Origin of the sequence: Nonomuraea sp. NPDC023979, from assembly GCF_040639085.1 — a bacterium.
Taxonomy (GTDB): Bacteria; Actinomycetota; Actinomycetes; order Streptosporangiales; family Streptosporangiaceae; genus Nonomuraea; species Nonomuraea ceibae.
The window spans coordinates 111,239-166,727 of record NZ_JBEZZG010000009.1; the positions used below are offsets into that span (position 1 = coordinate 111,239).

Sequence of the window (55,489 nt, forward strand, 5' to 3'; positions counted from 1 at the left end):
CGCGAGCAGGATGTAGAAGCCGCCGAACCCGGCGCCGGCCGCCAGCGACGTCAGCACCGCGGCGGAGGAGCCCTTCCCGCCCGCCGTCCGCTCCTGGCTGATGAGCACCACCGAGCCGAGCGCCAGCGCGATGCCCGCCAGCGCCAGGACCTCCGGGCGCTCGCCGGTCGCCAGCCCGAACGTCACGGGCAGGGCCGCCGACGTGACCGCGGTCGTGGGCGCCACCACGGACATCACGCCGGTCGCCAGCGAGCGGTAGAAGAGCACCAGGCCCGCCGCCCCCGACAGCCCCGCCGCCAGCCCCCAGGCGAGCGCGCCGCCGCTGAGCAGGCCGGGCAGCGCCGGGAGCAGCACCAGCACGAGCGCCAGGCCCGCCACCTGGGAGAGCACGACGACGGACAGCACGCGCGAGCGTCGCGTGGCCAGCCCGCCGAAGAAGTCGGCCGTGCCGTACACCACCGCGCAGGCGGTCGCCAGGATCACCGCGGTCACGTCTTGCCTCCCTGCGGAAGTTCAATGGAGTGGACGCCTAGTACAACACACAGAGTGCACCATAGTGCAAATTCTTTCCACTACACTGCACTCGTGCAGGATCCTGAGATGATCAACCAGGCGATCGCCACCAACGTGCGCGCCCAGCGCACCCATCGGGGGCTCACGCTCGACGCGCTGGCCGCCAGGTCAGGCGTCAGCCGCGGCATGCTGGTCCAGGTCGAGCAGGGCCGCACCAACCCGAGCGTGTCCACGCTGACCCGGATCGCCTCCGCGCTCGGCGTGACCGTGGCCAGGCTCGTCGAGGTGGGCGACGTGCCGATGGTGCGGATCGTCGAGCCGGCCGACGCCGTGACCTTCCACCAGGGCGACGTGCGGGCCAAGCTGCTCGTGGGCGCCGACTCGCCGATGATCCTGGAGCTGTGGGACTGGCGGCTGGCCCCCGGCGAGCACCACGACGGCGACGCGCACCCGGCGGGCACCCGCGAGATGCTGACCGTCCTGGAGGGCGAGCTGACGCTGACCGTGCACAGCCGCGACCACGTCATCGTGGCCGACGGCGCGGTGCTCTTCACCGCCGACCGCCCCCACCGCTACTCCAACCAGGGCGATCGGGAGCTCAGGTTCGTCATGGTCGTGGCCGAGCCGCGCGACGTGGGCGACCAGTGACGCCGAAACGTCGCCATCTGGGCACCGATCCGGCTGGATGTGGCATAAGGGTGGCGCGTCGCTACCAGGAACTACGGGCTGATATCCCATCCTGGTGGGACGACCTGGCTGAGGACGTGCGGGGGGATCTGGGCCGGGTGTTTTGGTAACCCTCCGTTCCGGTGGTTTCGGGGGGATATATGCGGGCTTGCGTGGTTTTGCTGGCCTTGGCGGTTCTTCCGGCAGGGGCCGGATGCGACGCCGCCCCCGCCCCCAAACCCCCCGAAGCCGTCCCCGCGCCGCAGCCGCTCGCCGTCGCCCCCGAGTCGCTCGTCAAGCGGCTGGAGGCCATGCAGCCCGCCTGGCCCAGACAGCCCGACTGCGCCCACGACAAGTGCGTCGCCCTCACGTTCGACGACGGGCCTGGCGAACACACCGGCAGGCTCCTCGACATCCTGCGGGAGAAAGGCGCCAAAGCCACGTTCTTCGTCGTCGGCCAGATGGTCGCCGCCGCACACGGGGCCGCCACCGTACGCCGGATCGTCGCCGAAGGCCACGAACTGGGCAACCACTCCTGGAGCCACCCCATGCTCACCGGCCTGTCCGGGCAGCGGCTCGCCCACGAGATCGGCCACACCGGCGACCTCGTCCGGCGCATCACCGGCATGCGCATGCGCGTCATGCGACCGCCGTACGGGGCGACCGACCGCGCCGTCGCCGAACAGACCCGCCGCCGCGGGCTCGCCCAGATCCTCTGGAACGTCGACACCTTCGACTGGCGCGACCGGGTGCCCGCCCTCGTCGCCAAACGCGGCGCCCACGTACGGCCCGGGTCCATCGTGCTCATGCACGACATCCACCCCACGACCGTCAAGGCCGTGCCCCGGCTGCTCGACACCCTCGACCACCGCGGCTACTCGTTCGTGACCGTGACCGAACTGTACGGCGACCGGCTGCGCCCCGGCCGCAGGTACGAGCAGCTACGCCGCCGCTGAAACCGTCGGTGCCGCATGGGAGGCTGGTCACATGGGTTTCACCGGCTTCCCCGACGAGGCTTTCCTCTTCTACGAGGGGCTGGAGGCGGACAATTCGAAGACCTACTTCACCCGGCACAAGACGCTCTACGAAGAGGCCGTACGAGCCCCCATGCTGGCGCTCGTGGAGGAGCTCGGGCCCGAGTTCGGCGAGGCGCACCTGTTCCGGCCCTACCGTGACGTGCGCTTCTCCAAGGACAAGACGCCCTACAAGGTCCACCAGGGCGCCTTCGTCGACCTCCTGCCCGCCATCGGCCTCTACGTCGAGATCAGCGCCGCCGGGCTGTTCGTCGCCGGCGGCCTCTACTCCCAGGCCGCCGACCAGCTCGCCCGCTACCGCGCCGCCGTCGCCGAGCCCCTGACCGGCAAGCCCCTCGACGGCATCGTCGAAACCCTGCGCGCCGGCGGCTACGAGATCGGCGGCGACCGGCTCAAGACCCGGCCGCGCGACTACCCGGCCGACCACCCCCGCATCGACCTCCTGCGCCACCGGACCCTCTACGCCGGCCGGCGCCACGGCCCGGAGCCCTGGGTGCACACGGCCGACGTCCTGGGGCACGTCCAGCGCTCCTGGCGCGCCTTCGGCCCATTGGTCGACTGGCTCTGCGCCCACGTCCACACCACCACCCTCCCCCGCCGCTGACCCCAGCCGCACGGACACCCCCGATTTGGCAGCACCCGCCAGCGGTCAGCCCCACCAAGGGCGGCCTCCCGCGCGCCTGGCCTGCGGGGCACGCGGGTCAGGGGAGGCAGCGCGCCGCACGCCGTCGGGGTCGCCAGGGCACCCTCTGGGGAAGCGCCGCCTCCCACGCGCGCCTGGCCCACGCCTCCGGGGAGGGGGCGGGTCTGGGGAGGCCCGCGCCCTGTACGCCGTCGGGGTCGTAAGGGCCCCGGCCTTCGGGAAGCCCCTGGGGGCCGCGTGCCCGGCGGGGCCCGTCGCGGCCTCCCGCGCGCCTGGCCCGCGCTTCCGTGGAAGGTCAGGGGCGTTGGGAGGTTTCCTGGTCGCCGCGGAGGATGCGGTCGACGGTCTGGCCGGCTGCCTGGGTGGCGGCCGTGGTGACGGCGGCGATGACGATGGCCAGCAGCGGCGTCGCCAGGCTGCGGAGGCTGCGGATGTTGCGGACGCGCCCCCACGGCTCCCCGGCGAGGTGCATGAGCCGCCACTCCCAGTAGAGCCCGAGCCCGATGCACACCAGCGCGACCTCGCCGACGACGATGGCCACGACCTGGAGCTTGGCGTCGGGCCCGATGTCGGGTTCGACCAGGGCCGACAGGTAGCCGGACAGTTCGGTGACGAGGGCGGCGGCCATGAGGTGGAGGGCCTTGGTCATGGGCTGGGTGCCGCGCACCCGCGAGTAGAAGTAGCCGAACACGAATCCGTAGGCGGGCAGCGCGATCAGCGACCGGGCCTCGAAGACGAAGCTGCTCAGGTCGAGCCCGGTCGGCAGCCCGTACACGAACAGGAACGGCAGGCTGAGCAGGAGGCTGACGACGAAGGCGTGGACGCCGTTGTGCCAGGGGGTGCATCCGGCGGAGGTGGCGAAGGCGGTCTCGGGGTGGCCGCCGTGGCGGTGAAGGGCGGTTTCGAGGGCGCGGCGCTGCTGGTCGAAGTCGTCCATGGACAGGTCGCCGTTGCCGAGTTTGCCGCGGCCGATGCGGTAGAGCTCCTGTTCGGCGACGAGCAGGAGGCGCCGGTGGAGCGCGGTGCGGATGAGGTGGCGGTGCGCGGCCTGGTCGGCGGGTTCGACGATGGAGGGGTGGGGCCGGTCGAGCAGCCAGAGGGCGGTCACCCAGGCGATGAGGGAGGTGATGGCGAGCATGGGCAGCGGCACGTTGATGTCGGCGATGGTGGCGCTGCCGCGGGGCGTCAGGTAGACGACCATGAGGCAGATGATGACGGTGGCCTGCGCGGTGTGGGAGGCGGCGCCCTCGACCGTGGCGCCGAGCCGTTTGAGGCGGAGCACGAGCAGCAGGAAGCCGAGCAGGAGCAGCCCCATGACGCCGCGGACGAGCGGGGTGAGCTGGAGGTCGCCGATGCTGGGGACCCGCTGTCCGGGCACGGCGCGGCTCCATGATCCGGCGTCGAGCCATTCGGTGGGCCAGCCCTGGACGAGGAGGCTGACGACGACGGCGACGACGACGGCGCCGCGGGTCCAGCGTTTGGTGGCGACGGCGACGGCGGCGACGGGGATGAGCGCCCAGCCGAAGGCGAGGACGAGCCTGACGCTGTCGGGCGGGTAGGCGCCGGTGATCATGGCCTTGACCCACAGGGCCAGTGCCAGCAGTCCGATGGCGGCGCCGGCGGCGAGCGCGGCGAGGCGGATGATGACGATGCGTACGCCGAGGTCGACGCTGAACGCCACGGCCGAGCCGGCGGCCGTGACCGCCGCGATGCCGCCGCCGGCCAGCAGGGTGTGGCCGGGGAGCTGGCCGTACAGGTAGGACCAGGAGAGCATGCCGATCGCGACGAGCACGCCGACGCCGGTGGCGCCGAGGACGTCGTGCGACGTCCAGCGGGGGCTGGTGGGCAGGATGCGGCTGGCGTGGCGGACGGCGAGCGCCGGCACGACGCCGAAGAGGATCACGTACGCGGGCACCGTCCAGCCTCCGGCGAGGACGGGCACGATCAGCAGGGGGGCGCAGAGCGCGAGCCCGGCGACGAGCTCGCGGTTGGGCGGGCGCAGCCACCAGCCGGTGCCGAGCGCCCGCAGCAGCATGCCGGCGAGCACGACGGCGGTGAGCAGGCCGAGCGCGGTCTCCCAGGAGAAGTCGTCCTCTTCGGGCACGTCGGGGAAGCCGTAGGAGTCCTGGGCGAGGGTGAGGCTGACGGGGTAGAGGCCGACGGTGAACTCCAGCCGCTTGGCCTCCTCGCGGTCGGGCCTGATCGACACGGCGCGGGCCACGGTCCAGTCGCCGGGCAGCACGGTGACCTTGCGGTAGACGATGAGCAGGGGCCGGGCGGTGGGCGCGTTGAAGTCGACCTGCACCAGTTCGCCGGGTTCGACCTGTCGGAGCAGGGTGACGGTGAAGCGGACGGTGGTGCGGCCGCCGGCGGTGGTGAGGACGGGGGCCAGGCGGCGGGCGGGCGTCAGCGTGGTGCCGCTGACCTTGATCGCGCCGAATCCGTCGTCGGTGAAGCGCTGCATGTCCTGGGGGAAGCCGTCGCCGCGGCGCAGCGTCTCGGCGAGCGTGTCGGACTCGTCCATCTGGAGCCGGTGCGTGATCGTGACCTTGAGCTGCCGGCGGCGTTCGTCGAGCCGGCCTTCGGGGACGGGGCCGAGGTCGTCGGGGCCGGCTCTGGCGAGGATCACCTCGGTGGTGGCCTGCCGGCCGCGTTCGACGGCGGGCGCGGCGGCGGACAGGTCCCACGGGTCGGCGGCCGCCGCGGAGGGCGGCGGGTCAAGCCCGGGTACGGGCCCGGCCACCACCGTGCACCAGGCAACGGCCCCGACCGAAATCGCAGCCAGCCCGAACGCGATGACCGCCCGGATCCTCTCCACAGTTTGGATGATTCACGCGGTTGGCCGGATGTTCCATCTCATACGGTAACGGTGTGATTACAGCTGCTTCGGTCTTGACAAAGGTCCGTATTTGTCCCGCCCAAATGAGAAATCTCTCTAGTCAACCGACGTGGTTAGCTAGAGAGATTTCATGGGGAAATCAATGTTTCCCCATGTCCCGGGCCGGTCAAGCCCGAAGTCAATGCGACTGTCAAGCGCGCTTGGCGCGGGCCGCGGCACGGCCACGGGTCGCGGCGTCGAGCACCACCTTGCGGATTCGGACCGCGTCAGGGGTGATTTCCACGCACTCGTCCTCGCGGATGAACTCCAGCGCCTGCTCCAGCGACAGGACGCGCGGCGGGATCACCTTCTCCGTCTCCTCGCTCGTGGAGGAGCGCATGTTGGTGAGCTTCTTCTCCTTGGTGATGTTCACGTCCATGTCGTCGGAGCGCGAGTTCTCGCCGACGATCATGCCCTCGTAGACCTCGGTGGTCGGCGACACGAACAGCGTGCCCCGCTCCTGGAGGTTGAGCATGGCGAACGCGGTGACGGGGCCGGACCGGTCGGCCACCAGCGAGCCGTTGTTGCGCGTGCGCAGCTCGCCGAACCACGGCTCGTAGGAGTCGAACACGTGGTGCACCAGGCCGGTGCCGCGCGTCTCGGTGAGGAACTCGGTGCGGAACCCGATCAGGCCGCGCGCCGGCACCACGAACTCCATCCGGATCCAGCCGGTGCCGTGGTTGGTCATGTGCTCCATGCGGCCCTTGCGGACGGCCAGGAGCTGGGTGACCGAGCCGAGGTAGTCCTCGGGGCAGTCGACGGTCAGGCGCTCGACCGGCTCGTGCACCTTGCCGTCGATGACCTTGGTGACGACCTGCGGCTTGCCGACGGTCAGCTCGTAGCCCTCGCGGCGCATCTGCTCGACCAGGATGGCCAGCGCCAGCTCGCCACGGCCCTGCACCTCCCAGGCGTCGGGCCGCTCGGTGGGCAGCACGCGCAGCGAGACGTTGCCGACGAGCTCCTTCTCCAGGCGGTCCTTGACCATGCGGGCGGTGACCTTCGAGCCCTTGACCTTGCCGACGAGCGGCGAGGTGTTGGTGCCGATGGTCATCGAGATGGCCGGCTCGTCGACGGTGATGAGCGGCAGCGGGCGCGGGTCGTCGGGGTCGGCCAGCGTCTCACCGATCATGATCTCCGGGATGCCCGCGATGGCGATGATGTCGCCGGGCCCGGCCTCCTCGGCGGGCTTGCGCTCCAGCGCCTCGGTCATCAGCAGCTCGGTGATCTTGACCTTCTGGATCGAGCCGTCGGTGCGGCACCAGGCCACCTGCTGACCCTTGCGCATCACGCCCTGGTGGATCCGGCACAGCGCGATGCGGCCCAGGTAGGAGGACGCGTCGAGGTTGGTGACGTGCGCCTGGAGCGGCGCGGCCGGGTCGTAGGTGGGGGCCGGGATCGTCGACTTGATGATGTCGAACAGCGGCTCGAGGTCGGTGGAGTCGGGCATGCCGCCGTCCTCGGGACGCGCCAGCGACGCCCGCCCCGCCTTCGCGGAGGCGTACACGATCGGGAAGTCGATCTGGTCCTCGGTCGCGTCGAGGTCCATGAAGAGCTCGTAGACCTCGTCCACGACCTCCTTGATGCGCGCGTCGGGCCGGTCGACCTTGTTGATGCACAGGATGACCGGCATCTTGGCCGACAGCGCCTTGCGCAGCACGAACCGGGTCTGCGGCAGCGGCCCCTCGGAGGCGTCGACCAGCAGCACCACGCCGTCGACCATCGACAGGCCGCGCTCGACCTCGCCGCCGAAGTCGGCGTGGCCCGGCGTGTCGATGATGTTGATGGTCATCCCGCCGTGCTGGACGGCGGTGTTCTTCGCGAGAATGGTGATGCCCTTCTCGCGTTCGAGGTCGTTGGAGTCCATGACGCGGTCATCGACATCCTGGTTCGCGCGGAATGCCCCGGACTGCCAGAGCATGGCGTCGACGAGCGTGGTCTTGCCATGGTCGACGTGCGCGATGATCGCGATGTTCCGCAGGTCGTCGCGGCTGTTCAAAGGCATGATGAGGTCTCGCTCTGTGTTCGTGGAGGCGGCCGCGCGATGTCGCGACCTTATAAGTCTAGTTGATCCCCTCGAATGGCAAGAGCAGGACCACCTGACGGGCGGGCGTACACATGGTGATGCCGCGACATACATATGGTGTTGCACATTTGTGCGCATGGCGAAGCCCGCCGGGGTCCCTACATTGACCGCATGACCTGGTCTGAACTGGTGATGGGGGCGGCGCCGAGGCGAGGTGACCGGCCGGCCGTGAGCGACGTCCGCAGCGGTGAGGTGCTGTCTTACGCGGTCTTCGCGAGCCGGGTCAAGCAGGTGGCGGCCGGTCTGCATCGCCACGGACTGCGGCGCGGCGAGCGCGTGCTGGTGCGCCTGCCCGTCGGGGCGTCGCTCCCCGTCGCCGTCCACGGCGTCGCCTGGGCGGGCGGCATCGCCTCGCTCGACGCCTCAGCCGACGCCCGCCTCATGATCGGCCAGGGTCCGGCCGGCGCCGCCGCCGCGGCGGGAGTGCAGCGGGTCTTCGCGGTGCGGGCCGAGCCAGGGGCTCCGCCGTTCGGCGAGCTGCGCGGGCACGGCGAGCTGGAGTTCGGGCCGCTGGCGGGGCCGGCGCTGGCGCTGGGCGGGCGGGTGTTCGACCACACCGAGCTGGGCCGCGACCTGCGCGTGCTGCCCGCCCGGCTGAGCGTGAGAAGCAGCGACGTGGTGCTGGCGGCGGTCAGCGACGTGTTCACCGGGCTGCGGCTGCTCGACCTGGCGCTGATGGTGGGCGCGCACGTCGTGGTCGCCCACGAGCCGACGCTGATCGGCTGCCGGGTGCTGGCCCAGGAACGCCGCGCCACGCTCGCCGTCGCCCCCCACGACCTGGCCAAGCGCCTCCTGGGTGACTCGTCGCTGCGAGTGCTGGACGAACGGGCCCTGGTCGACTCCCTCATCCCCTAGCGGACTCCCTCAGCCCCTAGAAGGCTCGGCCATCCCCTGGAAAGCTGGCTCGTCGCGTGGAAAGTGTCACACTGTGGGAGAGTGTGATCCTTCCGCGACGCAGGGTGACCACATGCGAGAAGCCCCCCGGCACAACCTCCCGGCGGAGCCCAACAGCTTCGTCGGCCGCGAGCGCGACATCGGCGAGCTGTGCCGGCTCGTCGGAGACGCCCGCCTGGTGACGCTGTGCGGCATCGGCGGCATCGGCAAGACCCGGCTGGCGCTGCGGGTGGCCGCGCAGTGCGCGCCCGCCTACCCGGAGGGCGTGTGGCTGGCCGAGCTGGCCAGGATCAGCCGGCCCGAGCTGGTCGTGCGCGAGATCGCCCGCGCGCTGGGCGTGCGGGAGGAGCGCGGCAGGCCGCTGCTGGGCACCGTCGCCGCCCGGCTGCGCGACGGGCGCTGCCTGCTCGTGCTCGACAACTGCGAGCACCTGATCGACGAGTGCGCCGAGGTGGCCGCCGCGCTGCTGGCCTCCTGGGACGAGCTGGCGATCCTGGCCACCAGCCGCGAGCCGCTGCGCATCGCGGGCGAGCTCGTCTGGCGGGTGCCGCCGCTCGACCTGCCCGAGGGCGCGGAGGCGCGGGCCGAGTCGGTGCGGCTCTTCCTGGACCGGGCCGCCGCCGCGGGCACCCGGCTGGACGACGGCAGCCTGCCCGACGTCGTACGGCTGTGCCGGGAGCTCGACGGGCTGCCGCTGGCGCTGGAGCTGGCGGCGGCCCGCACCAGCCTGCTCAGCCCCGGCCAGATCGCCGACCGCGTCCACGACCGGTTCTCGCTGCTCACGACCGGCGAGCGCACCGCCCCGGCCCGGCAGCGCACGCTGCTGGCGGCCGTCGAGTGGAGCTACGACCTGCTGTCGGATCGCGAGCAGGTGCTGCTGCGCAGGCTGTCGGTGTTCGCCGGGCCGTTCGACCTGGACCTGGCCGAACAGGTGTGCGGCGGCCCGCCGATCGCCGGGTCCGAGCTGGTCGACCTGCTGGGCGCGCTGGTGGACAAGTCGCTGGTGCTCTGCGACGAGTCCCGCAGCCACTACCGCCTGCTGGCCACCATCCGCCACTACGCGGCCGGGCTGCTGCGGGAGGCCGGCGAGCACGACGCGCTGCGCGAGCGCCACCTGGCCGTGCTGTGCGAGCTGCAGGAGCGCTACTTCGCCACCGAGCTGGTCGAGCCCGGCGTGCCGTGGCCGCGCCGGCTGGAGGCGCTGACGCGCAGCCGCGGCCTGCTCGACGACCAGCGGGCCGCGCTCGACTGGGCCGCCGAGTCCGGCGACGTCGACCGGGCGCTGCGGCTCTGCTCGACCAGCACCGGGCTGCTGCCGGTCAGCGGCAACCCGCTGGAGATCGTCGGCTGGATCGAGCGGCTGCTGGCGCTCGACCTGAGCGGCGTGACGCCCGGCCGCGTCGCCCAGGCCGACGGGTTCCTCGCCTACGGATTGGAGGCCAGGGACGAGCTGGGCCGCTCGCTGGAGTACGCGCTGCGCAGCCTGGAAGACCTGGACGAGGGCTTCCAGCGGTGCGTCATGCACAGCCTGCTCGTCATGGTGCTGCTGCGCATGGGCCGGGCGGGCGAGGCCGCTCACCACGCCGAGCTCGGCCTGGCGCTGGCCACGGCGGCCGGTGACACGTGGAACCAGGCGGCCGGGCTGGCGGGCCTGTCGGCGGTCGCGCTGGTCCGCGGCCGGTTGCGCGAGGCGCAGCGGCACGGTGACGAGGCGCTGGCCAGGGCGTGCGAGCACGGCCACCGGTGGATCATGGCCAGGGCCGCCACCCAGCTCGGCGCGGTGGCCGAGGCGCGTGGCGACCTGGCGACCGCCAAGGCCCGCTACGAGCTGGCCGTGCCCTGGCTGGACGAGCTGGGCGGCGGCGTCGACCTGGCGCGCGTGCTGGCCAGGATCGGGCGGGTGGCGGCGCTGCTGGGGGAGTTCGCGACGGCGCGCGAGCGGCTGGCGGCGAGCCTGGAGCTGAGCAGGCGCACCGGCCAGCGCCAGGGGGTGGCCCGCTGCCTGGTGGGGCTGTCGGTGCTGGCCGAGGCCGAGGGCGACCTGGAGAGCGCGGTGCCTGCCGCGGCGGCGGCCGCCGCGCTGCGCGCGTCGATCGGGCAGCGGTCGGGCACGGCCCGGATCGAGGAGCTGCTGGCCCGCGCCCGCGCCAAGCTCGGCGAGGGCCGCACGACCGCGCTGTGGGCGCGGGGCGGGCGGATGAGCCCCGACGACGCCGCGCGGCTCGTCCTGGAGGGCGCCAGGCCCCCTGAGGTGGACCCGGGCCCGCCCACCCCGCCGGGCGCCACGCCACTGGCCATCACCCCGTCGGCCGGCGACCCGCTGATCGGGGCGCTGCCGGTCGGTCACTCGCCGCTGACCGCCCGCGAGCGGGAGATCGCCGGGCTGCTCACCGGCGGCCTGTCCAACCGGGCGATCGCCGAGGAGCTGGTGATCAGCCCGGCGACGGTGGCGCGGCACATCGCCAACATCATGGAGAAACTCGGCTACACCTCCCGCGCACAGATCGCCGTTTGGGCGGCCGAGCAGCCTTCTGCATAGGGATCTGCATATTCCGCCCCATGTATCCGGGGGAGCGGCCTGCCTAACGTTGGCCCGTATGGAGCGCATCGTCATGGTCGATCCCGGCACCGGCCGGACCATCACCGAACGGCAGCTCGACGAGAGGTCGGCGGCGGCGGCCGTCGTGCTGCGGCGGCGCGGGGTGCGCGCGGGCGACACGGTCCTCGTCTGCCTGCCGGTGGGCCCTGACCTGCTGGTGGCGGCCGACGCGGTGATCGCCGCGGGCGGGATCGCCTGGCCGGTGTCGCCGGACCTGGAGCCCGGCCTGCTGCGCGACCGGATCCGGGCCAGCCGCGCCCGCGTCCTGATCACGGATCTGGTCGCGGTCAGGGAGGCGGCCGACGAGTCGCGCGTACGGGTCGTGCTGGGCGTCGCCGACCTGCGTGACGGCCCGTTCTAAGCTCGGGTGCATGCCTTTCGCGCCCCACTTCCCCGTCATGCTCAGGACCGAGGACGGCGTCCGGATCGACGCCGCGCACACGGCGCCCACCGGGGCGGCGGCCGGCCAGGAGATCGGCCAGGAGATCGGCATCGTGGTGGCCCACGGGTTCACCGGGTCGTGGCGGGAGCGTACGGCGCGCCGCATCGTGCACGTGCTGAGCGAGACCGGCGGGGTGGTGGCGTTCGACTTCCGCGGCCACGGGCGCTCCGGCGGCCGGAGCACGGTGGGGGACCTGGAGATCCTCGACGTGGACGCCGCCGTGCGGCACGCCCGGGTGATCGGCTACCGGCGGATCGCCGTGGTGGGGTTCTCCATGGGCGCGGCGGTGGCCGTGCGGCACGCGGCGCTGCGCGGCGGCGTGGACGCGGTGGTGGCGGTGAGCGGCCCGGCGCGCTGGTACTACCGGGGCACCCGGCCGATGCGGCAGGTGCACTGGGCCATCGAGCGGCCGGTGGGCCGGTGGGCGGCGCGGATGGCGAAGCGGACCAGGATCTCCAGCGGCCGGTGGGACCCGCTGCCGATGCCGCCGCACGAGGCCGCGGCGCTGATCTCGCCGGTGCCGCTGCTGGTCGTGCACGGCGACGCCGACGCGTTCTTCCCGCTGGACCACGCGCACCAGCTCCACGAGGGCGCGCGGGAGCCGAAGGAGCTCTGGATCGAGCCCGGCTTCGGCCACGCGGAGTCCGCGGCGACCCCCGAACTCATCCGTCGCATCGGAAAGTGGATCTCTTCCAACTTTTCCTGAGTAATAAGCGTCTACCTAGGGCGGAAGGTAAGAATCCGCCAGGAGAAAGTCCCTGGGGAAGGAAACCGCCGCCGGTGGTGGACTGGGACATACTTCTTGTAGTCGGTCGGTGGCCCAGCGTTGCGGGGGCTCGCTGGGCCACCACCGGCGTCGTCAGCCGAGCCGCGCGATCGTCTTGTGCTCCAGATAGCCGGCCAGCCCCTCGGGGCCGAGCTCGCGGCCGACGCCGCTCGCCTTGTAGCCGCCGAAGGGCACGTTCGGCTCGATCATGTAGCAGTTGACGCCGTACGTCCCGGTGCGGACCTGGCGGGCCACCTCCATACCGTGGTCGGCGTCGGCGGTCCAGACCGTCCCGGCCAGGCCGTAGTCGCTGTCGTTGGCGATCCTGATGGCGTCGGCCTCGTCCTCGTACGGGATCACCGCCAGGACCGGGCCGAAGATCTCCTCGCGGGCGATGCGCATGTCGTTGGAGACGCCGGCGAAGACGGTCGGCGCCACGTACCAGCCGCGGTCGTAGGGCCGGTCCAGGCCGCCGACGACGACCTTGGCGCCTTCCTCCATGCCCGCCCTGATGTAGCCCTCGACGCGCTCCTGCTGCCGCCGGGCGACCAGCGGGCCGATGCCGGTGGCCGGGTCGGCGGGGTCGCCGACGGCCTGGGAGGTGACCATGCCGGCCACCGCCTCCACGACCTCGTCGTAGCGGTTGCGCGAGGCCAGGATGCGGGTCTGCGCCACGCACGCCTGGCCGTTGTTCATCAGCGAGGCGATCGCCAGCATGCCCATCGACGAGGGCAGGTCGGCGTCGTCCAGCACGATGGCCGCCGACTTGCCGCCCAGCTCCAGGCTGACGCGCTTGAGCTGCTCGCCGCAGATCGAGGCGATGCGGCGGCCCGCCGCGGTGGACCCGGTGAACGCCACCTTGTCCACGCCCGGGTGGGACACCAGGTGCTCGCTGACCTCGCGGCCGGCGGGCACGATGTTGAGCACGCCTGCCGGGATGCCGGCCTCCTGGACCATCTCGGCCAGCAGGTAGGCGTCCAGCGGCGTCTCGGGGGCGGGCTTGAGCACGATCGCGCACCCGGCGAGCAGCGCGGGCGCGACCTTGGTCATGGTGACGAACTGCGGGACGTTCCACGGCACCACGGCCGCCACCACGCCCACCGGCTCGCGCCGCACGGTCACCGGTCCGAACAGGCCGGGCCGCTGCTCCTCCTGCTCGAACGTGCGGCCGTACTCGGCGTAGTACTGCAGCATGGCGAGCGGCTGCGGCGCCTGGGCGAGGTTGGAGAACGTGATCGGCGAGCCCATCTCCTCGGTGATGAGCGCGGCCAGCTCGCCCTGCCGGGCGGTGTAGATCTCGGCCAGCCTGCCGATCGCCTCGGCCCGTTCGGCGAAGCTCAGGCGGGGCCACGGCCCGTGGTCGAACGCCTCCCGGGCGGCGGCGACGGCCCGGTTCACGTCCTCGGCCGTGCCGTCGGGGACCTGGCCGACGACCTCCTCGGTGTGGGGGGAGATGACGTCGATCGTCCCGGTGCCCGCCGGGGCCACCCATTCGCCCCCGATGAACAGCTTGTCGTGCCGGCGCATGTCGTGTGCCTCCTGCTTGACCGGTGGTGATGCTCTCGACCGAACCATGTTCTGTCCGGGCGCGCAAGAGGGGCGCGGCACCGCGTGCCGTGCCCCTCATCACGGTCAGCGCCGGCTGCCCAGCAGGTGCTGCATCGACCGCTTCACCAGGTCGGCCCGCGCGGCCTGATCGACCACGCTCTCAGCGCCGAACCCCAGGTAGACGGTGTCCTTCGTGACGATGCCCGCGCCCTCCTCGAAGACCTGGTCGGTGCGGAACCAGTTGTTGATCGACGGCGCGCTGCCCTCCGGCGGCCCGGCCACGGTCCAGCCGCCCAGGTCCGACTCGAACGACGTCTCCTCGGCCGTCGCCCCGTCCAGCGTCACCGTGGCGTCGTCGAGGAACACGCCGGCGCCCTGGGTGCCCCAGTCGCTCACGTACGAGATCGACAGCTCGACCGTCTTGCCCGCGTACGGGGTCAGGTCGATCTTCCACTGCTGCCAGCCGCCCGAGTTGCCGGAGGCCGCGTTCCAGGAGCCGGACGTGCCGGTCGACTCGCACTGCGGACCCTGGTAGCGCAGGACGTGCGGGTGGATGTCGCTCCAGCCCGACTGGCAGCTGCTGCCGGTCGCCTGCGTGGTGTGCCCGTTGGCGTCGGGCAGCGTCGTCCAGTCGTCGCCGCCCGCCGTCCTGGCCTCCACCATGAGGTGGTCCCAGGCGGACTCGGTGTCGTAGGAGGTCCAGAACGTCAGCTCGCCGCTGCTCTTGCCGGTCAGGTCGACGGTCCTGGTCAGCCGCTTCCACGACACGTCGGCGATGCCGCTGTAGACGTCCCACGAGCCGGTGTGCGGGTCGAACGGGCCGCCGGGCCGCACCCACTTGACCGGCGCCGAGCTGGCGAACAGCGGGAACTGATCCGGCGGCAGGATCGCCGAGGTGGCCACGAACGAGTTCGTGTGCACGTCCGGCTCCAGCGTGGCGGAGAAGCCCTCGAACCGGCCGCCGGTCCCGCCCAGCGCGAACGGCTGCCCGGCCGCGTCGCTGCCCGCGTTGTCGAAGAACACGTACGCGCCCAGCCAGTACTGCTGGAAGTCGTTGAACACCGGGATGCACGGCGGGTCGCTCGGCTCGCCGCACTCCGGCCGCGCCGGCTGGTCGGGCTGGTAGTAGTAGGACCCGTTGGCGTTGGCCGCGTAGGACGGGTACTTGCCCGCGTGCAGCAGCTTGCCACCCTCGTTCAGATAGTCGCGCACGGCCAGCTCTACGTCCACGCCCGCCTTGGAGGTGGTGCCGGGAGCCTGGCCCACGCTGCGCGGGATGATGTCGTCGCCGGTCTCCCAGACGACCGCGTCGTAGTGGCTCAGCACGCCCAGCGGGTGCGGCGCCTTCCGGTCGTTCCGGTCCATGTCGTACACGTCGGAGCTGTAACCCGCCTCGTCGAGGGCCTTGGCGTACTCGTCGGCGTACTTGGCCTCGGTCACGCCCTGCGCCGGGCTGATCCCCGTCACGTCCTCGGCCGCCAGCACCAGCACCTTGCCGCCGATGTCCGCGGCCACCTCGTACGTGAACGCGTCGCTCTTCTTGCCGAACGCGCTGAACCAGACCTCCACCTTGTCGCCCGGCCGGGTGCCCGTGACCGTGCCGCGCATCCGGTGGTAGTAGCGGTCGTAGCCGTCGCCGTAGCGCTCGCCGCCGCGCCACTCACGCGTCAGGACGGTCTTCGTACGGCCCCCGTTGACCCGGTAGTTGAGGAAGACCGGGCCGAGCTTGCGCTTGGCGTTGACCTGGACGGCCTGGGTGCGGCCGTGGCTGGTGCCGAAGGCGTCCACGACGAAGTCCGGCGTCCTGTTGCCCAGGTGGGTGACCGGCTCCACCGGGTTGACGGCCGAGCGCGCCACGTCGAGCGCGAACGGCAGGTTGCGCTCGAACTCGGCCTGCACCAGCGCCTCGTCGTCGGGGAAGACGAAGCCGCAGCCGTCGCAGCCCTCGTTCAGCTCCGGGGTCCACGACAGCGTGCCGTACTGACGGTGCGCGTGGTCGTTGGTGTCGCCGTTCGTGGTGTAGAGCTCGGCGCCCAGGTCAGGGTCGAAGCCCGGCACCGCGGGCCGGTCGTCGGTGCCGGTCAGCGCCTCGTAGATCGGGTTGTCGGCCGTCTCCGTGGCGATCTGGAAGCCGCTCGGGTAGAGCAGCAGCGGCCCGAAGGAGTGGTAGTTGAGCTGCGTCTCGAACCGGACGCGCCGCATCAGCCCGTCCATGGCCCTGGTCTCCGGCTCGCTGGCCGGGCCGGCGCCCCGGTAGGTCTCGCTGCTCGGGATGGAGGAGGAGCCCTCCTCGTCGTAGTGGAAGTTCGTGGGGAAGTTGCGGTTGGGGTCCACGCCGTCGCCCAGCGTGATCTGCCCGTCCCCGTTCACGTCACGCAGGTTCTTGCGCCACAGCCGGTTGCCCTCGGTGAAGGTGAAGTCGTACCCGTCGGGGTTGGCCACCGGCACGAACCACAGCTCTGTCCTGTTCAGCAGGTCGCGCAGCTCGCCCTTGTGCGCCACCACGTGCTTGAGCAGCCGCATGTCCACCTCGGTGGCGATCCACTCGCGGGCGTGCTGGGTGGCGGAGAACAGCGAGGCGGGCTTGATCCCGTCGGGCAGCAGCCGGGCCATCGTGCTGACCTTGGCGGCGAGGATGTCCTGGCCCCGGACGGTCTTGCCGATCGACTGGAGCTTCACGACGTCCTTGTTGGCGTCGGCGATGGCCCTGAGCTGGTCGGCGATGCCGCCGGGCTCGGAGTACGACCTGAAGACGGTGTAGCCGCCGGCCGCCTGGGTCCTGGCGGCCTCCAGCTGGGTCTGACCCTGGGGGTTGCGCACCGGCTCGGGCTTGAGGCCGAGCTTCTTCAGCCCGGCCAGGTCGGCCTGGGCGGCGGTCAGTTCGACGTGCTCCCGACCGTCCTTGATCTCCTGCTGGACGACGTCGAAGCCCTGCTCCCGGAGGGTCTGGGCGGTGCCCGGCGGGCTGTCGAGCTGGTAGAGCTCGATCCTGTCGCCGGGCGGCAGCGGGTCCACGGCCGCCTGGGCTTCCAGGGCGACCATGGACGTGGCTAAGCCGATGATGACGGCTGAGACGATGGTGAGTGATCGAGACACGGGTCTGCCCCTTCGCAGAGACGAGTTCGACCGCCATCTCAATCCGGGTTCACGCTCTCGGCAAGGCCCAACTTTATATAACGCTTATATCGGACAAATGGGCACTTGGAGGGTCAATGAGGCACGAGTTCCACTGTTCAGGTGACAGGCTTGAAGATCATCTTCTATAGTCTCGACCGTCTACGAGGGGAGGTCGTGGCGTGAAGACCGGGCGCTTTGCCGTGTTCGCCGTGGTCCTTGCCGCCCTGCTCACCCCGCAGCCGGTTTCCGCCGATCCGACCCCTGCCCAGCTGCGCAAGCTGACCAAGGAAGCCGCCGCGCTCAACAACCGCTACCGCGGCTCCATCCAGAGCCTCGAAGAGATCAAGGTTCAGGCCAAGAAGGCCCTCGACACCTCCGGTCACCTGCAGAAGCGGCTCGCCGACGCCCAGGGCAAGCTCGCCGCCATCGCCCAGACGAGCTACATGCTCGGCCCCATCGACGGCACCCAGCTCTTCGCCACCCAGGTCGACCCGTACAAGACGCTCGGCCACGCCGCCAACATGAACTTCATGGCCCAGGTCCGCGCCGGCCAGGTCGCCCACGTGCAGAAGCTCATCGCCGACTCCCAGAAGGCGAAGCTGGCGGCCAACGACAAGATCAAGAAGATGCAGAAGGAGATCAAGGCCATCAAGAGCCGGCGCGCCGAGCTCGACCGCCTCCTCGCCAAGTACGGCTTCCAGCAGCCCGGCGGCGGCGAGGGCCTGACTCCCCGCATGATCGCGGTGCGCGCCGAGATCATGCAGAACTTCCCGGTGAAGAGCGTCGGCTGCCTGAGGCCCGGCGACCCGGGCGAGCACGGCAAGGGGCGGGCCTGCGACTTCATGATGTCCACCGGCGGCTCCGTGGCCAGCGGCTTCGACGCCGCGAACGGCGACGCGATCTCCAACTACCTGATCAAGAACGGTCAGCGCATGGGCGTCATGTACATCATCTGGAAGCAGCGCTATTACGACATCCGCTCAGGCGGGGGCTGGGACCCCATGTCCGACCGAGGTGGCGCGACCGCCAACCACTACGACCACGTCCACGTCTCGGTCTTCTAGAGCGTCGCCAGGCGGGCCCTGAGCCAGTGGTAGGAGGCCTTGGGGGTGCGGCGGCCGGTGGCGAAGTCGACGTGGACCAGGCCGAAGCGCTGGTGGTAGCCCTCGGCCCACTCGAAGTTGTCCAGCAGTGACCAGACGAAGTAGCCGCGCACGTCGACGCCCTCGCGCCGGGCCGCGTGGACGGCGGCGATGTGCTGGTCGAGGTAGGCGATGCGGTCCTGGTCGTCCACGGTGCCGTCGGGGCCGGGGACGTCGGGCTGGGAGCAGCCGTTCTCGGTGACGTAGACGGGCGGCAGGGCGTCGCCGTAGCGGGCGAGCAGGCCGGTGAGGAGCTCGCGCAGGCCGTCGGGGACGACCGGCCAGCCGAAGGCCGTGGTGGGGTGGCCGGTGACGCCGGCGTCGGTGAAGGGCAGGCCGGGCCCGGCGGGGGCCGCGATGCGGGTGGGGTTGTAGTAGTTGACGCCGAGCCCGTCGAGCGGCGCGGCGATCACGGCGAGGTCCCCGTCGCGGACGAAGCCGAGCTCCTTCGCCCCGTACGCGGACAGGTCGGGGTAGGCGCCCGTGAGGACGGGGTCGTTGAACAGGCGGTTGTGCAGGATGTCGTACGCCTCGGCGGCGGCCACGTCCTCGGCCGCGCCGGAGGCGGCCCACACGGGCGTGCAGTTGTTGGTGAGCAGGACCTGCCCGGCGCCCGCCGCGCGCAGCGCCGCCGTGGCCAGGCCGTGGGCGAGGAGCTGGTGGTGGGCCACGGGCAGCGCGTCGAGGAGCAGGGCCTGGCCGGGCGCGTGGAGGCCGAGGGCGTGGCCGTACGCCATGTGCACGAACGGCTCGTTGAGCGTGATCCACATCGGCACGCGGTCGGCGAGGCGGTCGGCGACGAGGGCGGCGTAGTCGGCGAAGCGGTGCGCGGTGTCGCGGTTCAGCCAGCCGCCGCGGTCCTGGGCGGCCTGCGGCAGGTCCCAGTGGAACAGCGTCGGCACCGGCGTGATCCCGGCCGCGAGCAGGGCGTCGACCAGGCGTTCGTAGAAGTCGAGACCCTTGGGGTTGGCCGGGCCGGCGCCGGAGGGCTGGACGCGCGGCCAGGCGATGGAGAACCGGTAGGCGCCGACTCCGAGCTCCGACATCAGCGCGACGTCCTCGGGCCAGCGGTGGTAGTGGTCGCAGGCCACGTCGCCGGTGTGCCCGTCGCGGGTGCGGCCGGGCTCGTGGGAGAAGGTGTCCCAGATGGACGGGCCCCGGCCGTCCTCGTCCGCCGCGCCCTCGATCTGGTACGCCGCCGTCGCCGTGCCCCACAGGAACATGCCGTGCTCCTCAAGTTTCGCGAGTCGGGCTCATGTTAACCTCTACTTGTTGGTAATGGGCCAAGATGAGGGCATGACGAGTACCTTGCGCCGCCGCCCCGCCCAGCGTCGCAGCGCGGAGCGGGTGGAGCGGATGCTCGACGAGTGTGCGCTCCTGCTCGACGAGGTCGGCTACGACGCCGTCACCACCAAGGAGGTCGCCCGCCGCGCCGAGGTGCCGATCGGCACGTTCTACCAGTTCTTCCCCGACAAGCAGGGGCTCGTGCGGGCGCTGGCCCTGCGCAACCTGGAGGCGTTCCTGGGCCGGGTGACCGAGCGGATCGCCGAGGCCGAGCTCGGCCACTGGACCGACCTGGTCGAGCTGGCCATCGACGAGTTCGTGGCGATGAAACGCACGACGCCCGGCTTCGGCGTGGTCGACTTCGGTGAGGCGCTGGCCGCGCCCGGCGGCCACGCCTCCGACGGCGCCAACCACACGCTCGACGCCGCGCTGGAGAACAACGCGATCGTCGCCGACCGCCTGCGCGCCCTCACCGTCGACCTGCTCGGCGCCCCCCGGGGGCCGGGCCTCGACCGGGCGCTGCTGGTCGCGGTCGAGGCGTGCGACGCGGTGCTCAAGCTGGCCTTCCGGGCGCACCCCGACGGCGACCCCGACCTGATCGCCGAGTGCAAGCAGCTCGTCCGACGCTACCTGGCCGACCATCTGCCGTGATCAGACGGCCTCGTCCAGGCGGCGGCGCAGCGCGTCGTCGAACTTGACGTCGGCCGCGCCGATCGCCTCCTCCAGCTGCGCCATCGTGCTCACGCCGACGATCGGCACGTGGCCGCCGGCCATCAGCCAGGCCAGCACGACCTGGTTCGGCGTCGCGCCGAGCTCGCCCGCCACCTCGCGCAGCGCGGCCAGCCGCCGCGTGGTGCCCGGGTGGTCGTAGATCTCCGGGATCGGCCGGTCCGCGCGGGTGTAGGCGCCGAACATCAGCGTGTTGTACGCCCACAGCGTCACCCCGGCCTCGCGCGCGTACTCCAGGTGCTCGTCGCCCGTCACGCGGTGACCGGTCTCGGCCGGGCGCGTGTACGGGCGCGGGCGCAGGTAGGTGTGGCGCAGTTGCAGGTGCGTGTAAGGGAGCCAGCCGTGCGCGGCCGAGACGTTCCTGGCCCGCTCCAGCCGCCAGGCCGGCAGGTTGCTCGCACCCACCTTGCCGATCTTGCCCTGCCGGTGCAGCTCGTCGAACGCGCCCAGGGTCTCCTCCAGCGGCACCGACCGGTCCTCGATGTGCGCCCAGTAGAGGTCCACGTGGTCGGTGCCGAGGCGGCGCAGGCTGCCCTCGACGCCCGCCCGCACGGCCGGCGCCGACAGGCCCTCCGCCGAGTCCAGCGTGACGTCACCGGGCACCGTCGGCCGGGCGCCGACCTTCGTGCTCAGGAACACCTGGTCGCGGTTGCCCCGGGCGGCGAGCCAGGCCCCGATGGTCTGCTCGCTCTCGTCCCCGGTGCGGCCCTCGACCCAGAACGGGTAGTTGTTGGCCGTGTCGAGCATGCTGCCGCCCGCCTCGACGAAGCGGTCCAGGATGGCGAAGGTGTCCTCACGGCTGACGCTGGTGCCGAACGGAATCGTGCCGAGTGCGATGTTCATGGACCGAACTGTGCGACCTGGAGTGGACTCCATGTCAAATGGTTGACCTGGAGCCCACTCCAGGTGCAATGCTTGGCTCCCGTGAGCGTCTACACCCCCGCCGAAGTGGTCGAGGAGACCGGTTTCTCCCTCGACACCCTGCGCTACTACGAGAAGATCGGGCTGCTCGAACCGGTCGAGCGCAACGCGGCCGGGCAGCGCAGGTTCAGCCAGGAGGACGTCGGCTGGCTCGGCACCATCCGCTGCCTGCGCGACACCGGCATGCCGATCGCCGAGATGCTGCGCTTCGCCGAGCTGGTCCGCGCCGGTGACCACACGATCGCCGACCGCATCGCGCTCCTCGAAGAGCACGATCGCCGCGTCGAGGCGCAGATCGGCAACCTGATCGAGCGCAAGCGCTACGTCAGCGACAAGATTTCCTACTACCGCAGCGTCCTCTAGCCGGGGCTTGGATCTCCGGTTGCTAAAACCGGAATCCATGACCAGGGCGAGAAGGATCAACGGCACGCTGCGCCGCGTGGCACGGATCTGCGCGGGGATGCTGTTCGCGTTGCTGGCGCACCTGACCTTCGTCCAGGCGTTCTCGTCCAGGTCGCTCAACGCCGACCCGCGCAACGAGCGGGCCCGCATCGCCCGGTTCGACGAGCCGCGCGGCGCGATCCTCAGCTTCGACGGCACCGTGGTCGCTACCAGCCGGGAGACGGACGGCGGGCCGTACCGCTATCGCCGCTTCTACCCGCACGGGGAGATGTTCGCGCCCGTGACCGGGCACCTGACGGCGGGGCCGGCGACCGGCGTCGAGCGGGCGCTGGAGGCGGCGCTGTCGGGCACCGACGCCAAGGTCAAGATGCAGTCGCTGGTCAGGATCGGCACCGAGCAGGCCGCCGACGTCCGCCTGACGATCAGCGACCGGGCCCAGTGGGCCGCCTACCAGAGCCTGCGGGCCGCCGGCACGCCCGGGGCCGCCGTCGCGATCAACCCGGCGACCGGCGCCGTCCTCGCCCTGGCCAGCTACCCGTCCTACGACCCGAACGCCTTCGCCACGTTCGACGCCGCCGCGCTGGCGCGCGTCGAGCGGCGGCTGAGCCGCGCGCCCGGCAGCCCGCTGCTGAACCGGGCGACCGCCGAGACCTACCCGGCCGGCTCGGCGTTCAAGCTCGTCACGACCGCCGCCGCGCTGGCCACCGGCGAGTACGGGCCCGCCACCGAGCTGCCCGGCCCCGCCAAGCTGCGCCTGCCCGGAACGACCCGGTACGTGCACAACGTCGACGGCAGGCCGTGCGGCCGCGACGCCCGGCCGACGCTGGCCCGCGCCTTCCAGGGCTCCTGCGACACGGCCTTCGCCGGGATCGGCCTGCAACTCGGCCAGGACACGCTGCGGGACCAGGCGGACGCGTTCGGCTTCAACGCCCCGGAGCTGACGATCCCGCTGCCCGTGACGCCCAGCTCGTTCGACGGCGCCGCGGACCGGTCCCACACCGCCCTGGCGGCCATCGGCGGGCCGGGCGGGCGCGTCACGCCGCTCATGGTCGCCATGCTGTCGGCGGCCGTGGCCAACGACGGCACGCTGATGCGCCCGTACCTGGTGGAGGAGGTGCGGCTGCGGGACGGCTCGGTCATCCGGCGGGCCGCGCCGGCGCCGTACCGCACGACGCTGGCCCCCGAGCTGGCCGGGCAGCTCACGGCCATGATGACCACGATCACCCGGCCGGGCGGGCCGGGCACGGCGGCGGCCATCCCGGGCATTTCGGTGGCGGCCAAGTCGGCGGGCCCGGGGGCTCCCGCGCTGTTCACCGCGTTCGCCCCGGCGGGGGCACCGGAGGTGGCGGTGGGGGTGGTGCTGGAACGTCCGGGTCCGGCGGCGCCCATCGCCCGCACGATCATGCAGGCGGTGCTGTCCTAGCCATTGCCGTCACCGTAAATCTGGATAAACTCCGACATTGTGCTAGTTATTGGACCAAAACCCCCATTGTGTGATCAATGACCACAGCCCGCAAGCTCCTCTTCGCCACCCTCGCCGTCATCGTGGGCACCGTCGCCGGACTGGCGGTCATCCTCGCCACCCGAGCCCCCGCGCCCGACCGCCGCCCCGCGACCGAGATCGTCGCCGCGACGACCACCACCTCCCCTGCGCCGGCCCCCACCCCCACCCCGACCCCGACGCCCACCCCCACGAAGAGCAAGCCGGTCACCCCGAAGCCGACCCCGAAGCCCACCCGCACGACCAGCAGCCCCAAGCCCAAGCCCAAGCCGACCCCCACCCGCACCCGGACCCCGGCCCGCGCCGAGCAGCGCGCCACCGTGGGCACCGGGGGCGCCGTGGGCACGGCCGCCGAGAACGGGGTGGTCAAGCTCACCAACGCCGCCCGGGCCAAGGCCGGGTGCAAGCCGCTCAAGCACGACCCCGAGCTCCGGGCGGCGGCGCTGGCCCACTCCAAGGACATGGCCGCCCGCGGCTTCTTCGACCACGAGGCCCCGGACGGCGACGGGCCCGAGGACCGCATCCGCGACGCCGGCTTCGCGCCGATCGGCTCCTGGGGCGAGAACATCGCGGCCGGTCAGCGCACGGCGGCCGAGGTCATGTCCGGGTGGATGGACAGCCCCGGCCACAAGGCCAACATCCTCACCTGCGCCTACACCCACATCGGCGTCGGCTTCGCCGGCGGACACTGGACGCAGGCGTTCGCCAGCCACTGATCACCGGTAGGCGGACGCCTGGAGGGTGTAGAGCTCGGCGTAGAGCCCGTTGAGCGCCATCAGCGTGGCGTGGTCGCCCTCCTCGGTGACGCGGCCGTGGTCGAGCACGTAGATGCGGTCGGCGTAGCGGACGCTGGCCAGGCGGTGGGTGATGAGCAGGACCGTGCGGCCGTCGGAGTGGCCCCGGATGCGCTCGAACAGGGCGTGCTCGGCGCGGGCGTCGAGGGCCGCCGTCGGCTCGTCGCAGATCAGCAGGCAGGCGTCGCGATGGAAGCCGCGTGCCACGGCGATGCGCTGCCACTGCCCGCCGGACAGCTCGTGGCCGTCCTTGAAGCGCCGGTCGAGCAGGGTGCGATAGCCGTGGGGGAGGCCGGCGACGACCTCGTCGGCCCCGGCGACCGCCGCCGCCGCGTCGAGGGCGTCCTGGCCCTTGTCGGTGCCCATCGTGATGTTGTAGCGGGCGGCGAGCGGCCAGCGGGTGTGGTCCTGGGCGATCACCGCGGTGCGCAGCCGCAGGTCCTCCGGGCTGACCGTGCGCAGGTCGACGTCGTCCCACAGCACGCTGCCGGTGTCGGGCTCGTACAGGCCGGACAGGATCTTGGCGAGGGTGGTCTTGCCGGAGCCGTTCTCGCCGACGAAGGCGATCACCTCGCCGCGCTTGACCTCGACCGACACGCCGCGCAGGGCGGGCTCGTCGGAGCCCGGGTAGGTGAACGTGACGTCGACGGCGCTGATGCGCTCGAAGCGCTCGGGGGCCGTCGTGCGGGCGGCGCCGGGCAGCCAGCGCTCGGCCGAGTCGCAGAACTCCAGGAAGTCGGTGAAGTAGAGGCCCTCCTCGTAGAGCCGGTTGGTGGCGTACATCAGGTGGGCCAGCGAGCTCTGGCCGGACCTGATGGCCAGCACGGCGGTGCCGGCGACGGCGAGGGGGATCGCGGCGATCGCGAGCAGCACGCCGAGCGCCACGTAGACGAGGGCGCTGCCGAGGCCGCCCAGCGCCTCGCCGACGAGCCTGGCGACGGTCTGCCGCCTGGCCAGGCCGAGCAGCACGTCCTGCTCGGCCTTGGCGACCGCGTCGTACATGCGCAGCAGGAAGCCGCGCATGGTGAACGAGCGGACCTCGGCGGCGGGGTCGCGGTTGGCCAGCAGCTCGGCGATGATCCACTTGCGGCGGATGGCGGGGATGAGCGAGAACATCGTCGTGTAGCGCATCCGGGCGCTGCGCACGGCGGCCCAGGCGTCGGGCAGCACGGCGAGCAGGAGCAGGGGCAGCAGCACCGGGTGGAGCACGCCGAGCACGCCCGCGACGGCGGCGATGCCGACGGCGGCCGTGACCACGTCGATGGCGGAGGTCACCACCATGTCGGCCATCTGGACGCCCCGGGTGCGGGCCCGCTGGAGCGCGTCGTGGAAGTCGGGGTCGTCGTAGGCGACGAGCTCGACGCGGCTGGTCAGGCCGTAGAGGCGCTCCTCGGTCAGCCGGGTCACCTGCGGGTCGAGGCGTGACTGCGCCCAGCCCGCGCCGGCCTGGACGGAGGTGCGCAGCGTCGCCATCGCGGCGACCAGGGCCAGGCTGGGCAGCGCGGCGATCACCCGGTCGGGGGTGGGCCCCTCGCTGAACAGCGCGTTGAGCACCCCGGTGGTGGCCAGCAGGCCGAAGGCGGTGAAGACGCCGCCGAGCAGGCTGAGCCCGACCGTGGCGACGGTGTCGCGGGGGCTGGCGCGCCAGGCCATGCTCATGGCCTGGCGGACGAGTGAGGGAAGCCGCCTCGCGATGACGAGGAACCCCACGTCGGCCATCGTGTCGTTGTGAGCGTGCCAGTCGGAGAGGGAGATCTCGCCCAGTTCGAGGGGCTCGTCGGCCATACCTGGAGTGTGCCCGCGGGCACTGACAGTTCTCGTGGTATGCGGACCTGTTATCCGTGCACTCCTTGACGCAGAAGTGGGCAAAGTGCGTTGATGGCCCTACTGACAACGTTGTCAAGTCACCAGCTCGGGGGTTTTCTCGAAGGGATGGTGTGCGATGAGACGACGGTGGACGGCGACCGTCGCGATCACTTTGGCGGGCCTGCTCGGGCTGTCGGCGTGCGGCGGTGGCGGCTCCCCGGCCGAGCCGGCCGCGAGCGGCGACGGCGGTGGCGGCAAGCAGCAGGTCGAGGTGTTCTCCTGGTGGACCGGGCCGGGTGAGGCCGACGGCCTGAAGGCGATGCGAGAGATCTTCGAACAGCAGAATCCGAACCTGACGTTCTTCGACGCCGCGGTCGCGGGCGGCTCCGGCGACAAGGCCAAGGCGCTGCTCGCCTCGAAGCTGCAGGCCGACACGCCGCCCGACACGTTCCAGGGGCACGCGGGCGCCGAGCTGCAGGGCTACATCAAGGCCGGTGACCTGGAGGAGCTCAACTTCCTCTACGACGAGCTCAAGCTCGCCGACGCCTTCCCGGCGCAGCTCGTCGAGCAGATCAGCGTGGACGGCAAGATCTACTCGGTGCCGGTGAACATCCACCGGTCCAACGTGCTGTGGTTCAACCCGTCGGTGCTGAAGGAGGCGGGCGTCGCGGGCGCGCCCAAGACGATCGAGGAGTTCGTCGCCGCCCTGGAGAAGGTCAAGGCCACGGGCAAGATCCCGCTGTCGATCGGGTCGGAGTGGACGGTCACCCACCTGCTGGAGAGCGTGCTGCTCGGCTCGCTCGGCACCGACGCCTACAACGCGCTGTTCAAGCCGGGCGCCGACTGGAACAGCCCCCAGGTGGCCAAGGCGCTGGAGAATTTCAAGACGATCATGTCGTACGCGGGCAGCCCCCAGGATGACTGGCAGCCCGCGGCCAAGCAGGTGGCCGACGGCGAGGCCGCGTTCAACATCATGGGCGACTGGGCGTACGGCTACTTCCACAACCCGCCGGACGGCGGCCTCGGCAAGAAGTCGAAGACGGACTTCGACTGGGCGCCCGCGCCCGGCACCGAGGGCACCTACCTGTGGCTGTCGGACAGCTTCACCCTGCCCAAGGGCGCCAAGAACCGTGACGGGGCCGTCGCCTGGCTCAAGGTCGCGGCCAGCAAGGAGGGCCAGGACGCCTTCAACCCGAAGAAGGGCTCCATCCCCGCCCGCAAGGACGCCGACCAGTCCCTCTACACCGACTACCTGGCCGACGCGCTGAAGGACTGGTCGGGCAACAAGCTGGCCGGCTCCATCCAGCACGGCGTCGCGGTGAACCAGCCGTGGCTGGCCGCCATCAACGAGGCGGTCGGGCTGTTCATCGGCACCCAGGACGTGGCCGAGCTGCAGAAGGGCCTGGCCGCCGCCGCGACGGCGAACGCCCAGTGATCGGCGGGTACGGCGGGCCCGCCCGCCGTACCCCCTTCGGAGAGGGAGGCAATCGTTGAGACGGGTGCGCGCCTGGCTCCCGGGGCTGCTCCTGGTCACGCCGTCGATCGTGGCGATCGGCGTGTTCGTGTACGGCCTGCTGGGCTGGAACTTCCGGCTGGCCATGACGGACCAGCACGACGAGGTGTCCGAGGGCGGTTTCGTCGGGCTGCGGAACTTCATCGACATCTGGGACCAGGCCAGGTGGCATCTGTCGGTGAACCACGCGATCGTGTTCACGGTCGTGTTCGTGACCGGGGCGCTGGTGCTGGGCTGGTTCCTGGCGTTCCTGATGGAGAAGGGCATCTGGGGCGAGGGGACGTTCCGGGCGATCTACCTGTTCCCGATGGCCGTGTCGTTCGTCGCCACCGGCATCGTGTGGCGGTGGCTGATGAACTCGGGCATGGACGAGCGGGCGGTCGGGCTGAACCGGCTGTTCGACGCGGTGGGACTGCCGCAGTGGGAGTGGTTCCGGAACCAGGAGTGGGGCATGGCGGCGATGGCGCTGCCGGCCGTCTGGCAGATGTCCGGATATGTCATGGCACTGTTTCTCGCCGGGTTCCGTGGCGTCCCCGAGGAGCTGCGGGAGGCCGCGCGGGTCGACGGCGCCACCGAGTGGGGCGTCTACCGGCACGTCGTGCTGCCCCTGCTGCGCCCGGTGACGCTGTCCGCGCTGATCATCCTCGGCCACATCTCGCTCAAGGTGTTCGACCTGATCGTCGCGGTCTCCGGCAAGCAGATCGTCACCGACGTGCCCGCCGTGTTCATGTGGGTGGCGGTGTTCGACTCCCACGACCCGGCCAAGGGCGCCACCATCGCCTCGTACATCGTGCTCAGCGTCGCCGTGTTCGTGATCCCGTACCTGATCTGGTCCGTCCGCAAGGAGAGGCGCTCATGAGGCACGCGGGCTCCTGGGTGCGGCTCGTCCTGCTGATCGCGTTCGTGGCGGTCTTCCTGATCCCCATCTACGTGCTGCTGGTCACCAGCTTCAAGCCGCTGACCGAGGCGGACCCCGGCCAGGCGTGGAACCTGCCGGAGACCTGGACGTTCGAGGCGTGGGGCGTGGCGTGGGAGAAGCTCGCCCCCGGCCTGTGGAACAGCGTGCTGCTCGCGGTGCCCGGCTCGCTCCTGTCGTGCGCGCTCGGCTCCATGAACGGTTACGTGCTGTCCAAGTGGCGCTTCCCCGGCGCGGACGTGCTGTTCACGCTGTTCCTGTTCGGCATGTTCATCCCGTACCAGGGGGTGATGATCCCGCTGGTGCAGCTCCTGGTCGGGCTGAACGAGCTGACCGGGCTCCAGGGCGTCTTCTACGGCGGCATCCCCGGCCTGGTGCTCGCGCACGTGGTGTACGGCATCCCGATCTGCACGCTGATCTTCCGCAACTACTACGTGACGATCCCGGACGAGCTGATCGAGGCGTCACGGGTCGACGGGGCCGGGATGCTGCGCGCGTACTGGTCGGTGGTGCTGCCGGTGTCCGGCCCGGCGATCGCCGTGGTGATCATCTGGCAGTTCACCTCGCTGTGGAACGACTTCCTGTTCGCCGTGTTCCTCACCGGGCCGACGAGCTGGCCGACCACGGTGATGCTGAACAACATCGCCGGCGCCCAGGCCACCCCCTACAGCCAGCAGATGGCCGCGGCGATCCTGGCCTCGATCCCGACCATGCTCATCTACGTGCTGTTGGGCCGCTTCTTCATGCGCGGCCTGATGGCTGGCGCGCTGAAAGGGTGACGGCCGGGTTGGCGCAGTGCAGCAGGGGCTCGCCGCGCACGTAGCGGGCCACGTCGGCGGCGACGATGGAGGCGGCCTTCGCGGCCGTCTCCTTGCTCGCCCCGGCCAGGTGCGGCGTCATCACCAGGTTCGGCGCGGTCAGCAGCCGGGACCCGGCGGGGATGGGCTCCTCGGGGAAGACGTCCATCGCCGCGCCGAACAGGTGACCCGACTCCAGCGCGTCACACAGCGCGTCGTAGTCGAGCAGCGCCCCGCGCGCGCAGTTGACCAGCACCGACCCGGCCGGCATGCGGGCGATCTCGGCGGCGCCGATCATGCCGGCCGTCTCCGGGGTGGCACGGGCGTGCAGCGACACGAACCGCGACCGCGACAGCAGCTCGTCCAGCTCCACCCGGCCGGGCACGTCCACGTACGGGTCGAAGACCAGCACCTCGGCGCCGAACCCCGCCAGCATCCGGGCCACCCGGCGGCCGATCGCGCCGTAGCCGACCAGGCCGACCGTGCTGCCCTCCAGCTCCGGGCCGACGTTGTCGTAGACGTAGTAGTCGCCGCGCCACACGCCCCCGGCCAGGTCGGCGTGCGTCTGCGGGACGCGCCGGGTGGCGGCCAGCAGCATGGCAAGCGTGTGCTCGGCGGTGGCGACCGCGTTGCGGCCCGGCGCGAACGTCACGGCCACGCCCGCCTCGGTGGCGGCCGCCAGGTTCGCGTTCACCGGGCCGCCCCGGCTCACCGCGAACAGCCGCAGGTCGGGGCAGGCGTCGAGGACGCGCCGGGTGAGCGGCGCCATCTGGGTGACGCACGCCTCGACGCCCTGCAGCGCCTCGATCAGCTCGTCCTCCACGTCCGACGCCTCGTCGACCTCGCCCACCCGGCCGAAGGGCACCACGGGCCACGGCAGCGTGAGCTCGCCGGTCAGCACCTCGCCGGGGACCTCGCGGCGCAAAGCGTCGATGAGCAGGTCGTTGCGGACGAAATGGTCACCGGCGGCCAGGACTCGGATGGTCAACGCAGAGCTCCAATCGGGGAGTTGTACTTCAGGATGGCGACCTGCTCGCCGCGCAGCCGCAGCTCGGTGAGCGCGCAGTTGTCCAGGCGCGGGAACAGCCGCCGGTACTCGCCGAGCGGCACGCCGATCAGCCGGCACAGCGCGATCCTGATCGCGGTCGTGTGCGCGACCACCAGCACCCGGCCGCCGGGCCGGTCGGCGGCGATGTCGCGGAGCGCGGCGGTGAACCGGTCGGCGGCGTCGCCGGGCCGCTCCCCGCCGGGCAGCGGGTTCGCGCCAGGGTCGGCCTCGAAGGCGGCGCGGGCCCCGGGGAAGCGCTCGCGCATCTCCTCGGCGGTCAGCCCCTCGCCCTTGCCGAAGTCGAGCTCGCGCAGGCGCTCGTCCACCCGCAGCGCCACGGCCGCCGCCTCGGCGCTCCCGGCGGCGGTGATGCGGGCGCGGCTCAGGTCCGAGGCCCACACCGCGTCCAGCCCGGCGGTGCGCGCCCAGCGGGCCAGCCGCTCGGCCTGCTCGTGGCCGCGCGGGGTCAGCTCGACGTCGCTGACGCCGGCGTAGCGGTTCTCGGCGTGCCACACGGTCTCGCCGTGGCGCACCAGCACCAGGTCCGTCATCGGGCGCTCCTCTCACGCGCGTGGGCGGCGGCCTGCGACGGCAGCCAGCCCCGGTTCTCCAGCTCGGCGACGAACCGCAGGTACGGCTCGCGGTGATCGGCCCCGGACGGCTCGATCACCGCGCGGGTGCGGACCATCCCGCTCGCCCGCGCTCCCGCCGCCAGCACGGCCATGCCGAGGGCGGGCTCGGCGTTCTCGCGCAGCGTCACGGGCCGGCCCAGCACGTCCGCGCGCAGCCGGTTCCAGTACGCGCTCCGCGTCGCGCCGCCGGTCAGGATGATCTCGCCGTCCACCGGGGCGCCGAGCAGGTCCAGGTAGTCGAAGCAGAGCCGCTCCACGAACGCCGCGCCGAGCAGGATCGCGGCGTAGCGGTCGACGTCGTCGGCGGGCTCGCCCAGCGTGAAGCCCTCGGCCCCGGCCGCCGCGAACGGGAACCGCTCGCCCCGCGACACCAGCGGATACGTGATCGGCGGGCCGCCCCGCCCGCCGTAGCGGGCCTGGGCCTGCTCGCCGAGCGCGTCCAGGTCGCGGCCGGGCAGGTCGCGGGCCAGCACCCCGGCGCCGGTGCTCGACGCGCCGCCCGGCAGCCAGGAGCCGTCGGGCGCGCGGTGCGAGTAGACGACGCCGAGCGGGTCGTGGATGAGGTCACGGGTCACGCCCTTGAGCACCAGGGTGGTGCCGAGCACCGAGTTCCAGCTCCCCGGCGTCAGGGCGCCGGCGCCGAGCTGGGCGGCGCAGCCGTCGGTGGTCCCGGCGATCACCGGCGTGCCCTCGGGGATGCCCGTGACGCGGGCGGCCTCGGCGCACACCGTGCCGATGCGGGTGCCGGGCCGCACCACCTCGGGCAGCATCCCGGCGGGCACGCCCAGCTCGTCGAGCACCTCGTACGGCCAGCGCTCCTCGATCAGGTCGACGCCGGTCTTGAGCGCGTTGCTCAGGTCGGTGGCGACGGGGCCGCCGGTCAGGCGGCGGTTGACGAAGTCGCTCTGGTGGGCCAGGAAACCGCCCGCCGGCTGCGACTCCAGCAGCCACAGGAGCTTGGGCAGCGCCCAGTTCGGCTGCATGCGCCGGTAGCCGAGGCGTTCCCAGACGGCCGAGCCCGCCTCGTTGACCCGGTCGGCGAAGGAGGCGGCGCGGCGGTCGTCGTACATGAGCGCCGGGGTCACAGGCGCGCCGGCGCCGTCCGTCAGCAGGAGCGTTCCAGACGTGGCGTCCACGGCGAGGCCCGCCACCGGCCCGGTCACGCCGTCCAGGGCCTCGCGGGTGGCCCCGGCGAGCGCGTGCCACCACTCCTCGGGGTCCTGCTCGTGGCGAGGGCCGTCGCGGCGGCTGGTCAGGGGGCGGCTCGCCGCGCCGAGCACCCGCCCGGTCCCGTCGACCGCCATCGCGCGCACGCTCTGCGTGCCGAGGTCGATGCCCAGGTGGACGCTCATGGACGGCCTCGCATCCCGGCCAGCAGCGGCCACGTTCCGGCGGTGGTCTCGCGCAGCGCGAGGAAGTCGCGGTAGGCGTGCTCGTACGGGCCCGGCCGCGGCTCGACGGCCGGGCGCAGGCGTACGTGCTGGTCGGCGGCCGTCTTCAGGTCGGCGCCTGTGGCGGCGAGGCCGACCAGGAAGGCGCCCCTGGCGCCGACCTCGGTGTCGGCCGGGCGCAGCACCGGCAGGCCGGTCACGTCGGCGATGAGCCGCAGCCACAGCGCGCTGCCCGAGCCGCCGCCGCACACCCGCAGCTCGCGCGGCGGCGGGCCGGAGGCGGCCAGGCAGTCCTGGACGACCAGCGTGAGCCCTTCCAGGACGGCTCGCGCCACGTCCTCGCGGCCGTGCTCGACGGACAGCCCCAGGAACGCGCCCCTGGCCAGCGGGTCGGAGAACGGGGCCCGTTCTCCGGCGGGGGAGAAGTACGGCTGGAGCGCCAGCCCGCGCGCGCCCGGCTCGCTCCGCTCGGCCAGCTCGCTCAGCTCGGCCGGGTGGCCCAGGCCGAGCAGGCGGCAGGCCCACTGGACGACCTCGGTCCCGGCGAACGTGGGGAAGGCCCGCAGGTAGCCGCCGGGCAGCGCGATCGTGATGCCGACCGGATCGCCGTCGAGGGCGGGCCGCTCGACGACGCTCTCCACGCACAGGGTGGTGCCGAGGATGGCGCACGCCTGCCCGGCGCTCACCGCCCCGGCGCCGATCGCGGTGGCGGCGATGTCGTACGGGGCCATGACGACCGGGGTCCCGGCGGGCACGCCGAGCGCCGACGCCGCGCCCGCGGTGAGCGGGGCCGTGCGGCGGGAGTCGTCACGCAGCTCCGGCAGCAGCCGCTCGGCCCAGCCGAGCCCGAACAGCTCCAGCAGCTCGGGGGAGTAGCGGCGGGTCCGCAGGTCCATGAACGGGGCCGAGCCGTCGGACTCGTCGGCGGCGTGCACCCCGGTCATCCGGGAGAAGATCCAGCCGCCGCACGTCAGCATCGCGGCCGAGCGAGCCAGCCGGTCCGGGTCGTGCTCCTTCAGCCAGGTCAGGATCGCGTGCGGCAGCCCGGAGGCGGCCGACGAGCCGTTGACCCGGAAGGCGGCCTCGGCCAGGCCGGCGCGGTTCCAGCCGTCGACCACGGCGGCGGCGCGGCCGTCGTTCCACAGGATGGCCGGGCCGGTCGGCACCCCCGAGGAGTCGACCAGCCAGCAGCCGTCACCCTGCGCGGTCACGGCGACGAACCGGACGGGACCGGCCAGCTGGGCGGCGACCTCGCGCACCGCGCGGGCGACCGCGTCCCAGACCGCGTCCATGTCTTGCTCGGCGTGGCCGGGCGCGGGCCGGGACACCGTGGTGTCGTGCCGGACCACGACCGCCTCGGCGCCGGCCTCGTCGTAGCCGACCGCCTTGATGACCGTGGTGCCGGCGTCGACGCAGATGGCGGCCATCACGCCCTGCCGTGCGAGGTCCTCGACCTGCGCGAGACGGAGTCGACGACCACCGCCAGCAGCAGGACGGCCCCGGTGACCATGAACCTGATGGACGAGTCGAGGTTCAGCAGCGTCAGGCCGCTGGAGATCGACTGGATGACGACGACGCCGAGCAGCGCGCCGAAGGCCGAGCCCCGTCCGCCGAACAGGCTGGTGCCGCCGATGACCGCCGCGGCGATCGCGTTGAGGTTGACGTCGCCGCCGCCGCTGCTCGGGTTGACCGCGGCCAGCCGGGCGGCGGCCATGATGCCGCCCACGGCCGCGAACGTCGAGCAGAGCACGAACACCGAGGTGAACACGGTCTTGACGTTGATGCCGGCGCGGCGCGCGGCCTCCACGTTGCCGCCGACCGCGTAGACCGACCTGCCCCACTTCGTCCGCGACAGCAGGTAGTGCATGACCAGCACGAGCGCCACGAAGAAGACGAACATCCAGCCGACGCCGCGCGTCTGGCCCAGGTACCAGACCACGAACCCGAGCGCGACCAGCAGCGCCGCGCTCCTGACGGCGAGGGTCGTGACGCTCCTGGCCGACAGCCCGGCCTTGCGCCGCTCCCTGGCGTGCAGGTAGCCGCTGACGAACAGGGCGGCCGAGGCGACCACCGCGAGCGTGTAGGACAGCCAGTCGGGCACGAACGAGAACTGGGCGAAGCTCACCAGCCCCGAGTCGAACGGCAGGTTGATCGACCCGTTGGTGCCGAGCACGTACAGCTGGAGCCCGAGGAAGCCCAGCAGACCGGCCAGCGTGATGACGAAGCTCGGCACCCCGAACCGGTTGAAGAGCTGCGCGTACAGCCAGCCGACCACCGCGCCGAGCACGACGGCGGCGAGGATCGCCAGCCAGACCGGCAGCCCCTTGACGACGAACAGCACCGCCAGGACCGCGCCCGACAGCCCGCTGACCGAGCCGACCGACAGGTCGATCTGGCCGACGAGCAGCACGCACACGATGCCGAGCGCGATCACGCCGACGGCGGCCGACTCCAGCGTGAGGTTGACCAGGTTGGCGCTGGACAGGAAGACCGGGTTGAGGATCTGCAGCACGGTCCAGATGACGATCAGGCCGACGACCACGGGGATCATGCCCAGGTCGCCGCCGCGGGCGCGCTCGACCACGTCGGTGAGCGCGCCGCGCAGGCCGTCGCGGCTCTGCAACCGCTCGTCCTGGCGGTCGGTGGTCGTCGTCACGGCTGCTGTCCTTCCTGCCCGCGCGCGGCCCGCTGGGCCACGACGTTGTCGGTGGCGCCGGTGATCGCGGCGATGATGTCCTCGGCGGAGACGTCCTTCACGGGGAAGACGCCGTTGTTGCGGCCGAGCCGGAGCACCGCCACCGTGTCGGCCACGGCCTTCACGTCCGCCATGTTGTGGCTGATCATGATGACGCCGAGGCCGTTCTCGCGCAGCCGCTCGACCAGGTTGAGCACCTCGGCCGTCTGGGCCACGCCCAGCGCGGCCGTCGGCTCGTCCAGAATGATGATCTTCGGGTTGCCGAGCAGCGACCTGGCGATCGCCACCGTCTGCCGCTGCCCGCCGGACAGCGCCGCGACCGGCACCCGCACGCTGGGGATCTTCGCCGAGAGCTGCCGGAGCAGCTCCCACGAGCGGGTCTCCATCGCCACGTCGTTCAGCCGCAGCGGGCGGATCTCCTGGCCCAGGAACAGGTTCTGGATCACGTTGAGGTTCTCGCACAGGGCGAGATCCTGGAAGACGGTGGCGATGCCCAGCTTGTGGGCCGCCGCCGGGGTGGGGATCTCGACCTGCCGCCCGGCGAACGTGATCGTCCCCGAGTCCGGCGGGTGCACCCCGGAAAGGATCTTGACCAGCGTGGACTTGCCGGCCCCGTTGTCGCCGACCACCGCCACCACCTCGCCGGCGGCGACGTCGAGCGCGATGTCGGTGAGCGCGGCGACCGCGCCGAAGGTCTTGCTGATCCCGCGCAGGGACAGGACGCTCACGAGACTCCCCTACTTGATGCCGAGCTCGGTGCAGCCCTCGGCGTACTCGGCCGTGCACACGTCGGCGGCCTTCATGATGCCGCTGTCGAACAGCACTTCCTTGATGTTCTCCCGCGTCACCACGGTCGGCGTGAACAGTTGCGACGGCGTGTTGAACAGCGTCGCCTCACCGGCCGGCTTCTCGCCCTTCATGAACTTGAACGCGACGTCCGCCGCGGCCTCCGCCACGATCTTGATCGGCTTGGAGATCGTGTTGTACTGGTCGCCCTTGATGATGCGCTGGGCGGCGGCCACCTCGGCGTCGTTGCCCGTCACCGGCGGCACGTCCTTGCCCGCGGCCTTGAACGCGGCGATCGTGCCGCCGCCGGTGCCGTCGTTGGCCGCGACCACGCCGGCGATGTCGTCGCCGAACTGGGTGATCTGGCCGCTGACCCAGGTCTGCGCCTTCTCCGGCTGCCAGTCGGGGGTGTCGTACTCGGCCAGCAGCTTGAAGCCGCTGTTGTCGATGGCCGAGTGGATGCCCTTCTTGATCAGGCCGGCGGCGGCGTCCGTGGGGGAGCCGTTGACCTGCAGCAGGCCGCCCTCGGCCTTCTCCGCCTTGAGGTGGTCGACCAGCGACTGGCCGATCATGGCGCCGATCTTCTCGTTGTCGAAGGAGATGTAGTAGTCGGCGGGGGTGGCCGGGATCGGCCGGTCGTAGGCGATGATCGGCACGCCCTGCGACTGCGCGGACTTCACGATGGTGGCCGCGGCGGCGGAGTCGACCGGGTCGATCACGATCGCCTTGACGCCCTGGGCGAGCGCGGAGTTGGCCTGCTGCTGCTGCTTGGCCGCGTCGGAGTCGGCGTTCTGGTAGATGACGCTGCACGTCGGGCAGAGGGCCTTGACCTTGGCCTCGAACAGCGGCCGGTCCTGCAGCTCGTACCGGGTGGAGGCGAGGTCCGGCATGAGGAAGGCCACCTTGGCGTTCTCGACGCCGCCGCCGGTGCCGCCGCTGCCCGCGTCGCCGCCGGTGGAGCCGGAGCCGCACGCGGCGAGCGCGGAAGTCGCGAGGACCGCCACGGCCGCGATCCGGATCTTGGTTGTGTTCACGGGATCATTCCTCACTCGCTACGTCCTCACGGACGGTTTCGTTGCGTCGCGTCCCCCGAGTGCGACCAGGGACGCCCCCTCACGCAGGGTCACGTCCTGTGGTGCGCCTCACGCTAGCCCGGCTCAGAATATTTGTCCAGCAATTCTGTTCACGGAATTGGCATGGCTGTGACCTGGGATTCACCCGGGAGAAGGGTCAGCGAGTGGCGGCGAGCAGGCTCTCGGCCGTGAGCGCGTCGGTGACGAGCTGGTTGAAGTAGCCGCCCCTGGCCCCGGCGACGATCGACAGCACCTTCTCCGCGCCCACCGCGACCGCGATCGAGTGAGGAATGCGCCGCAGCTCCTCCAGACCGGCCGCGACCAGGCGCTCGCTGCCCGGATAGCCCACCGGCTCGCCGTCACGGTCGTAGAAGCGCGAGCACACGTCGCCGACCGCCTCACGCAGGCTCGGCGCGTCACGCGGCACGAACGCGGGCACCACCTGCCGCATCAGCGGCGGCGACCCCACGCCCACGATCGCGCACTTCGCGTGCGCCCACTGGTCCATCACCCGGCGCACCGACGGCTCGTGCCGCAGCGAGTAGAACAGCTCGGGACCCGGCAGCGCGGGCGCGTACAGGTAGCTCGGCACGCCGCCCACCCGCTCGGCCAGCAGCCTGGTCGTCTCGTTCGTCTGGAACCACGGCTGCGGATCCTGCTGGCCGCCCACCGCCGGTGCGATCGTCACGCCCGGATAGCGGCCCAGCGACTCGCGGGCGCACTCGTACACCGTGCTGCCCGACGACACCAGCACCACGTCGCCCGACTTCAGCTCCGCCCCCGCCAGCGCCCTGGCCAGGCCCGGAGCCAGCCACGGGCCCAGCGCCGGGCCGCTCACCCGGGGCACCAGGTAGACGCGCCGCAGCCGCAGCGCGTCGGCCACCTCACCGGCCAGCGGGCCCTCGGCCAGCGTGGCCGGCCGGTGCACGCGGATCTCGACGATGCCCTGCTTGCGCGCCTCCGTGAGCAGTCGGCTCACCGTCGCCCGGCTCACCCCGAGCCGCTTGGCGATGTCGGCCTGCGTGGCGTCCTGGAGGTAGTACTGCGACGCCGCCGCGTACATCAGCTCGTGCGGGAAGCGGGCTTCCTGTACGGCGTCGTCGTTCATGGCGCGCGCCCCCTGGATCGTGAACGTTGTTGCTGAACGGATGCGCTTTGACTATACCTTCGTGCTCTCCAGAGGAAAGGTTAGAGGGAACCCGCGATCAAGGCGTCCCTCAGCGCGGTCCGCGCATACAGGACACTGCGCCCCGTCCGGGTGCCGGTGATCAGGCCGCTGCCGCGCAACGCCGCCACGTGCCCGCCCGTCCCGCCCACGCTCTGCCCGAGCAGCGCGGCCAGGTGCGTCGTCGTCGCCGGCGTGGCCAGCTCCGCCAGGATCCGCGCCCGCGTCCGGCCGATCAGCGCCACCAGCCCCGCGCCGTCCGCCGCCGGCGGCACCACGCCCGTGCCGCGCGCCGGATAGACCAGCGCGTACGGCCACGCCTCCGCCAGATACGCGCCCACCCCCGTGGTGAACACCGACGGCACGAACAGCAGCCCCCGGCCGCCCAGCCGATGCCGCTCCCGCCCCGACACGCGCACCGTGATGTGCCCGTCGTCGTGCCAGCGCACCTGCGCGCTCAGGTCCTCCAGCGCCGCCGCCCAGCCGTACGTCGCCAGCCGCCCGGCCCGCTGCACCACGTCGCGCTCCAGGATCGCGTGGAAGAACGGCCAGCTGTGACGGACGATCCTGCTCCACAACTCCTCGAACGCGTCCGCCACCAGCCGCACCACGTCGCCGCCCAGCAGCAGCTCCCGCGCCGGCGCGGGCACCGGCGCCCGCGCCGCCAGCACCCGGGCGATCTCCGCGTGCGCCTGCTCCACCGGCGTCACCCGCACCGCCGCCAGCTCCGCCTCGAACGGCACCTTCAACCCGGCCGGCGGCGGCGCCACGAAGTCCACGTTCGCCTGCCCCTTGTTCGCCGCCACGTACAGGATCGCCTCCAGCACCGGATGCCGGCGTTCCAACTCCTCGTACGCCCCCCGCCACCGCTCCAGCCAGCGCCGATGCGGCCCCGGACCGATCCGGCCGCTCAGCACCCACTGCGCGTGCATCGTCTCGATCAGCGGCGAGATCGCGAACCTGCTCGCCGCCACGTCCTGCGGGGTCACCTCAATGCTCACACCCACCTTTCGGTTATATCCGAAAGCATCGCCTCCGTACGCCGGCGCCCGCCACCATCGAACCCGGCGGCCCCACCCTCCCTCGGGGCCGCCCCCAGCCTGTGAAGGAGCCGTACGTGTCCACCGAGTCCACCGAACGCGGTGCCACCTTCCGAGAGGTGTTCGCGGTAGGCGAGTTCCGGGTCCTGTTCGGCAGCTTCGCGCTGCTCGTGGCCGGCGACTCCATCAAGATGCTCGCCCTGTCCGTGCTCGTCTTCGCCCAGACCGGGTCACCCGGGCTGTCCGCCGCCGCCTACATGGCCGGCTGGCTGCCCTACATCTTCGGCGGGCTCTTCCTGCTCTCCCTCGCCGACCGGCTCCCCGCCCGCGGCCTCATGATCGCCGGCGAGCTCGTCCGCGTCGTCGTCTGCCTGCTGCTCGCCTACGCCGGACTGCCCGTCTGGGCGATGCTCGCGCTCGTCCTCGTCACCGGGCTGTTCTCGCCCGTCTTCGGCGCCGCGCGCAGCGCCCTGCTGCCCGAGGTGCTGCCCGGCGACGCCTTCGTCCTCGGGCGCTCCCTCCTCGGCGTCACCTCCGCCTCGGCCCAGATCGCCGGCCTCGCCGTCGGCGGCGCCTTCCTCGCCGCCGCCGGGCCCCACACGGCCCTCGCCGCCACGGCCGGCCTCTCCGCCGTCGCCGCCCTCATCCTCCGCCTCGGCCTCCCCCACCACACCCCCCGCCGCACCCCCCTCCCGAAGCCCGCCACCCTCTCCGAGGCCGCGTCGGCCGACCACACCGCTTCCCCCGCCCATCCCGAGCCCGAGGGGCCGGCCGCCGTCCCCGGGGAGCGGGTCGTCGCCGGTGGGCGGGGCGCCTCCGCAAGGCGGGTCGGCTTCGGTGGGGGGTCGGCGGGGGCGGTGCGGGAGACGTTGCGGGTGAATCGGATGCTCGTGGCCGACCCCCGGGTGCGGGGGTTATTGCTGGCGTCGTGGGCGCCGACGTTGTGGCTGGCCGGGGCGGAGGCGATGATCGTGCCGTATCTGGGCGGCCAGGGGGAGGCGGGCGTGGTGCTGGCGGCGGCGGCCGGTGGCATGGCGGTGGGGGAGTTCGCCGTGGGCAGGTTCGCGGCGCCGTTGCTGCGGGAGCGGTTGTCGTTGCCGCTCGCGGTGCTGCTCGGGGTGCCGTGGCTGGGGTTCGTGGCGGGTCCGGGTGCCGGCTGGGCGGCGGTGCTGGCGGCGGTGGCGGCGGCGGGCCTGTCGTACCAGCTGGGCCTGCAGCGCCGCTTCCTGGAGGCGGTCCCGGAGGAGGTGCGCGGTCAGGCGTTCGGCCTGCTGTCGGCGGGTCTGATGACGGGCCAGGCGGCGGGCGCGGCCCTGGTGGGGGTGCTGGGCGAGGTGTTCTCGCCGCAGGTGGCGATCGTGGCCGCGGGCGCCGCGGGTGTGGCCGTGGCGTTCGCCCTGGCGGGTTCGCTGCGCCCGCCGCGCCGGGTGGCGACGCCGGTCGGGTGAGCGACCTGGTTCTGGTTCCCCAGCTGAGCGAACGGGAGGCCGTCATCGCTCTGGAGGAGGCGGGGCACCACGTGGAGGTGGGGGACGGCCAGGCGCGTGAACCCTTCTGGTCACAGCACCAGCTCGCCGGAGCCGCGGGGGATGAGGCGGACGGGCAGCAGCGGGTGCTCGGAGGGCCCGGTGTCGCCGGCCATGCGGCGGAACAGCAGGTCGGCCGCGGTGCGGCCCATGCCGGCGGGGTCCTGGGCGACGACGGTCACGCCGGGGACGAGCAGGTCGGCCAGTTCGAAGTCGTCGAACCCGACGAGCGCCATCGGCTGCCCGGCGAGGGCGCGCAGGACGGTGACGGTGAGGCGGCCGTTGCCGGTGAACACCGCCGTGGGGGGCTGGTCGAGGGCCAGCATGCGGCGCAGGTCGGCCCGTACGGAATCGAGGTCGGGGGCGCGCATGGCGACGAGCCGTTCGTCGTAGCGGTCGCCGAGGGCGGCGCGGTAGCCGTGCAGCCGCCGGTCGGCGGTGAAGATGGCGGGGTCGTCGCCGAGGAAGGCGATCCGGGTGTGGCCGTGGGCCAGCAGGTGGCGGGTGGCGAGGGCGGCGCCGCCGCTGTTGTCGCTGAGCACGGTGTCGGCGTCCACGCCGGGCCCGGGGGGCCGGTCGGCGAAGACGGCGGGGGTGCCGGCGTCGAGTTCGGGCCGCAGGTAGGTGTGGTCGGCGCCGGCGGGGACGATGATGAGCCCGTCGACGCGGCGGGCGCAGAAGGTGCGCACGAGCTCGCGTTCTCTGGCGGGTTCCTCGCTGGAGGAGCCGCTGAGCAGGAGGCAGCCGTGTGAGGCGGAGACGTCTTCGACGGCGCGGCCGAGTGAGGAGTAGAACGGGTCGGCGACGTCCTCGATGACGAGCCCGATCGTGGCGGTGCGGCCCCGGCGCAGGACGCGGGCGCTCTCGTTGCGGCTGTAGCCGAGCGTGTCGATGGCGGCGCGCACGCGGTCGGCGGTGGCGGGGTGGACGCCGGGTTCGCCGTTGACCACGCGGGACACGGTCTTGAGGGCCACGCCGGCCGCCGAGGCGACGTCCTTCATCGTCGGTCTCACGACTGGATACTGCCGCACCGATCCGGCGCAGACAACGTTGTCAACGGATATGGGAAGGTAGATCCGCTATGAGAGTTGCTCTCCTCGTGGCCGGGCTCGTGCTGGCCGCGTTGAACCTGCGCCCGGCCATCGCCGGCATCTCCCCCCTCCTCGACGAGATCATGACCGACACCGGCCTGACGCCCGCGGGCGGCGGGGGCATCACGACGGTCATGGTGGTGTGCCTGGGCGTGTTCGGGCCGGTGGCGCCGATGCTGGCCGGGCGGATCGGGCTGGACCGTACGCTGCTGGCGGGCCTGCTGGTGCTGGCGGGCGGCGTGGCGGTGCGCGGCCTCGACGGCCCGCTCGTGCTGTACGCGGGCGCCGCCGTCGCGGCCACGGCCATCGCGGTGATGAACGTCGCCATGCCGGGCCTCGTCAAGCAGCACTTCCCGGGCCGGGTCAACCTGCTGACGGGCGTCTACAGCGCCGGCATCGTGGGCGGGGCCGCCGCGTCGTCGGCGCTGGTGGTGCCGCTGGAGCAGGTCACCGGCTACGGCTGGCGCGGCGTGTCGGCGCTGGTGGCGGTGCCCGCGCTGGTGGCGGCGCTGCTGTGGCTGCCGCAGGCGTTCGGCGGGCGGGCGGCGCCGAGGCAGGGCCCGCGCCCGTTCCGCGCCGTAGTGCGCAGCCGGGTGACCTGGTACGTGACCGCCTGGATGGGCCTGCAGTCGCTCACCTTCTACGTGATGCTGGCCTGGCTGCCGAAGATCTTCCTGGACGCCGGGCTGCCCGCGGACCAGGCGGGCTATCTGCTCAGCCTGACGACGCTGGTGCAGGTGGGCGCGACGCTGGCGGTGCCGGTGCTGGCGGGGCGGCGGCCGTCGCAGGTGCCGTACGTGATGGCGGCGACGCTGCTGACGGCGGCGGGTTACGTGGCGGTGCTGGTGGCGCCGGCGACGTTGCCGTGGCTGTCGATGATCGTGCTGGGGGTGGGGCAGGGCGCGTCGTTCGCGCTGGCGCTGCTGATCATCGCGATGCGGCCGGCCGATCCGGCCGAGGTGACGGCGCTGTCGGCCGTGGCCCAGTCGGCGGGCTACCTGCTGGCGGCGGTGGGGCCGCTGGTGTTCGGGCTGCTGCGGCAGGAGTCGGGCGGGTGGACGGCGCCGCTGGTGTTCGGGCTGGCGATGGTGGGGCTGCAACTGGTCGCTGGCTGGTTCGCCGGACGCCCTGCTACCTTAGGCAAGGCTTACCTATAGGCGAAGGGATCGAACGTGCTGACCGAGGTGCTCACCCGGATGGCCGACGCGCGCGGCGGCGTGATCGGTGTCGAGCCGGGCCTGGTCATCGATCCCGACGAGAGCTGGACCCCCGCCGCCGAGCTGGCCCGCGAGCCCCACACGCTGCTGGGCGAGCTGGTCGACCAGACGGCGGCCCGCTGGAACGCGCCACGGCACGTCGGCGCGGCGCTGTTCTGGAAGACCTACGGCTACTGGCACACGCTGCCGATGGCGCTCGGCTGGGCGCTGGACGGGCGGGTGCCGATCATGCGGCTGGCCGACACGTACTTCAAGGTGTCCGACGCCGGGGTGACGATCGCCGCCACCGGCGTGACCTGGGCCTCGGGCGACTCCGCGCCCGCCGCGATCGGCGGCGCGCTCGCCGAGTCGCAGCGCCCGCTCGTCCGGGCGCTCAGCGCGATGGCCAAGGTGGGCGAGCGGACGCTGTGGGGCTCGACCGCCGAGGCGATCGCGCACCCGCTGACGCAGATCGAGCGGGCCGACTACATGGGGCTGCTCAAGGAGATCGGCAAGCCGGTCGACGGGCTCGTCGAGCCCGCCGGTGACGGCTACTTCCGCCGGACGTGCTGCCTGTGGATCACGCTGCCGGACGTGGAGGCCTGCGGAAGCTGCTGCGTGCTCAGGCCACAGCGCTGACGCCGTCGAGGGGCCGCAGCTCGTCGGCGTAGCTGACCGAGACGCGCCGCATGACGCCGCTGTCGTCGATCGAGTACTGGCCCAGCCGCCACAGCGGCGGCGAGTAGGCGTGGATCGAGACGCTGCGCTCGGTCGCGCCGGTGAGCCGGTGGATGTGGTCGGGGCCGAAGGAGAACGAGCGCCCCTCGGGCACCACGGTCTCCAGGTGCTCGCCGCCGATGCGCGGGTTGCACTCCAGCAGCGCGCCCTCCACCACGTGCACCGCGCCGGAGGACACGTCGTGGTCGTGCCAGCCCGTGTCGTCCTCCGGCCGCCAGCACAGCAGCCACACGTCCACGTACGCGTCCCGGTAGAGCGAGGCGTAGTGCCTGCGGCCGTCGGCCGGGAAGTCGACCTGGTCCTGCCAGCCGGCGGGGTCGGCGGCCAGCCGGTCGACCAGGTCGCGCAGCTCCCGCCGGTCCAGGGTGCGTTCGGGGATCGGGGTGCCGAGGTGCTCGCTCACGTTGATGACTCCTTTCCGCCGAGCAGGCGGCGCGGGTTGGTGACATGGACGGCATGTGCGGCCGCCGCGCCCAGCCCGAGGTCGGGCGCGGTGCCGTAGGGGGCGTCTGAGCCGTTGACGACGACGTCGACGCCGAGTTCGCGGACCACGGCGTCGATGGCGCGCGGCCCGTAGGAGGAGGTCTCCACGTAGCTGTCAGGGTCGACCACGCCCCGGCCGCCGCCGCCCCGGGCGATGAGCCGTTCGGTGTGCAGCGGGGCGAGTCCGGCGAGCAGCGCGAAGCACACCCGCAGGCGCGGGTGCCGGGGCCGTACCTCGGCGTGGAAGCGGTGCCAGGCGGCGTGCATCTGCTGCACGTACGGGACGACCGCGGGCCACCAGCCGGGCCCGTCCGCCGGGCCGCGGGCGGGGCCCGGGTGCACGAACAGCGGCAGGTCGCGGTCGGTGAGGACTTCCAGCAGGGCGTCGTCGAACCCGGCGGTGGCCGGGATCTGCAGGCCGGCGAAGCCGCGGTCGAGGTCGGCGGCCAGCCGGTCGGGGTCGGGGGCGCTGTGGCAGGTGGCGGCCCAGGCGCCGAACGGCGGCGGCAGCGCCAGCGCGCCCGCGTGGTAGGCGTCGAGCAGCGGCCACGCCTCGCCGGGCGGCAGCGACTCGATGCCGAGCGGGCTCGACAGCGAGACCAGCGCCAGCTCCAGGCCGGTGGTGTCGCGGTGCTCGTGGGCCGCCGGGTCCACCTCGTAGGGCGGCTCGCCGTCCAGGAGCAGCGTCCAGCCGTCGAGGCGCGGCGGGGTCGCGCGGGCGCGCAGCGCGCGGACGAACGCGGGCGTCCAGACATGCTGGTGCACGTCGATGCTCACCGGAACGGCTCCTTCCTGTATTTCCGACTGACAATACATGAAACTAGGGAGCTTCTGTCACCGGCACCGTTTAGGGTGTCAGGATGCCCCGCAAGCGAGCGACGCTCCGGGAAGTGGCCCAGGCGACCGGTCTGTCGCCCGCCGCGGTCTCCTACGCACTGCGCGGCCTCCAGGTCTCCGAGGAGACCATGCAGCGCGTGCGCGCCGCCGCCGACCGGCTCGGCTACGAGGCCGACCCCATCGCCAGGGCCCTGGCCAGCGGCCGCACCGGCATGATCGGGCTGCTCTGCGCCTCGCTGGAGGACCTGTGGCAGCAGTCGCTGGCCGTCGGCATCAGCCGCGGCCTGCGCGAGAAGGACCGCTACGCGCTCATCCTCGACGCCGTCGGCGACCCGGGCCGCGAGCGCGCCCTCGCCCAGCAGCTCCGCGACCAGCGCGTCGACGGCATGATCGTGCAGCCGCTCGACCCGGCGGCGGAGTTCTGGCCCGAGCTGTGCGAGTCGCTGCCCGTCGTGGCGATCGGCGACTCGCTGGCGGGCACGGCCGGCGAGGTCGTCTTCGACAACCGGCGCGGCGTCACGCTCGCCCTGGAGCACCTGCGCGCCCTCGGCCACCGCCGCGTCGGCGTGCTCACCCCGACCCGGCCCAGCACCCCCGACCGCCCCGCCGACGTGCACGTCACCGCCGAGGGCGACCGGCTGGGCCTCGACATCGAGGTCGCCACCGCCCCGCACGACCTGGCCGCCGCCACCGCCGCCGCCCGCGCCCTGCTCTCCGGCGCCCGCCCGAGCGCCGTCTTCTGCTTCGCCGACTCGATCGCGTACGGGGTCTACGCGGCGGCGGCGGAGCTGGGCCTGTCCATCCCCGGCGACGTGTCGGTCCTGGGTTACGACGACCATCCGATGTCCGGGCTGCTCACGCCGGGGCTGACGACCGTCGACTGGAACATCGACGGGATCGTCTCGGCCGCGGTCCGCCTGATGGCGGAGGCGGCCGACGGCGGGGCCCGGCGCCGCCGCGTCGTCCAGCAGCCCACCCTCCGCGAGCGCGGCTCCGTCGCCGCCCGCTGAATCCTTTGACCGCCTCCCTGCCTCTTATGACCGAGAAGCCATCGACCAGGGAGGTCGTCATGATCGTCGCCGCCGCCGTCATCGCCGGGGCCGTGCTCGTCTGCACGTGCGTGCTCGTCCTGCGCCGCAGGAGCAGGTCGCGTGGCTGAGCAGTCCTGGCCCGGCGCCAGGCTGATCGCGGGCGCGCAGGAGGGCGACGCCGAGTCGATCGCGGCGCTGGTGTCGGGCTCGCACCCGCACGTGCGGCGCTTCGCCCGCTCGCTGTGCGCGACCCCGGAGGACGCCGAGGACGCCGCGCAGGAAGCGCTCATCATCCTCTACCGGAAGATCGGGACGTTGCGGGCGTCCGGGGCGCTGGCGTCGTGGATGTTCCGCATCGTCCGCAACGAGTGCCTGCGCCGTGCCCGCATGCTGGGGCGGCCGCCCGCGCCGCCCCCGGAGACCGCCGCGAGGTCGGCGGAGGAGGAGGTGCTGGACCGACTGGAGGCCGGGCGGGTGGCGGCGGCGATCGCCGCGCTGCCCGCCGACCAGCGGCGCGTGCTGATCATGCGGGACGTGCAGGGAATCAGCGGCCGGATGGTCGCCGACGCCCTCGGCCTCAGCGTCCCGGCGATGAAGTCACGGCTGCACCGGGCCAGGGCGGCCGTCCACCACACACTGGAGAGGGGAACCGGAGATGTCTGACGGCAGGAGTTTCGCGAGCGCGTCGCTGCCCCGCCACCTGTTGCGCGGGGCGGCCGGGTTCGGGGCGCTGGCCGGGGCGGTGGCGCTGCTGCCGCTGCTCGGGCCGGTCAGCCTGCTGCTGGCCCCCGTCGGGCTGCTGGCGCTGCGCGGCTGCCCGGCGTGCTGGGCGATCGGGCTGGCCCAGACGGTCTCGATGGGCCGGTTGCGGCGCTCGTGCGCCGACGGGAAGTGCGAGCTGACCTACGCCGGCCCACGCGGCCCGGTCAGCTCTCCGCGTGGACCCGCGACAGGCTAGTCGTCGCCGGGGATGATCAGGCCGAGGATCCAGCTCACGACGCTGATGATGAGCGCGCCCACGATCGCCGACGGCCAGAAGTCGTCCACGTGGAAGGGGATGTCGAGCTGGCCGGAGATCCAGCTCGTCAGCATCAGCATGGCGCCGTTGATGACCAGCAGGAACAGGCCCAGCGTGAGCACGATGAGCGCGCACCCCAGGGCCTTGACGATGGGCTTGACTATGGCGTTGATCAGGCCGAAGATCAGCGCCACGATCAGCAGCGTGCCCCAGTAGGAGAGCGAGTTCTCCGGAGCGGTGATCCGGATGCCGTCGAGGAGCTGGAGGGCCACCCAGAGGGCGGCCGCTGCCGCCAGGGTTCGGATGATGAATCTCACGCTGATTGATCCTCCCACGTTATCGGCCCTCGGACGAGGGAAAGGTGCGTGCCATGGGGGAGGGAGTGAGATGGAAGCCACTGATCTGGAGTCGCTGCCGGCCGCCGAGCTGCACGACCGCGCGGTGCGCTACGCCGTGCGCCACGGGGATCTGGGATTCCTGTGGAACCTGCTGAAGGTGATCCCCGCCGCCGAGGCGGCGTCCGGCCACGAGAAGGAGACCACGGCCGACCTGAGCCGCGTTTCGGCGCTGCTCAGCGACGCCCTCGCGGCGGGTGAGGGCGAGCTGGGCGAGGCGCTGCGTCCTGTCTACCTGGCCTACCTGCGCGAGCACCCCGACGCCTAGCCGGCCAGGCGGGTCTCCGTCCCGCCGTAGCCGGCCAGGCCGGGCGTGCCGAACTCCTGTCCGTCCCGGCTGACGATCAATGTCTCGTACGGTCCCTCCGCCGCCTGTTCCAGCGCGAAGCGCCGGGCCAGGACGGGTCCCATCGCGTACATGGCGGTGGCGTAGCCGTCGGCGACGCCCAAGTCGGGGCCGAGCACGGTGACCGAGCCGAGCGTGGTCTCCGGCTCCCCGGTGCGTGGGTTGACGATCCCGGAGCCGCCCGAGGTGGCGATGCCGAGGTCGTTGGCGAACAGCACCCGGCGCACCAGCCCCGTGTGCGGGTCGCGGACGCCGACCCGCCAGCGCTTGCCCGGCGCGGCCGAGCCGCGCACCCGGATGTCGCCGCCGGCGTTGATGCGGTGGTCGACGGCGCCGGCGTTGGCCAGCGCGCGGGAGAGGCGTTCCAGTGCCCACCCCTTGATGTAGCCGGACGGGTCGACGACGCCGTTCCTGCGGGCCTCGAACCAGCCGCCGGTCGCCTCGCTCAGCTCGTCGCAGCGGTGCAGCACTTCGATGAGCTCGGGGATCTGCCTGATGGTCTGGCCGCGGTTCAGCCGGGTGATCTGGCTGTCCGGGCTGGTGGCGCCGAACGTCTCCTCCACCCAGCGGAGCCAGGCGAAGGCGTCGTCCAGCAGAGGGGTGAGCTCGCGTTGCGGCAGGGCGGTGCGGATGTCGACGCTGACCTGCGTGCCCATGACCGTCTCGACCCGAGCGCTTCCGGGGAAAGTCGTCACCTTTGCCTCCTTGTCCCCAGCTACAGTCCCATATGGCGCGTAATGTCGTGTTAAGCCTATTGCCGGGACTTGACGGTCGTGCTTCTGACCTGGGTCTCCGGCACGGCCAGCCGCGCCAGGGCGCCGCGCACGTACCGCTGGAAGTGGCGCGGCCCGGCCAGCACCACCTCGCGCTCGGCGATGTCGGGCACCTGCCGGCTCAGGCCGGAGGCGCTGACCCGTTCCTTGGCCCGGGGGTCGTGTTCCTGGCCGACGACCAGCACCAGGCCGTACCTGTCCTGGAGGTCGCGCAGCTCTTCGGTCACCCGGTCGGTGCGGTAGACGGCCACGGTGGCGTCGTCCCGGCTCGCCAGCAGGGAGCGCAGCGCGCCGGGCTCCAGGCCGGTGGCGATGAGCACGGTGCCCCGGGTGCGGGCGGGCCCCCGGTGCCCGCGCAGGGTCATCAGCGCCGCGACGCCGTACACGAGCAGGGCCAAGGGCCGCGACGTGCCGAGCAGGACGGCCGCGACGCCGGAGCAGAGCAGCAGAGGAGCCATGTCCACGACTGTGGGTGCCGAACATGAGAACCATCTGAGTAAGGTCTAAAACATGGCTAACGTGCGTGTTGAGCGGACTGATGATGGTGGGTTCAGGGCGACGAACGCCCGCGGCGCCGAGGTGCGCATGGGCGGCGGCACCGACGAGGGCGTGTTCACCCCGGTCGAGCTGCTGCTCGCGGCCGTCGGCGGGTGCAACATCGTGACCGTCGAGCCGCTCACCGCCAAGCGCGGGCACCGGCTGGTGCGGCTGGCGATGACCGTCGCCGCGGACAAGGTCGAGCCCAACCGCCTGGGCCCGGTCACCATCACCTACGACGTCGAACTGCCCTCGGAGGAGGCCGACGAGGTCTTCAGGGCGGTCGCGGCGCGGGTGCACGAGAAGTACTGCACGGTCGGCACCTCGCTCTCGGAGGGTACCGAGGTCCGTTTGGACATCCCGTAGCCCTGATTAGGCGGATATTAAACTGCGTTATGACGCGTCCGTTGCATAGGGCTCGGTAGTGTCGAAGCAGGTCGGAAGCAGTGCGACCGGCCTGAGAGGACCTACACCGGAGCGGACGCGGAGGGGGACCGCGGTCTGCCAGTGCGGGACCGCCGGCGCCTTTGGGGGAAGGCGCCGGCCTGGACCGCCTTCGGATCGGGGCCGGGCAGTCTTTGGGGGAAGCTGCCCGGCCCCGATTCTTGCGTATCGTACGGTTTCGTGACCAAAGTCCTCATTGACTGTGATCCCGGCATCGACGACGCCATGGCGCTCGCCCTCGCCGCCGGCGCCCCCGGCCTGGAGATCGTCGCCATCACCACCGTCGGCGGCAACGTCGACCTCTCCCTCACCACCGCCAACGCCCTCGCACTGCGCGAGTTCCTCGGCCTCGGCGACGTGCCCGTCACCGCCGGCAGCTCCGGCGCGCTGCTGCGCCGCACCGTACGGGCCGCCGCCGTGCACGGCGAGAGCGGCCTCGGCGGCGTCGTCCTGCCCGCCCCCAGCCTCACCGTCGCCGACGGGCACGCGGCCGACCGCATCATCGACACCCTGCGCGCCGCCCCCGGCGAGATCACCCTGGTCGCCATCGGCCCGCTCACCAACATCGCGCTCGCCGTGCTGCGCGAGCCCCGGGTGGTCGAATGGGCGCGTGACCTGGTCATCATGGGCGGCTCGTTCACCCGCGGCAACCACAACCCGGCGGCCGAGTTCAACATCCTCGCCGACCCCGAGGCCGCCCAGATCGTGTTCGGGGCCGGCTGGACGGTCAAGATGCTCGGCCTGGACGTGACGCTCACCGCCACCGTCACCTCCGACGTGCTGGAACGCATGCGGCCGCTGGGCAGGCTCGCCGAACTCCTGGTCCCCGCCGCCCAGTTCTACGGCGAGGTGACCGCCGACGGCGGCCCGGCCATCCACGACGCCTGCGCGGTCGCGTACGTGATGGACCCGTCCCTGGTCACGCAGACCCCGGCAATGGTGAACGTGGAGACCATCGGCGAGTTCACCCGGGGGATGACGGTCGTCGACTTCCGCCTGCGCGACCGGCAGCCGAACGCGCTGGTGGCGACCGGGCTGGACGTGACGCGGTTCTGGGAGCTGGTGCTGGGGACCTACCGGGAGCTGGCTGACCGGCTCGGATGATCTGATGTGCGGGCAGCCTGCGGCGGCTGGTACAGTTACACCTGTCGCAAGCGCCGCTAGCTCAGTTGGTCAGAGCAGCTGACTCTTAATCAGCGGGTCCGGGGTTCGAGTCCCTGGCGGCGCACCATAATAGAAACCCCAGTTCAGTGCGCTGAACTGGGGTTTCTCGGTTCTCGGAGAGCCTTGGGCGAGGTCGAGCCGCGCCGATGGTTGCTCGCTGGTTGCTCGTCGGTACGGTTTCGGCGCATGGCTGGTACTTCGGTCACTGGTTCAGGGCGACTGGGCCGTCGGGCTTGAGCGCCGACGCCGTGGCTTTAAGGCGGTAGTAGTTGGCGTACAGCCTGCTGATTGCGCTCAAGCTGTGTGCTGGGCCTGCATCGGATGGTGGAGGTTGTCCAGCCGTGCACCAACGTCCAGAGGCGTGATTTACCTGCTGCGAGGCTCGTTCAGGCACGCCGCCTGCGGGCCTGAGGCAAGATCGATTGTGCGCTCAAGCCCTTCGACACGCCCCGACTAGGAGGGCGACACATCGGTCGCGAGGCCGGCGATGTCCGATGCCTCAAGTAGCGATCACAGCTGCCGTGTCTGTGTGGGAGAGGAACGCTGTCGGCGAGTCGGTTTGTTGGGGAGGTGGGGCCTCTTGCATTGTTACTAAATGCCGCTTCCCTATGCGAGAGGTGATTTTATGCTAGCCACGCTGATGCTTGTGCTGTCAGATATAGCGCCATATGTGCCCGAGCCGCTGTTCTTTGGAGGATAACCACACATACCGTCGGCGCCCTTTGCCTTGGGGGCGCCGACATTGCTACTACGTGAATCCCTCTGCAAGGCAGACATGAACGAGCTGCTCGCCCGTACTCATCTTTCGTTCGACAGCACGACCCGGAGATAGCCAGTACCTTCGATGTCATGGCGATTCCAGACAGTCCGCTGATGCGCTACGCGCGCCTAGAGCTAGCCGACCTACTGGCCGTGCAGGTCGACAGTGCCCGGCGGGAGCAACCGCTAGAGACGCCTTTACTGAATTGGTATGAAGGCGACGTAATTGTGCGATTGTTGGAGACGCTCGCTCAGCTTCTTGCTGATGAGCCGCTAGGAGAGCTTTCCGCTGAAATGGCCGACAAGCTCGCAGCCCGGCTTGGTCAGCCGGCAGGGCATGATCAAGACAGCGTCCAAAAGGCGATCGCAGCGATCGTCGAAATCCACTGCAATTCTGAGTAGCCCACCTCGGATTGGGTGGTTAGCCCTCGATCGTTCGATAGGTGATCTCTGTCCCAGCTCTAGGCTGCTCCATCTAAGAAGTGCAGATGTGCCACTTATGGTGCCGCGCGGTTCGGCGGCGCTGCCGATCAGGGCGATTGAACTCGACCACCTTGACCTCCGCAGTGCGCGGATGGCGAGCCAGGATAACCACTCGCCCGCGGGACCTACCGGTGGCGGCCTGGCAGTGTACGTTGTACTGGCGCAAGTGTAGCTGGTGCCGTGATCAGGCGTCGTATCCCCGTCAGACTGGCGACGGCCGGACGGTGAACTAAGTGGCGCGAGATCGCGGGTTGTCGTGGCTGATAGTGGCGGTGGTATTCACGAGCACACGCGGCGGGTGCTGCCCCCAACCCGGACTGGTCACGTGCTGTGCATCGACGAGGTACACGGCCGCCTGTTGTCGCACCCTGAATACACTCGCCGGTTCCAGGAGCATCTTCGGCAACCGGGCGTTCGAGTCCCCATCACGGCGGATGCGACATTGTGGAATTGCGCGGTGACAATCGGACGCGAGATCCTCTGGCTTCACACCTACGGTAGCCGCTGCGTTGATCCAGTCGCAGGACGGAGACGCTCAGAACGTGCCCTTGTCGAGCGGTTCGGCGTCAAATGCCTAACCGCAGTCAGGGCACTTCCTGAGCGGCTCGGCGAGCGCCTCAACTACGACCCTGGAACGCAGACGCTCATCGTGGGCAGCGGAACGTTCAACCCCGTACGTCAAGAGGTCATCGACTATCGAGCCTCGACGACATCACACAGACCTCCTGGAACCGTGAGCTAACACTCGATTTTCTGGCACTTCTCTCTGTGCTGACCGGATGCGTCCTGCTGCACCCGGAGCAGGATCAGTTGCTGACCGACGTGTGCTCGGGACCGCTGATCGGTCAGGCCGACCTTGCCGCCGCTGGCGTGCTCCCAGTTCCGGAATCAGCGACGAGGCCGCCGAAGCCGAGGCAGGCTGGAGCGGATCCTCTTCCCGGGAGCTGATCTGAACCAGCGTGTCTGAGGATTCCAGTCCCTGACTGCGTACTGGCTCTGTTTAGGCCCCGAGGCTCACAGGCGATGTGTTCGTTGGTGGTCAGCCACTACGCGGCGAATTAGGGTGCATCTTGGGCGAGGCGTACGCGGTGGCCTTCTGCGGTGTCGCCGAAGTCGCGTTCGTCGTCGTCGCGGAAGCGTTTGTAGAACCATTCGGGTACTCGGGTGGTGTCAAGGCGGGTGCGGAGGACGCCGTCCTGCACGTCCCGTGCGACGTTCCGTAGGCGGTGCCATTCGTGGTCGGGAACGGGGCCGGGGCGTCCGTTCTGCAACTCACTGTTGACGACCTTGGTGAGTCGGTCGCGTTCGTCGGCCACCTTGCGTTGGCCTGACCAGATCTCGTAGGAGATCTGGTAGGCCGCCAAGGAGGGGACAAAGAAGCTGAGAAGCGTGTCGAGCAGCGTGGCATCCGCAACCGCGAGACCGACGACTAGGCCGATGGTGGTCCACAGGATCGCAGTGGCGGCGATCAAGTGGCTGTAACGGCGGCGGAGGCGGGCGTCCCAAGCGAGATTCTGTTCCTGGGCGATGAACACGTCGTAGGGGTGGTGAACGTCGTTGGTGGGGTCGTACCAGCCGTCAGTGATGCGCTTGTCCTTCGCCCCACCTCGGGGCAGCTTACGCGCGAGCCGGCGGACGTCGGGTTGGGGGATGGGATCGCCAGCAACGGTGGCGCGCCACGGCAAGTGGAATAAGGCGGTATCGAACATCTCCTGGAGCAGGGCGCCCTGGCGGGCGGTGCTTCCGGAAAGACCCTTGAGCAGAAACGCCGAGACGACGAACCAGAAGAACCCGACGATCGAGACGGGTGCCCGGCCGTGACCGATAAGCGTGACCAGAACACCGGCCCCGGCGAGCGCAACGGCGGTGGTGACGCGCACGGCTTCCAAGAACTGGCCGCGCTGATGACATGCCGCTGCGGCGCGCTGGAGGAGCAGCATGGCGTCATCGAGCTGCCGCTCATGGATGGCCCGAGGTGGTATCCCACGGACACCATCGGGGTTGGTGGAGAGGTTCATGGTTTGGTTAGCCGGTTCCCGAACAGTTGCTTCCACTTGTCGTAGGCCGCGCGTTCCTGGCCCTCGTCCTCCAGGTCTACCGCCCGTTCTGCGATGGCGCGGGCCTGGTTGAGCGCGTTGGCGGCGGTGAGTTTCTGGGTGGCGTTCATGACAGCGTTGACGTCACCGCCCAGGCCGGCGGGGTCGGGCCACTCGTCGCCGATGCGTTCGGCGGCGGTGGCCAGGAACAGGACGACCTCGTCCTGGTAGCGCCCGATCGGCGGCTTCACCAGCGATTGGGCCATGACCTCCAGGAGGAAGGAAGGCGACACAGGCTCGCCGAGTTCGCGGTTGATGCCCTTAATCATCTTGACGAAGGGTACGTACTTGCCGTCGCAGTCGGCGTTCTTGGCGATGCTCAGCTCGTGGTGACGCTTGGGATTGGTTGCGATCCAGTCGCCTGCCGAGGGATTGGGGATGTAGTAGCCGCCGTCGTCTCGCTTGAAGGCGGGGACTACGTCGATCGACATGACCTCGTCGTCAGAGCCGTAGGGGATTACGACGGCCATGCCGTCCCGGGCGGCGGCGGTCCACTTCTGACGGAGCAGGGTCTCCAGGGCGTTGATCACCTCGATGGGGGCCTGATCGCGGAAATCTGCCTGGGAGCCGTTAGCGTCGAGGACCACGAAGATGTCGATGTCCTTGAGCTTCTTCGTCTTGGTGTCGCGCCGGTAGCTGCCGGTCAGGAAGTCGTCGATGAGGTCCCAGTGAGACCGGACGAAGTCGCGGATGGTCTCGTGGCGTGCCTTCGCCAGATTCTGCTCGGTCTGGGTGATCTCTAGGTTGTGCTTGAGGTTGGTGAAGGCGTCGTCGATGTATCCCATAGGGGCCGTTCCTGCGCGTGGTTTCAGGTGTGGAAGTACCGCATGCCGGTCGAGGCGTGCGGGGCGGAGCCAAGGGTGCCGAAGGTGATGCCACGAAGGCCGTCCGTGCTCGCCCGACAGCCGGAACCCCAACCTGGCTGGGGGGTGCGCGGTCCGTTGAACGTACAGAACAGCCGGTAGGTGGTGCTCGTGGGCACCCGGTCGAACTTCGCCCGAAACCGGGCGGCTCGGGCACGAGAGGCGGTGAACTCAGCGTTGCCGTTCCCGGAGGTGGTGTAGGAGACCGGGAACTCGATCACCGGTGCGACGGTGCCTGAAGGTTGGTGGCACTCGAGGACGACCGTGTCGAGAGAGCCTTCCTCGATCCATGCTTTGATCGCGTTCTCGTTCTGCACCCAGTCGCGGTGCAGCTGATTCATGCTGATCCCCAGGTCGGCGAGGATGTCGGTGATGGTACCGAGAATGACGTCGGTCAGGTGGGTGGCGGTGTGGGTCCGGGTGTAGCTGAAGGTGTATGTGGAGGTCATCGCTGCGACACCGCCCGTCGCAGAGCCTCACGGTCGATCAGCGGACCAGCGTTGGCAGTCTTCGTCTCTGGAGCGGGCGGGGCAGCGTCAGACAACCGGGTGTGACCGTTAGCGGCTGTCTTCACCTGCGCCTGAAGTGGGGCCGGGGACGGCAGGTAGATCATAAAAGTGTCGGCGCCCGCCGCGCCGGGGACGGGGTTGAGGTTCTCGTCCAAAGTCAGCGCCGCCGTGCCGGACACCGCCGTGATCTCGCAGTACACCTTGCCGGCCACCAGGGTGATCGGGTGCTGCTGCAGGTGCCCTGCTGCGATCAGCATCCGTCCGACCGCTTCGGCGGCCGACATCGCCTGTACCGCCTCGTCGCGAGACAGCCCGGAGGACAGCGCCACGGTGTCGGCCACGAGATCCGAGATCACCGTCCAGGTCGCGCTGGCGCTGCGCA

Annotated in this window: 54 protein-coding genes and 1 tRNA gene (2 of these 55 cut by a window edge); 28 read left to right on the forward strand and 27 right to left on the reverse strand. The window is 71.5% G+C overall.

Translation table 11 applies throughout. The annotated features are described in order from the left end of the window. Positions 1–492 carry the 5' portion of a DMT family transporter gene (locus AB0G11_RS18615; RefSeq protein ID WP_219506995.1) on the reverse strand. The gene continues 342 nt to the left of window position 1, outside the view, so the window shows 492 of its 834 coding nt (coding positions 1–492); the start codon lies at positions 490–492; its stop codon lies beyond the left edge, outside the window. A 93-nt stretch (positions 493–585) separates the two neighbouring features. Here AB0G11_RS18615 and AB0G11_RS18620 point away from each other — a divergent pair, with 93 nt between their 5' ends. The 3 genes from AB0G11_RS18620 (at position 586) to AB0G11_RS18630 (ending at position 2,817) form a co-directional block, all read left to right on the forward strand. Beyond that, positions 586–1,161 carry a helix-turn-helix domain-containing protein gene (locus tag AB0G11_RS18620; protein ID WP_219506993.1) on the forward strand — a complete coding sequence of 192 codons (576 nt, stop codon included), beginning with the start codon at positions 586–588 and terminating at the stop codon, positions 1,159–1,161. A gap of 206 nt (positions 1,162–1,367) precedes the next feature. Then, positions 1,368–2,135, forward strand: a complete 768-nt coding sequence (locus tag AB0G11_RS18625; RefSeq protein ID WP_357586951.1) for a polysaccharide deacetylase family protein — start codon at positions 1,368–1,370, stop codon at positions 2,133–2,135. A gap of 31 nt (positions 2,136–2,166) precedes the next feature. Continuing rightward, positions 2,167–2,817 (forward strand): DUF2461 domain-containing protein, encoded by a 651-nt coding sequence (locus AB0G11_RS18630; RefSeq protein ID WP_219506991.1) that lies wholly within the window; start codon positions 2,167–2,169, stop codon positions 2,815–2,817. A 334-nt stretch (positions 2,818–3,151) separates the two neighbouring features. Here AB0G11_RS18630 and AB0G11_RS18635 read toward each other — a convergent pair whose 3' ends face one another. Together AB0G11_RS18635 and typA are read right to left on the reverse strand one after the other, a co-directional pair. After that, the gene (locus AB0G11_RS18635; RefSeq protein WP_219506990.1) at positions 3,152–5,674 is read right to left on the reverse strand and encodes a hypothetical protein; all 2,523 of its coding nucleotides are present in this window, start codon (positions 5,672–5,674) and stop codon (positions 3,152–3,154) included. A gap of 211 nt (positions 5,675–5,885) precedes the next feature. Beyond that, positions 5,886–7,736, reverse strand: a complete 1,851-nt coding sequence (gene typA, locus AB0G11_RS18640) for a translational GTPase TypA (RefSeq protein WP_357586953.1) — start codon at positions 7,734–7,736, stop codon at positions 5,886–5,888. Between the two features lie 192 nt (positions 7,737–7,928). Here typA and AB0G11_RS18645 point away from each other — a divergent pair, with 192 nt between their 5' ends. From AB0G11_RS18645 to AB0G11_RS18660, 4 genes are all read left to right on the forward strand, one after another. Beyond that, positions 7,929–8,672 carry an AMP-binding protein gene (locus AB0G11_RS18645; RefSeq protein ID WP_219506979.1) on the forward strand — a complete coding sequence of 248 codons (744 nt, stop codon included), beginning with the start codon at positions 7,929–7,931 and terminating at the stop codon, positions 8,670–8,672. A 112-nt stretch (positions 8,673–8,784) separates the two neighbouring features. After that, entirely contained in the window at positions 8,785–11,250 is a 2,466-nt protein-coding gene (locus AB0G11_RS18650; RefSeq protein WP_357586955.1) for a LuxR C-terminal-related transcriptional regulator, read from the forward strand. A 58-nt stretch (positions 11,251–11,308) separates the two neighbouring features. Beyond that, on the forward strand, positions 11,309–11,671 hold the full coding sequence (locus tag AB0G11_RS18655; protein ID WP_219506974.1) for an AMP-binding protein: 363 nt from the start codon (positions 11,309–11,311) through the stop codon (positions 11,669–11,671). Between the two features lie 10 nt (positions 11,672–11,681). Beyond that, positions 11,682–12,458, forward strand: a complete 777-nt coding sequence (locus AB0G11_RS18660; RefSeq protein WP_357586957.1) for an alpha/beta fold hydrolase — start codon at positions 11,682–11,684, stop codon at positions 12,456–12,458. Between the two features lie 153 nt (positions 12,459–12,611). On the opposite strand, the gene AB0G11_RS18665 is transcribed toward AB0G11_RS18660, so the two are convergent. Then, a complete protein-coding gene (locus AB0G11_RS18665) occupies positions 12,612–14,045 on the reverse strand; it encodes an aldehyde dehydrogenase (protein WP_219506973.1) in 1,434 nt (477 codons plus the stop codon). Positions 14,046–14,150: 105 nt separating this feature from the next. After that, positions 14,151–17,162, reverse strand: coding sequence for a M14 family zinc carboxypeptidase (locus AB0G11_RS18670; RefSeq protein ID WP_308125827.1), 3,012 nt, complete (start codon positions 17,160–17,162; stop codon positions 14,151–14,153). A 200-nt stretch (positions 17,163–17,362) separates the two neighbouring features. On the opposite strand from AB0G11_RS18670, the gene AB0G11_RS18675 reads away from it, so the two are divergent. Then, the gene (locus tag AB0G11_RS18675; RefSeq protein ID WP_357586959.1) at positions 17,363–18,247 is read left to right on the forward strand and encodes a hypothetical protein; all 885 of its coding nucleotides are present in this window, start codon (positions 17,363–17,365) and stop codon (positions 18,245–18,247) included. On the opposite strand, the gene AB0G11_RS18680 is transcribed toward AB0G11_RS18675, so the two are convergent. Further along, entirely contained in the window at positions 18,244–19,548 is a 1,305-nt protein-coding gene (locus tag AB0G11_RS18680; protein ID WP_357586961.1) for a GH1 family beta-glucosidase, read from the reverse strand. The genes AB0G11_RS18675 and AB0G11_RS18680 overlap by 4 nt on opposite strands. Before the next feature lie 73 nt (positions 19,549–19,621). Here AB0G11_RS18680 and AB0G11_RS18685 point away from each other — a divergent pair, with 73 nt between their 5' ends. Further along, positions 19,622–20,260 (forward strand): TetR/AcrR family transcriptional regulator, encoded by a 639-nt coding sequence (locus AB0G11_RS18685; protein WP_219506969.1) that lies wholly within the window; start codon positions 19,622–19,624, stop codon positions 20,258–20,260. On the opposite strand, the gene AB0G11_RS18690 is transcribed toward AB0G11_RS18685, so the two are convergent. Continuing rightward, complete coding sequence (locus AB0G11_RS18690) at positions 20,261–21,181, reverse strand: aldo/keto reductase (protein WP_357586963.1); 921 nt, start codon at positions 21,179–21,181, stop codon at positions 20,261–20,263. 81 nt (positions 21,182–21,262) lie between these two features. Between AB0G11_RS18690 and AB0G11_RS18695 the strand changes: the two genes are divergently transcribed. From AB0G11_RS18695 to AB0G11_RS18705, 3 genes are all read left to right on the forward strand, one after another. Next, complete coding sequence (locus AB0G11_RS18695; protein ID WP_219506967.1) at positions 21,263–21,622, forward strand: MerR family transcriptional regulator; 360 nt, start codon at positions 21,263–21,265, stop codon at positions 21,620–21,622. Between the two features lie 37 nt (positions 21,623–21,659). Beyond that, positions 21,660–23,084, forward strand: coding sequence for a penicillin-binding transpeptidase domain-containing protein (locus tag AB0G11_RS18700; protein WP_357586965.1), 1,425 nt, complete (start codon positions 21,660–21,662; stop codon positions 23,082–23,084). A gap of 77 nt (positions 23,085–23,161) precedes the next feature. After that, entirely contained in the window at positions 23,162–23,878 is a 717-nt protein-coding gene (locus AB0G11_RS18705; protein ID WP_219506966.1) for a CAP domain-containing protein, read from the forward strand. Here AB0G11_RS18705 and AB0G11_RS18710 read toward each other — a convergent pair whose 3' ends face one another. Further along, positions 23,879–25,741 carry an ABC transporter ATP-binding protein gene (locus AB0G11_RS18710; protein ID WP_357586967.1) on the reverse strand — a complete coding sequence of 621 codons (1,863 nt, stop codon included), beginning with the start codon at positions 25,739–25,741 and terminating at the stop codon, positions 23,879–23,881. 157 nt (positions 25,742–25,898) lie between these two features. On the opposite strand from AB0G11_RS18710, the gene AB0G11_RS18715 reads away from it, so the two are divergent. The 3 genes from AB0G11_RS18715 (at position 25,899) to AB0G11_RS18725 (ending at position 28,970) form a co-directional block, all read left to right on the forward strand. Beyond that, a complete protein-coding gene (locus AB0G11_RS18715) occupies positions 25,899–27,197 on the forward strand; it encodes an ABC transporter substrate-binding protein (RefSeq protein WP_357586969.1) in 1,299 nt (432 codons plus the stop codon). 64 nt (positions 27,198–27,261) lie between these two features. Further along, a complete protein-coding gene (locus AB0G11_RS18720) occupies positions 27,262–28,134 on the forward strand; it encodes a sugar ABC transporter permease (RefSeq protein WP_357587186.1) in 873 nt (290 codons plus the stop codon). Beyond that, the gene (locus tag AB0G11_RS18725; protein ID WP_357586971.1) at positions 28,131–28,970 is read left to right on the forward strand and encodes a carbohydrate ABC transporter permease; all 840 of its coding nucleotides are present in this window, start codon (positions 28,131–28,133) and stop codon (positions 28,968–28,970) included. The genes AB0G11_RS18720 and AB0G11_RS18725 overlap by 4 nt, the downstream gene beginning before the upstream one ends. Here AB0G11_RS18725 and AB0G11_RS18730 read toward each other — a convergent pair. From AB0G11_RS18730 to AB0G11_RS18770, 9 genes are all read right to left on the reverse strand, one after another. Continuing rightward, positions 28,933–29,976 (reverse strand): 2-hydroxyacid dehydrogenase, encoded by a 1,044-nt coding sequence (locus AB0G11_RS18730; RefSeq protein WP_219506954.1) that lies wholly within the window; start codon positions 29,974–29,976, stop codon positions 28,933–28,935. The genes AB0G11_RS18725 and AB0G11_RS18730 overlap by 38 nt on opposite strands. Continuing rightward, positions 29,973–30,587 (reverse strand): histidine phosphatase family protein, encoded by a 615-nt coding sequence (locus AB0G11_RS18735; RefSeq protein WP_357586973.1) that lies wholly within the window; start codon positions 30,585–30,587, stop codon positions 29,973–29,975. Before AB0G11_RS18735 ends, AB0G11_RS18730 begins: the two co-directional genes overlap by 4 nt. Continuing rightward, positions 30,584–32,020 (reverse strand): FGGY family carbohydrate kinase, encoded by a 1,437-nt coding sequence (locus tag AB0G11_RS18740; protein ID WP_357586975.1) that lies wholly within the window; start codon positions 32,018–32,020, stop codon positions 30,584–30,586. Before AB0G11_RS18740 ends, AB0G11_RS18735 begins: the two co-directional genes overlap by 4 nt. Continuing rightward, positions 32,017–33,486 carry an FGGY-family carbohydrate kinase gene (locus tag AB0G11_RS18745; protein WP_219506951.1) on the reverse strand — a complete coding sequence of 490 codons (1,470 nt, stop codon included), beginning with the start codon at positions 33,484–33,486 and terminating at the stop codon, positions 32,017–32,019. The genes AB0G11_RS18740 and AB0G11_RS18745 overlap by 4 nt, the downstream gene beginning before the upstream one ends. Next, complete coding sequence (locus AB0G11_RS18750) at positions 33,486–34,715, reverse strand: sugar ABC transporter permease (protein WP_357586977.1); 1,230 nt, start codon at positions 34,713–34,715, stop codon at positions 33,486–33,488. Before AB0G11_RS18750 ends, AB0G11_RS18745 begins: the two co-directional genes overlap by 1 nt. Next, positions 34,712–35,482 (reverse strand): ATP-binding cassette domain-containing protein, encoded by a 771-nt coding sequence (locus AB0G11_RS18755; protein ID WP_357586979.1) that lies wholly within the window; start codon positions 35,480–35,482, stop codon positions 34,712–34,714. The genes AB0G11_RS18750 and AB0G11_RS18755 overlap by 4 nt, the downstream gene beginning before the upstream one ends. Positions 35,483–35,491: 9 nt before the next feature. Next, positions 35,492–36,574 (reverse strand): sugar ABC transporter substrate-binding protein, encoded by a 1,083-nt coding sequence (locus AB0G11_RS18760; protein ID WP_219506945.1) that lies wholly within the window; start codon positions 36,572–36,574, stop codon positions 35,492–35,494. A gap of 196 nt (positions 36,575–36,770) precedes the next feature. Continuing rightward, complete coding sequence (locus tag AB0G11_RS18765) at positions 36,771–37,721, reverse strand: sugar-binding domain-containing protein (RefSeq protein ID WP_219506943.1); 951 nt, start codon at positions 37,719–37,721, stop codon at positions 36,771–36,773. 80 nt (positions 37,722–37,801) lie between these two features. Next, positions 37,802–38,779 (reverse strand): ArsR family transcriptional regulator, encoded by a 978-nt coding sequence (locus AB0G11_RS18770; protein ID WP_357586981.1) that lies wholly within the window; start codon positions 38,777–38,779, stop codon positions 37,802–37,804. 116 nt (positions 38,780–38,895) lie between these two features. On the opposite strand from AB0G11_RS18770, the gene AB0G11_RS18775 reads away from it, so the two are divergent. Then, on the forward strand, positions 38,896–40,266 hold the full coding sequence (locus AB0G11_RS18775) for an MFS transporter (RefSeq protein WP_357586983.1): 1,371 nt from the start codon (positions 38,896–38,898) through the stop codon (positions 40,264–40,266). 110 nt (positions 40,267–40,376) lie between these two features. Here AB0G11_RS18775 and AB0G11_RS18780 read toward each other — a convergent pair whose 3' ends face one another. After that, entirely contained in the window at positions 40,377–41,345 is a 969-nt protein-coding gene (locus AB0G11_RS18780; protein WP_357587188.1) for a LacI family DNA-binding transcriptional regulator, read from the reverse strand. Between the two features lie 80 nt (positions 41,346–41,425). Between AB0G11_RS18780 and AB0G11_RS18785 the strand changes: the two genes are divergently transcribed. Both AB0G11_RS18785 and AB0G11_RS18790 read left to right on the forward strand, forming a co-directional pair. Next, positions 41,426–42,592, forward strand: a complete 1,167-nt coding sequence (locus tag AB0G11_RS18785; RefSeq protein WP_357586985.1) for an MFS transporter — start codon at positions 41,426–41,428, stop codon at positions 42,590–42,592. Positions 42,593–42,607: 15 nt separating this feature from the next. Continuing rightward, a complete protein-coding gene (locus AB0G11_RS18790; RefSeq protein WP_219506928.1) occupies positions 42,608–43,270 on the forward strand; it encodes a (2Fe-2S)-binding protein in 663 nt (220 codons plus the stop codon). On the opposite strand, the gene AB0G11_RS18795 is transcribed toward AB0G11_RS18790, so the two are convergent. Continuing rightward, complete coding sequence (locus tag AB0G11_RS18795) at positions 43,254–43,772, reverse strand: cysteine dioxygenase family protein (protein WP_308125826.1); 519 nt, start codon at positions 43,770–43,772, stop codon at positions 43,254–43,256. The genes AB0G11_RS18790 and AB0G11_RS18795 overlap by 17 nt on opposite strands. Then, a complete protein-coding gene (locus AB0G11_RS18800; RefSeq protein WP_308125825.1) occupies positions 43,769–44,629 on the reverse strand; it encodes an amidohydrolase in 861 nt (286 codons plus the stop codon). The genes AB0G11_RS18795 and AB0G11_RS18800 overlap by 4 nt, the downstream gene beginning before the upstream one ends. 83 nt (positions 44,630–44,712) lie before the next feature. On the opposite strand from AB0G11_RS18800, the gene AB0G11_RS18805 reads away from it, so the two are divergent. From AB0G11_RS18805 to AB0G11_RS18820, 4 genes are read left to right on the forward strand one after another with little or no spacing between them, the layout of a single operon-like run. Beyond that, a complete protein-coding gene (locus tag AB0G11_RS18805) occupies positions 44,713–45,699 on the forward strand; it encodes a LacI family DNA-binding transcriptional regulator (RefSeq protein WP_219506926.1) in 987 nt (328 codons plus the stop codon). 26 nt (positions 45,700–45,725) lie between these two features. Then, entirely contained in the window at positions 45,726–45,848 is a 123-nt protein-coding gene (locus tag AB0G11_RS18810; protein ID WP_281427050.1) for a hypothetical protein, read from the forward strand. Further along, a complete protein-coding gene (locus AB0G11_RS18815; protein ID WP_219506924.1) occupies positions 45,841–46,383 on the forward strand; it encodes an RNA polymerase sigma factor in 543 nt (180 codons plus the stop codon). The genes AB0G11_RS18810 and AB0G11_RS18815 overlap by 8 nt, the downstream gene beginning before the upstream one ends. Continuing rightward, the gene (locus AB0G11_RS18820) at positions 46,376–46,678 is read left to right on the forward strand and encodes a hypothetical protein (RefSeq protein ID WP_219506923.1); all 303 of its coding nucleotides are present in this window, start codon (positions 46,376–46,378) and stop codon (positions 46,676–46,678) included. Before AB0G11_RS18815 ends, AB0G11_RS18820 begins: the two co-directional genes overlap by 8 nt. On the opposite strand, the gene AB0G11_RS18825 is transcribed toward AB0G11_RS18820, so the two are convergent. Beyond that, positions 46,675–47,055: a phage holin family protein gene (locus tag AB0G11_RS18825; protein WP_219506921.1), complete on the reverse strand. Its 381-nt coding sequence runs from the start codon at positions 47,053–47,055 to the stop codon at positions 46,675–46,677. The genes AB0G11_RS18820 and AB0G11_RS18825 overlap by 4 nt on opposite strands. Before the next feature lie 70 nt (positions 47,056–47,125). Between AB0G11_RS18825 and AB0G11_RS18830 the strand changes: the two genes are divergently transcribed. Continuing rightward, on the forward strand, positions 47,126–47,401 hold the full coding sequence (locus tag AB0G11_RS18830) for a hypothetical protein (RefSeq protein ID WP_219506919.1): 276 nt from the start codon (positions 47,126–47,128) through the stop codon (positions 47,399–47,401). Here AB0G11_RS18830 and AB0G11_RS18835 read toward each other — a convergent pair. Together AB0G11_RS18835 and AB0G11_RS18840 are read right to left on the reverse strand one after the other, a co-directional pair. Beyond that, positions 47,398–48,174, reverse strand: coding sequence for an FAD:protein FMN transferase (locus tag AB0G11_RS18835; RefSeq protein ID WP_357586986.1), 777 nt, complete (start codon positions 48,172–48,174; stop codon positions 47,398–47,400). The two genes, AB0G11_RS18830 and AB0G11_RS18835, sit on opposite strands and share 4 nt — an antisense overlap. A gap of 56 nt (positions 48,175–48,230) precedes the next feature. After that, the gene (locus AB0G11_RS18840; protein ID WP_219506915.1) at positions 48,231–48,710 is read right to left on the reverse strand and encodes a hypothetical protein; all 480 of its coding nucleotides are present in this window, start codon (positions 48,708–48,710) and stop codon (positions 48,231–48,233) included. 52 nt (positions 48,711–48,762) lie between these two features. Here AB0G11_RS18840 and AB0G11_RS18845 point away from each other — a divergent pair, with 52 nt between their 5' ends. From AB0G11_RS18845 to AB0G11_RS18865, 5 genes are all read left to right on the forward strand, one after another. Next, positions 48,763–49,155, forward strand: coding sequence for an OsmC family protein (locus AB0G11_RS18845; RefSeq protein WP_219506913.1), 393 nt, complete (start codon positions 48,763–48,765; stop codon positions 49,153–49,155). Positions 49,156–49,413: 258 nt separating this feature from the next. Continuing rightward, positions 49,414–50,337, forward strand: a complete 924-nt coding sequence (locus tag AB0G11_RS18850; protein ID WP_219506907.1) for a nucleoside hydrolase — start codon at positions 49,414–49,416, stop codon at positions 50,335–50,337. A 50-nt stretch (positions 50,338–50,387) separates the two neighbouring features. Then, a tRNA-Lys gene (locus AB0G11_RS18855) sits at positions 50,388–50,464 on the forward strand. 782 nt (positions 50,465–51,246) lie between these two features. Continuing rightward, complete coding sequence (locus AB0G11_RS18860) at positions 51,247–51,558, forward strand: hypothetical protein (RefSeq protein ID WP_357586988.1); 312 nt, start codon at positions 51,247–51,249, stop codon at positions 51,556–51,558. A 406-nt stretch (positions 51,559–51,964) separates the two neighbouring features. Beyond that, positions 51,965–52,381, forward strand: coding sequence for a type ISP restriction/modification enzyme (locus tag AB0G11_RS18865; protein ID WP_357586990.1), 417 nt, complete (start codon positions 51,965–51,967; stop codon positions 52,379–52,381). A 316-nt stretch (positions 52,382–52,697) separates the two neighbouring features. Here AB0G11_RS18865 and AB0G11_RS18870 read toward each other — a convergent pair whose 3' ends face one another. The 4 genes in view from AB0G11_RS18870 to AB0G11_RS18885 are tightly spaced (at most 23 nt apart) and all read right to left on the reverse strand, a layout consistent with a single transcriptional unit that may run on beyond the window. Continuing rightward, on the reverse strand, positions 52,698–53,657 hold the full coding sequence (locus AB0G11_RS18870; protein ID WP_357586992.1) for an S-4TM family putative pore-forming effector: 960 nt from the start codon (positions 53,655–53,657) through the stop codon (positions 52,698–52,700). After that, positions 53,654–54,520 (reverse strand): CBASS oligonucleotide cyclase, encoded by an 867-nt coding sequence (locus AB0G11_RS18875; RefSeq protein WP_357586994.1) that lies wholly within the window; start codon positions 54,518–54,520, stop codon positions 53,654–53,656. Before AB0G11_RS18875 ends, AB0G11_RS18870 begins: the two co-directional genes overlap by 4 nt. 23 nt (positions 54,521–54,543) lie before the next feature. Then, the gene (locus tag AB0G11_RS18880) at positions 54,544–55,047 is read right to left on the reverse strand and encodes a hypothetical protein (protein ID WP_357586996.1); all 504 of its coding nucleotides are present in this window, start codon (positions 55,045–55,047) and stop codon (positions 54,544–54,546) included. After that, on the reverse strand, positions 55,044–55,489 hold the 3' portion of the coding sequence (locus AB0G11_RS18885) for a hypothetical protein (RefSeq protein ID WP_357586998.1). The gene runs 1 nt beyond the window's last position; 446 of the gene's 447 nt are visible here — the last part of the coding sequence; the start codon is cut by the window's right edge — 2 of its three bases fall inside, at positions 55,488–55,489; its stop codon occupies positions 55,044–55,046. The genes AB0G11_RS18880 and AB0G11_RS18885 overlap by 4 nt, the downstream gene beginning before the upstream one ends.

Coding starts and splice junctions, on each gene's coding strand:
- AB0G11_RS18630 (WP_219506991.1), top strand. CDS start 2,167: ATGGGTTTCACCGGCTTCCCCGACGAGGCTTTCCTCTTCTACGAGGGG.
- typA (WP_357586953.1), bottom strand. CDS start 7,736: ATGCCTTTGAACAGCCGCGACGACCTGCGGAACATCGCGATCATCGCG.
- AB0G11_RS18645 (WP_219506979.1), top strand. CDS start 7,929: ATGACCTGGTCTGAACTGGTGATGGGGGCGGCGCCGAGGCGAGGTGAC.
- AB0G11_RS18650 (WP_357586955.1), top strand. CDS start 8,785: ATGCGAGAAGCCCCCCGGCACAACCTCCCGGCGGAGCCCAACAGCTTC.
- AB0G11_RS18655 (WP_219506974.1), top strand. CDS start 11,309: ATGGAGCGCATCGTCATGGTCGATCCCGGCACCGGCCGGACCATCACC.
- AB0G11_RS18660 (WP_357586957.1), top strand. CDS start 11,682: ATGCCTTTCGCGCCCCACTTCCCCGTCATGCTCAGGACCGAGGACGGC.
- AB0G11_RS18665 (WP_219506973.1), bottom strand. CDS start 14,045: ATGCGCCGGCACGACAAGCTGTTCATCGGGGGCGAATGGGTGGCCCCG.
- AB0G11_RS18680 (WP_357586961.1), bottom strand. CDS start 19,548: ATGTTCCTGTGGGGCACGGCGACGGCGGCGTACCAGATCGAGGGCGCG.
- AB0G11_RS18685 (WP_219506969.1), top strand. CDS start 19,622: ATGACGAGTACCTTGCGCCGCCGCCCCGCCCAGCGTCGCAGCGCGGAG.
- AB0G11_RS18690 (WP_357586963.1), bottom strand. CDS start 21,181: ATGAACATCGCACTCGGCACGATTCCGTTCGGCACCAGCGTCAGCCGT.
- AB0G11_RS18700 (WP_357586965.1), top strand. CDS start 21,660: ATGACCAGGGCGAGAAGGATCAACGGCACGCTGCGCCGCGTGGCACGG.
- AB0G11_RS18705 (WP_219506966.1), top strand. CDS start 23,162: ATGACCACAGCCCGCAAGCTCCTCTTCGCCACCCTCGCCGTCATCGTG.
- AB0G11_RS18710 (WP_357586967.1), bottom strand. CDS start 25,741: ATGGCCGACGAGCCCCTCGAACTGGGCGAGATCTCCCTCTCCGACTGG.
- AB0G11_RS18715 (WP_357586969.1), top strand. CDS start 25,899: ATGAGACGACGGTGGACGGCGACCGTCGCGATCACTTTGGCGGGCCTG.
- AB0G11_RS18725 (WP_357586971.1), top strand. CDS start 28,131: ATGAGGCACGCGGGCTCCTGGGTGCGGCTCGTCCTGCTGATCGCGTTC.
- AB0G11_RS18735 (WP_357586973.1), bottom strand. CDS start 30,587: ATGACGGACCTGGTGCTGGTGCGCCACGGCGAGACCGTGTGGCACGCC.
- AB0G11_RS18740 (WP_357586975.1), bottom strand. CDS start 32,020: ATGAGCGTCCACCTGGGCATCGACCTCGGCACGCAGAGCGTGCGCGCG.
- AB0G11_RS18745 (WP_219506951.1), bottom strand. CDS start 33,486: ATGGCCGCCATCTGCGTCGACGCCGGCACCACGGTCATCAAGGCGGTC.
- AB0G11_RS18765 (WP_219506943.1), bottom strand. CDS start 37,721: ATGAACGACGACGCCGTACAGGAAGCCCGCTTCCCGCACGAGCTGATG.
- AB0G11_RS18780 (WP_357587188.1), bottom strand. CDS start 41,345: ATGAAGGACGTCGCCTCGGCGGCCGGCGTGGCCCTCAAGACCGTGTCC.
- AB0G11_RS18785 (WP_357586985.1), top strand. CDS start 41,426: ATGAGAGTTGCTCTCCTCGTGGCCGGGCTCGTGCTGGCCGCGTTGAAC.
- AB0G11_RS18805 (WP_219506926.1), top strand. CDS start 44,713: ATGCCCCGCAAGCGAGCGACGCTCCGGGAAGTGGCCCAGGCGACCGGT.
- AB0G11_RS18810 (WP_281427050.1), top strand. CDS start 45,726: ATGACCGAGAAGCCATCGACCAGGGAGGTCGTCATGATCGTCGCCGCC.
- AB0G11_RS18820 (WP_219506923.1), top strand. CDS start 46,376: ATGTCTGACGGCAGGAGTTTCGCGAGCGCGTCGCTGCCCCGCCACCTG.
- AB0G11_RS18830 (WP_219506919.1), top strand. CDS start 47,126: ATGGAAGCCACTGATCTGGAGTCGCTGCCGGCCGCCGAGCTGCACGAC.
- AB0G11_RS18840 (WP_219506915.1), bottom strand. CDS start 48,710: ATGGCTCCTCTGCTGCTCTGCTCCGGCGTCGCGGCCGTCCTGCTCGGC.
- AB0G11_RS18845 (WP_219506913.1), top strand. CDS start 48,763: ATGGCTAACGTGCGTGTTGAGCGGACTGATGATGGTGGGTTCAGGGCG.
- AB0G11_RS18860 (WP_357586988.1), top strand. CDS start 51,247: ATGGCGATTCCAGACAGTCCGCTGATGCGCTACGCGCGCCTAGAGCTA.
- AB0G11_RS18870 (WP_357586992.1), bottom strand. CDS start 53,657: ATGAACCTCTCCACCAACCCCGATGGTGTCCGTGGGATACCACCTCGG.
- AB0G11_RS18875 (WP_357586994.1), bottom strand. CDS start 54,520: ATGGGATACATCGACGACGCCTTCACCAACCTCAAGCACAACCTAGAG.
- AB0G11_RS18880 (WP_357586996.1), bottom strand. CDS start 55,047: ATGACCTCCACATACACCTTCAGCTACACCCGGACCCACACCGCCACC.